The organism is Actinoplanes sp. NPDC051494 (assembly GCF_044454705.1).
GTDB lineage: Bacteria > Actinomycetota > Actinomycetes > Mycobacteriales > Micromonosporaceae > Actinoplanes.
The window spans coordinates 975,403-1,032,863 of record NZ_JBITDZ010000001.1 but is presented as its reverse complement, the minus strand read 5'-3'; the positions used below and the strand labels follow the sequence as shown (position 1 = coordinate 1,032,863).

The 57,461-nt window shown below is 71.5% G+C and carries 49 protein-coding genes and 1 pseudogene (2 of these 50 only partly in view); 32 read left to right on the top strand and 18 right to left on the bottom strand.

Going from position 1 to position 57,461, the window contains the following annotated elements:
- Positions 1-2,005, top strand: the final stretch of a protein-coding gene (locus ACIA6A_RS04780) for an NAD-glutamate dehydrogenase (protein WP_396096027.1). It extends 2,933 nt beyond the left edge of the window; 2,005 of the gene's 4,938 nt are visible here — the last part of the coding sequence; its start codon lies beyond the left edge, outside the window; it ends in the stop codon at positions 2,003-2,005.
- A 160-nt stretch (positions 2,006-2,165) separates the two neighbouring features.
- On the opposite strand, the gene ACIA6A_RS04775 is transcribed toward ACIA6A_RS04780, so the two are convergent.
- The gene (locus ACIA6A_RS04775; RefSeq protein WP_396096026.1) at positions 2,166-2,960 is read right to left on the bottom strand and encodes an alpha/beta fold hydrolase; all 795 of its coding nucleotides are present in this window, start codon (positions 2,958-2,960) and stop codon (positions 2,166-2,168) included.
- 54 nt (positions 2,961-3,014) lie between these two features.
- Here ACIA6A_RS04775 and ACIA6A_RS04770 point away from each other — a divergent pair, with 54 nt between their 5' ends.
- Both ACIA6A_RS04770 and ACIA6A_RS04765 read left to right on the top strand, forming a co-directional pair.
- Entirely contained in the window at positions 3,015-3,638 is a 624-nt protein-coding gene (locus ACIA6A_RS04770; RefSeq protein ID WP_396096025.1) for a TetR/AcrR family transcriptional regulator C-terminal domain-containing protein, read from the top strand.
- A gap of 116 nt (positions 3,639-3,754) precedes the next feature.
- Positions 3,755-6,037 carry a heavy metal translocating P-type ATPase gene (locus tag ACIA6A_RS04765; RefSeq protein ID WP_396096453.1) on the top strand — a complete coding sequence of 761 codons (2,283 nt, stop codon included), beginning with the start codon at positions 3,755-3,757 and terminating at the stop codon, positions 6,035-6,037.
- Positions 6,038-6,551: 514 nt separating this feature from the next.
- On the opposite strand, the gene ACIA6A_RS04760 is transcribed toward ACIA6A_RS04765, so the two are convergent.
- On the bottom strand, positions 6,552-8,051 hold the full coding sequence (locus tag ACIA6A_RS04760; RefSeq protein ID WP_396096024.1) for a glycoside hydrolase family 3 protein: 1,500 nt from the start codon (positions 8,049-8,051) through the stop codon (positions 6,552-6,554).
- Between the two features lie 123 nt (positions 8,052-8,174).
- Here ACIA6A_RS04760 and ACIA6A_RS04755 point away from each other — a divergent pair, with 123 nt between their 5' ends.
- From ACIA6A_RS04755 to ACIA6A_RS04745, 3 genes are read left to right on the top strand one after another with little or no spacing between them, the layout of a single operon-like run.
- Positions 8,175-9,353: an ROK family protein gene (locus ACIA6A_RS04755; RefSeq protein WP_396096023.1), complete on the top strand. Its 1,179-nt coding sequence runs from the start codon at positions 8,175-8,177 to the stop codon at positions 9,351-9,353.
- Entirely contained in the window at positions 9,350-10,219 is an 870-nt protein-coding gene (locus ACIA6A_RS04750) for an ABC transporter ATP-binding protein (RefSeq protein WP_396096022.1), read from the top strand. Before ACIA6A_RS04755 ends, ACIA6A_RS04750 begins: the two co-directional genes overlap by 4 nt.
- Positions 10,220-10,229: 10 nt before the next feature.
- Positions 10,230-11,132, top strand: coding sequence for a ribokinase (locus ACIA6A_RS04745; RefSeq protein WP_396096021.1), 903 nt, complete (start codon positions 10,230-10,232; stop codon positions 11,130-11,132).
- A gap of 46 nt (positions 11,133-11,178) precedes the next feature.
- Here ACIA6A_RS04745 and ACIA6A_RS04740 read toward each other — a convergent pair whose 3' ends face one another.
- Positions 11,179-11,535 carry a MauE/DoxX family redox-associated membrane protein gene (locus ACIA6A_RS04740; RefSeq protein ID WP_396096020.1) on the bottom strand — a complete coding sequence of 119 codons (357 nt, stop codon included), beginning with the start codon at positions 11,533-11,535 and terminating at the stop codon, positions 11,179-11,181.
- Positions 11,535-12,011 (bottom strand): DUF6232 family protein, encoded by a 477-nt coding sequence (locus tag ACIA6A_RS04735; protein WP_396096019.1) that lies wholly within the window; start codon positions 12,009-12,011, stop codon positions 11,535-11,537. Before ACIA6A_RS04735 ends, ACIA6A_RS04740 begins: the two co-directional genes overlap by 1 nt.
- Positions 12,012-12,101: 90 nt before the next feature.
- Here ACIA6A_RS04735 and ACIA6A_RS04730 point away from each other — a divergent pair, with 90 nt between their 5' ends.
- From ACIA6A_RS04730 to ACIA6A_RS04720, 3 genes are all read left to right on the top strand, one after another.
- Positions 12,102-12,875, top strand: a complete 774-nt coding sequence (locus ACIA6A_RS04730) for an enoyl-CoA hydratase/isomerase family protein (protein WP_396096018.1) — start codon at positions 12,102-12,104, stop codon at positions 12,873-12,875.
- Positions 12,876-14,396: 1,521 nt separating this feature from the next.
- Positions 14,397-16,145, top strand: coding sequence for an Hsp70 family protein (locus ACIA6A_RS04725; protein WP_396096017.1), 1,749 nt, complete (start codon positions 14,397-14,399; stop codon positions 16,143-16,145).
- A gap of 43 nt (positions 16,146-16,188) precedes the next feature.
- Positions 16,189-17,811, top strand: coding sequence for an acetolactate synthase (locus ACIA6A_RS04720; RefSeq protein ID WP_396096016.1), 1,623 nt, complete (start codon positions 16,189-16,191; stop codon positions 17,809-17,811).
- Between the two features lie 3 nt (positions 17,812-17,814).
- Here the strand turns inward: ACIA6A_RS04720 and ACIA6A_RS04715 are convergent, their stop codons facing one another.
- Genes ACIA6A_RS04715 through ACIA6A_RS04705 form a run of 3 tightly spaced genes read right to left on the bottom strand, consistent with a single transcriptional unit; the run spans position 17,815 to position 18,938 of the window.
- Positions 17,815-18,150: a PLD nuclease N-terminal domain-containing protein gene (locus tag ACIA6A_RS04715; protein WP_396096015.1), complete on the bottom strand. Its 336-nt coding sequence runs from the start codon at positions 18,148-18,150 to the stop codon at positions 17,815-17,817.
- 39 nt (positions 18,151-18,189) lie between these two features.
- Positions 18,190-18,516, bottom strand: a complete 327-nt coding sequence (locus ACIA6A_RS04710) for a DUF202 domain-containing protein (RefSeq protein WP_396096014.1) — start codon at positions 18,514-18,516, stop codon at positions 18,190-18,192.
- On the bottom strand, positions 18,513-18,938 hold the full coding sequence (locus ACIA6A_RS04705) for a YidH family protein (protein ID WP_396096013.1): 426 nt from the start codon (positions 18,936-18,938) through the stop codon (positions 18,513-18,515). Before ACIA6A_RS04705 ends, ACIA6A_RS04710 begins: the two co-directional genes overlap by 4 nt.
- Positions 18,939-19,133: 195 nt before the next feature.
- Between ACIA6A_RS04705 and ACIA6A_RS04700 the strand changes: the two genes are divergently transcribed.
- The 10 genes and pseudogenes from ACIA6A_RS04700 to gatA all read left to right on the top strand — a co-directional run bounded on the left by ACIA6A_RS04700 (position 19,134) and on the right by gatA (position 31,596).
- Positions 19,134-19,913, top strand: coding sequence for an electron transfer flavoprotein subunit beta/FixA family protein (locus ACIA6A_RS04700; RefSeq protein WP_396096012.1), 780 nt, complete (start codon positions 19,134-19,136; stop codon positions 19,911-19,913).
- A gap of 12 nt (positions 19,914-19,925) precedes the next feature.
- Complete coding sequence (locus ACIA6A_RS04695) at positions 19,926-20,885, top strand: electron transfer flavoprotein subunit alpha/FixB family protein (RefSeq protein ID WP_396096011.1); 960 nt, start codon at positions 19,926-19,928, stop codon at positions 20,883-20,885.
- A gap of 285 nt (positions 20,886-21,170) precedes the next feature.
- The gene (locus ACIA6A_RS04690; protein ID WP_396096010.1) at positions 21,171-22,358 is read left to right on the top strand and encodes a cysteine desulfurase family protein; all 1,188 of its coding nucleotides are present in this window, start codon (positions 21,171-21,173) and stop codon (positions 22,356-22,358) included.
- 9 nt (positions 22,359-22,367) lie between these two features.
- Positions 22,368-23,468, top strand: a complete 1,101-nt coding sequence (gene mnmA / locus ACIA6A_RS04685; RefSeq protein WP_396096009.1) for a tRNA 2-thiouridine(34) synthase MnmA — start codon at positions 22,368-22,370, stop codon at positions 23,466-23,468.
- Complete coding sequence (locus tag ACIA6A_RS04680; protein ID WP_396096008.1) at positions 23,461-24,459, top strand: methionine synthase; 999 nt, start codon at positions 23,461-23,463, stop codon at positions 24,457-24,459. The genes mnmA and ACIA6A_RS04680 overlap by 8 nt, the downstream gene beginning before the upstream one ends.
- A gap of 189 nt (positions 24,460-24,648) precedes the next feature.
- Positions 24,649-26,760 (top strand): annotated as a pseudogene (gene ligA, locus ACIA6A_RS04675) (NAD-dependent DNA ligase LigA); the annotation flags it as partial.
- Positions 26,761-27,423: 663 nt separating this feature from the next.
- A complete protein-coding gene (locus ACIA6A_RS04670) occupies positions 27,424-27,819 on the top strand; it encodes a hypothetical protein (RefSeq protein ID WP_396096007.1) in 396 nt (131 codons plus the stop codon).
- A complete protein-coding gene (locus ACIA6A_RS04665) occupies positions 27,816-29,759 on the top strand; it encodes a putative bifunctional diguanylate cyclase/phosphodiesterase (RefSeq protein ID WP_396096006.1) in 1,944 nt (647 codons plus the stop codon). The genes ACIA6A_RS04670 and ACIA6A_RS04665 overlap by 4 nt, the downstream gene beginning before the upstream one ends.
- A 56-nt stretch (positions 29,760-29,815) precedes the next feature.
- Positions 29,816-30,115, top strand: a complete 300-nt coding sequence (gene gatC / locus ACIA6A_RS04660; RefSeq protein ID WP_396096005.1) for an Asp-tRNA(Asn)/Glu-tRNA(Gln) amidotransferase subunit GatC — start codon at positions 29,816-29,818, stop codon at positions 30,113-30,115.
- A 23-nt stretch (positions 30,116-30,138) separates the two neighbouring features.
- A complete protein-coding gene (gene gatA, locus ACIA6A_RS04655) occupies positions 30,139-31,596 on the top strand; it encodes an Asp-tRNA(Asn)/Glu-tRNA(Gln) amidotransferase subunit GatA (RefSeq protein ID WP_396096452.1) in 1,458 nt (485 codons plus the stop codon).
- A 45-nt stretch (positions 31,597-31,641) separates the two neighbouring features.
- Here gatA and ACIA6A_RS04650 read toward each other — a convergent pair whose 3' ends face one another.
- Positions 31,642-33,033, bottom strand: a complete 1,392-nt coding sequence (locus tag ACIA6A_RS04650; protein ID WP_396096004.1) for a M1 family metallopeptidase — start codon at positions 33,031-33,033, stop codon at positions 31,642-31,644.
- A gap of 123 nt (positions 33,034-33,156) precedes the next feature.
- Between ACIA6A_RS04650 and gatB the strand changes: the two genes are divergently transcribed.
- Positions 33,157-34,650, top strand: coding sequence for an Asp-tRNA(Asn)/Glu-tRNA(Gln) amidotransferase subunit GatB (gene gatB / locus ACIA6A_RS04645; protein WP_396096003.1), 1,494 nt, complete (start codon positions 33,157-33,159; stop codon positions 34,648-34,650).
- 493 nt (positions 34,651-35,143) lie between these two features.
- The gene (locus ACIA6A_RS04640) at positions 35,144-35,578 is read left to right on the top strand and encodes a hypothetical protein (RefSeq protein WP_396096001.1); all 435 of its coding nucleotides are present in this window, start codon (positions 35,144-35,146) and stop codon (positions 35,576-35,578) included.
- A gap of 20 nt (positions 35,579-35,598) precedes the next feature.
- Here ACIA6A_RS04640 and ACIA6A_RS04635 read toward each other — a convergent pair whose 3' ends face one another.
- Positions 35,599-37,128 (bottom strand): metallophosphoesterase, encoded by a 1,530-nt coding sequence (locus tag ACIA6A_RS04635; RefSeq protein WP_396096000.1) that lies wholly within the window; start codon positions 37,126-37,128, stop codon positions 35,599-35,601.
- Between the two features lie 50 nt (positions 37,129-37,178).
- Positions 37,179-38,339 (bottom strand): PQQ-dependent sugar dehydrogenase, encoded by a 1,161-nt coding sequence (locus ACIA6A_RS04630; protein WP_396095999.1) that lies wholly within the window; start codon positions 38,337-38,339, stop codon positions 37,179-37,181.
- A 33-nt stretch (positions 38,340-38,372) separates the two neighbouring features.
- On the opposite strand from ACIA6A_RS04630, the gene ACIA6A_RS04625 reads away from it, so the two are divergent.
- Positions 38,373-39,299, top strand: a complete 927-nt coding sequence (locus ACIA6A_RS04625) for a 2-hydroxyacid dehydrogenase (protein ID WP_396095998.1) — start codon at positions 38,373-38,375, stop codon at positions 39,297-39,299.
- Here ACIA6A_RS04625 and ACIA6A_RS04620 read toward each other — a convergent pair.
- Positions 39,274-39,657 (bottom strand): PH domain-containing protein, encoded by a 384-nt coding sequence (locus tag ACIA6A_RS04620; RefSeq protein WP_396095997.1) that lies wholly within the window; start codon positions 39,655-39,657, stop codon positions 39,274-39,276. The two genes, ACIA6A_RS04625 and ACIA6A_RS04620, sit on opposite strands and share 26 nt — an antisense overlap.
- Positions 39,658-39,721: 64 nt before the next feature.
- Between ACIA6A_RS04620 and ACIA6A_RS04615 the strand changes: the two genes are divergently transcribed.
- From ACIA6A_RS04615 to ACIA6A_RS04600, 4 genes are all read left to right on the top strand, one after another.
- Positions 39,722-40,795, top strand: coding sequence for a WD40/YVTN/BNR-like repeat-containing protein (locus tag ACIA6A_RS04615; protein WP_396095996.1), 1,074 nt, complete (start codon positions 39,722-39,724; stop codon positions 40,793-40,795).
- Positions 40,795-41,073, top strand: a complete 279-nt coding sequence (locus ACIA6A_RS04610) for a MoaD/ThiS family protein (protein ID WP_396095995.1) — start codon at positions 40,795-40,797, stop codon at positions 41,071-41,073. The genes ACIA6A_RS04615 and ACIA6A_RS04610 overlap by 1 nt, the downstream gene beginning before the upstream one ends.
- A 103-nt stretch (positions 41,074-41,176) precedes the next feature.
- On the top strand, positions 41,177-43,816 hold the full coding sequence (locus ACIA6A_RS04605; RefSeq protein ID WP_396095994.1) for a putative bifunctional diguanylate cyclase/phosphodiesterase: 2,640 nt from the start codon (positions 41,177-41,179) through the stop codon (positions 43,814-43,816).
- A 130-nt stretch (positions 43,817-43,946) separates the two neighbouring features.
- A complete protein-coding gene (locus ACIA6A_RS04600) occupies positions 43,947-44,387 on the top strand; it encodes a VOC family protein (RefSeq protein WP_396095993.1) in 441 nt (146 codons plus the stop codon).
- Between the two features lie 24 nt (positions 44,388-44,411).
- Here the strand turns inward: ACIA6A_RS04600 and ACIA6A_RS04595 are convergent, their stop codons facing one another.
- Positions 44,412-45,086, bottom strand: a complete 675-nt coding sequence (locus ACIA6A_RS04595) for a hypothetical protein (protein ID WP_396095992.1) — start codon at positions 45,084-45,086, stop codon at positions 44,412-44,414.
- 37 nt (positions 45,087-45,123) lie between these two features.
- Positions 45,124-45,591, bottom strand: coding sequence for a MarR family winged helix-turn-helix transcriptional regulator (locus tag ACIA6A_RS04590; protein ID WP_396095991.1), 468 nt, complete (start codon positions 45,589-45,591; stop codon positions 45,124-45,126).
- Between the two features lie 62 nt (positions 45,592-45,653).
- On the opposite strand from ACIA6A_RS04590, the gene ACIA6A_RS04585 reads away from it, so the two are divergent.
- Complete coding sequence (locus ACIA6A_RS04585; RefSeq protein WP_396095990.1) at positions 45,654-46,028, top strand: DUF6069 family protein; 375 nt, start codon at positions 45,654-45,656, stop codon at positions 46,026-46,028.
- A 62-nt stretch (positions 46,029-46,090) separates the two neighbouring features.
- Positions 46,091-46,708, top strand: coding sequence for a class I SAM-dependent methyltransferase (locus tag ACIA6A_RS04580; protein ID WP_396095989.1), 618 nt, complete (start codon positions 46,091-46,093; stop codon positions 46,706-46,708).
- Here the strand turns inward: ACIA6A_RS04580 and ACIA6A_RS04575 are convergent.
- The 4 genes from ACIA6A_RS04575 to ACIA6A_RS04560 form a co-directional block, all read right to left on the bottom strand.
- Positions 46,676-49,018, bottom strand: a complete 2,343-nt coding sequence (locus ACIA6A_RS04575) for a glycoside hydrolase family 2 protein (RefSeq protein ID WP_396095988.1) — start codon at positions 49,016-49,018, stop codon at positions 46,676-46,678. The two genes, ACIA6A_RS04580 and ACIA6A_RS04575, sit on opposite strands and share 33 nt — an antisense overlap.
- 93 nt (positions 49,019-49,111) lie before the next feature.
- Positions 49,112-49,969 carry a carbohydrate ABC transporter permease gene (locus ACIA6A_RS04570; protein ID WP_396095987.1) on the bottom strand — a complete coding sequence of 286 codons (858 nt, stop codon included), beginning with the start codon at positions 49,967-49,969 and terminating at the stop codon, positions 49,112-49,114.
- Positions 49,966-50,967, bottom strand: a complete 1,002-nt coding sequence (locus ACIA6A_RS04565; protein ID WP_396095986.1) for a carbohydrate ABC transporter permease — start codon at positions 50,965-50,967, stop codon at positions 49,966-49,968. The genes ACIA6A_RS04570 and ACIA6A_RS04565 overlap by 4 nt, the downstream gene beginning before the upstream one ends.
- On the bottom strand, positions 50,967-52,250 hold the full coding sequence (locus tag ACIA6A_RS04560; protein ID WP_396095985.1) for an extracellular solute-binding protein: 1,284 nt from the start codon (positions 52,248-52,250) through the stop codon (positions 50,967-50,969). The genes ACIA6A_RS04565 and ACIA6A_RS04560 overlap by 1 nt, the downstream gene beginning before the upstream one ends.
- Before the next feature lie 263 nt (positions 52,251-52,513).
- Between ACIA6A_RS04560 and ACIA6A_RS04555 the strand changes: the two genes are divergently transcribed.
- The gene (locus tag ACIA6A_RS04555) at positions 52,514-53,536 is read left to right on the top strand and encodes a LacI family DNA-binding transcriptional regulator (protein WP_396095984.1); all 1,023 of its coding nucleotides are present in this window, start codon (positions 52,514-52,516) and stop codon (positions 53,534-53,536) included.
- Here ACIA6A_RS04555 and ACIA6A_RS04550 read toward each other — a convergent pair.
- On the bottom strand, positions 53,530-54,366 hold the full coding sequence (locus tag ACIA6A_RS04550) for an oxidoreductase (RefSeq protein WP_396095983.1): 837 nt from the start codon (positions 54,364-54,366) through the stop codon (positions 53,530-53,532). The two genes, ACIA6A_RS04555 and ACIA6A_RS04550, sit on opposite strands and share 7 nt — an antisense overlap.
- Before the next feature lie 85 nt (positions 54,367-54,451).
- Between ACIA6A_RS04550 and ACIA6A_RS04545 the strand changes: the two genes are divergently transcribed.
- The 3 genes in view from ACIA6A_RS04545 to ACIA6A_RS04535 are tightly spaced (at most 16 nt apart) and all read left to right on the top strand, a layout consistent with a single transcriptional unit that may run on beyond the window.
- Positions 54,452-55,279 (top strand): helix-turn-helix transcriptional regulator, encoded by an 828-nt coding sequence (locus ACIA6A_RS04545; RefSeq protein ID WP_396095982.1) that lies wholly within the window; start codon positions 54,452-54,454, stop codon positions 55,277-55,279.
- Between the two features lie 10 nt (positions 55,280-55,289).
- Complete coding sequence (locus ACIA6A_RS04540; protein WP_396095981.1) at positions 55,290-56,129, top strand: PHP domain-containing protein; 840 nt, start codon at positions 55,290-55,292, stop codon at positions 56,127-56,129.
- Between the two features lie 16 nt (positions 56,130-56,145).
- Positions 56,146-57,461: the 5' portion of an ATP-binding protein gene (locus ACIA6A_RS04535; protein WP_396095980.1), read on the top strand. It continues 931 nt past the right edge of the window; 1,316 of the gene's 2,247 nt are visible here — the first part of the coding sequence; its start codon is at positions 56,146-56,148; its stop codon lies off the right edge, out of view.

Below are 57,461 nucleotides of genomic sequence, written 5' to 3'. Positions count from 1 at the left end.
CGACCACAAGAAGATGGGCATCACCGCCCGCGGCGCCTGGGAATCGGTCAAGAAACACTTCCGCGATCTGGGTACGGACACCCAGGCGCAGGACTTCACCGTGGTCGGCGTCGGTGACATGTCCGGCGACGTGTTCGGCAACGGCATGCTGCTCTCCGAGCACATCCGGCTGGTGGCCGCGTTCGACCACCGGCACATCTTCCTCGACCCGGAGCCGGACGCCGCCTCGTCGTTCGCCGAGCGCAGCCGGCTGTTCGAGCTGCCCCGGTCGAGCTGGGCCGACTACGACACGTCACTGATCAGCGCGGGCGGCGGCATCTATCCCCGCTCGGCGAAATCGATCCCGGTGTCACCGCAGATCCGCGCCGCGCTCGACCTCGGCGACGCCACCGCGGTGAGCCCGGTCGAGCTGATGCGGGCGATCCTGACCGCGCCGGTCGACCTGTTGTGGAACGGCGGCATCGGCACGTACGTCAAGGCGGCCTCGGAGTCGCACGCCGACGTCGGCGACAAGGCCAACGACGCGATCCGGGCCAACGGCCAGGACCTGCGGGCCAAGGTGGTCGGCGAGGGCGGCAACCTGGGTCTCACCCAGCGTGGCCGGATCGAGTACGCCCTGGCCGGCGGCCGGGTCTTCACCGACTTCATCGACAACTCGGCCGGCGTGGACTGCTCCGACCACGAGGTCAACATCAAGATTCTGCTCGGTGGTGCGGTCACCGACGGCGAGCTGACCCTGCCGGAACGCGACGAGCTGCTCGCGGCGATGACCGACGAGGTCGCCGCGCTCGTGCTGCGGGACAACTACGAGCAGGCCACCGCGCTCGGCAACGCCCGGCAACAGGCCCACTCGCTGCTGCCGGTGCACCGCCGCATGCTCATCGCGCTGGAGCAGTCCGGCCAGCTCAACCGGGAGCTGGAGGCCCTGCCCACGGACAAGGAGCTGGCCGCCCGGTACGAAACCGGCGACGGGCTCACCCCGCCGGAGTTCGCGGTGCTCCTCGCGTACGTGAAGATCTCGCTCGAACGTCAGGTCCTCGCCGACCCGATCGTGGACGAGGAATGGACCACCGGGGTCCTCTCCCGGTATTTCCCCACCCCGCTGCGCGAGCGCTTCGCCTCCCGCATGGCCGGCCACCGCCTGCGCCGCGAGATCATCTCGACCGCGCTGGTCAACGAGGTGGTCAACCGGGGCGGCACGTCGTTCGTCTTCCGCGCGATGGAGGAGAGCGGGGCCTCGGCGGCCGACGTCATCCGGGCCTACGTCGTGGTCCGCGAGGTCTACGGCCTGCGTGCGCTGTGGGAAGGCGCCGAGCAGCTCGACAACAAGGTCCCCACGTTCGCGCAGACCCTGGTCTACCTCGAGACCCGGCGCCTGCTCGACCGTGCGGTCCGCTGGCTGGTCAGCAACCGCCGCTCTCCGCTCGACGTGGCGGCCGAGATCGAGCACCTGCGCCCCGGCGTCGGCGGCATGCTCCCGCAGCTGGCGGACGTCGTCATGGGCGCCGAGCTGCGGTCGCTCGAGGCGCACGTCGAGATGATGACCGGCAACGGCGTCCCCGACGACCTGGCCCGGGGGGTCGCCCGGGTGGTCTACGGCTTCGGCATGCTCGACATCCTCGAGACCGCCAAGGCCACCGGCCGGTCCGCCACCGACGTCGCCGACGTCTACTTCGTCCTGTCCGAGCGCTTCAAGATCGACGTCCTGCTGTCCCACATCTCCCGGCTCCCCCGCGGGGACCGCTGGCAGACCCTGGCCCGGATGGCCCTGCGCTACGACCTCTACTCGGCGCTGGCCGGCCTGACCGCGGAGGTGCTCCAGTCCACGCCGCCGGAGGCCACCGCGGAGGACCAGGTCTCCGAGTGGGAGCAGACCAACGCGGCCTCCATCGCCCGGGCGGGCAACGCCATGGGCGACATCGACGAGTCCCCGGCCGACCTGGCCGCCTTGTCCGTCCTGCTCCGCCAGATCCGGACCCTGGTGAAAACCTCGTCAGCCGGCTGATCCGGTCCCGCCCGCGTCAAGCCCGACCCCGGCCCTGGTCGGGCTTGACCCGGCCCTGGTCGGGCTCGGTGCGGGCCAGTTGGGCTCGGTGCGGGCCGGTCGGGCTCGGTCAGACCTGGTCCGGTTCGATTCCGACCGGGGTGCGCCACGTCGGGCCGGCCTATGCGACGTGGCGGTTGACGTCTCTGTCGATGAATTTCTCGATCGCGGCGGCGACCCGGGCCGGGGCTCGTAGCTCCGCGCTGTGGCCCTGGCCGTGCATGGTCAGCCGCCGGCCGCGGGGGAGCGCGGCGGCCAGCGCGTTCAGGCGTTCGGCCAGGTGGCCCGGGGACCTGTCGCCGCCGATGAGCAGGACCGGGAGCCGGATCCCGGCGTAGTCGCTCAGCCGCACCCCCAGCGCGTCGATCGCGTCGTTGTCGTCGAGCTGGCGGACCACCCGGTCCCGGTAGCCGCTGCGGCCCACGACGAAGCCGGCGAGGAACGCGGCCGGGGCGGGCATCCGCACCACGTCCCGCAGGAAGATCGCCAGGGCCCGGCCGGGCCGGCCGGCGTCGAGCGCTGCCCGGGCCGGCCGGAGCCGATCGCCGCCCAGCGGCTCGCCGATCACGATCGGTGGTTCGTAGAGGACCGCGCCCGAGTACAGCTCCGGGTTCGCGACCAGGGCTTCCAGCGCGAGCACCGCGCCCGAGGAGTGGGCCACCAGGATCGGTCGGTCCAGCTCGGCCGCGATCGCGGTGACGTGGGTGACCTCGTCCGCCATCGTGATGGTGCGGGGGAGGTCCATCCGGTACTGCCGCCGGTGCAGGCGCACCGTGCGGAACCGGGGCCGGAGCAGGTCGGTCACGCGTTTCCAGGCCGTCGGGTCGCCCATGCCGCCGTGGATCACCAGGATCGGGGTGCCCAGGCCCTCGTCCACCGCTTCTGCCGTCGAGCCGTCGATCGCTGTCACTCGCATGACCAAGCCTCCTTAGCGCCGCTAAGGAAAACTTAGCACTGCTAAGGTGGCCGGGTGAAGGGGCTGACTCGCGAGGTGCTGATCTCCACCGGGCTGCGCCTGCTCGACGAGGTCGGGCTCGACGGGCTGACCGTGCGGCGGCTGGCGAGCGAGCTGGGCGTGCGGTCCCCCGCGCTGTACTGGCACATCCGGACCAAGCAGGAGCTGCTCGACGGGATGGCCGACGAGATCATCGTGCGGGCCGGGATGGGCCCCCCGGCGGACGGCGAGAGCTGGCCGGAGTGGCTTCGGCGCCGCTCACGTTCGTACCGTCGATCGTTGCTGGCCAGCCGCGACGGCGCGCGGGTCGTCTCCTCGGCCCTGCGCAGCGGTGGGGCCACGGGTCATTTCGAGATCGAGCTGGCGGCGATGGTCGAGCGCGGGTTCACGCCGGTCCGGGCCCTGCGGACGATCACCGTGCTGAGCCACTACATAACCGGGCACGTGCTCCAGGAGCAGGGCTCGCGCGAGCCGGTCGGCGAGGCGCCGGATCTCAGCGGGCTGCCGACGATCGCCGCCGCGCTGCTGGGCGGCAACCCGATCGGTGACGAGGGCTTCGAGTACGGCCTGGACGTGCTCATCGAGGGCACGCGAGCGTTGCTGGGCGCAGCGCCCGGGCCGGCCGACCCGCTCCCGTAGGGCAGGGCCGGCGGGGTACCGAGACCGCCGGATGAGGCGTCACGCTGTGGGCGGGGTACCCCCATGGGGTATATGCTGGTCCGGTGAACCGGCAGATCGAGCTCGAGATCGGCGGCATGACCTGCGCCGCCTGCGCCAATCGGATCGAGAAGAAGCTGAACCGCCTCGACGGCGTGACGGCCACGGTCAACTACGCCACCGAGAAGGCCCGCGCGACCGTCCCGGCGACCCTCACCGCCGCCGACCTCATCGCCGTCGTCGAGAAGACCGGATACACCGCCGCCGAACCCGCCGCCGTCGAGGTGGTCGCGGCCCCGGTCGCCGACCCGTTGCGTACGAGGCTGCTCGTCTCGACGGTGCTCAGCCTCCCGGTGATCGTGCTGGCGATGGTCCCGGCCTGGCAATTCGACTACTGGCAGTGGCTGTCACTCACGCTCGCCGCGCCCGTTGTCGTCTATGCGGGCTGGCCGTTCCACCGCTCCGCGTTCGTCAACCTGCGCCACGGCGCCGCCACGATGGACACCCTGGTGTCGGTCGGCACGCTCGCCGCGTTCCTGTGGTCACTGTGGGCGCTGTTCCTCGGTGACGCCGGCATGCCCGGAATGACCCACCCCTTCACGTTGCGTGCCGACGCCATGGGCGACGCGATCTACCTCGAAGCGGCGGCCGGGGTGACGACGTTTTTGCTGGCCGGCCGCTACGCCGAGGCCCGGGCCAAACGGCGGGCCGGGGACGCGCTGCGATCGCTGCTGACCATGGGCGCCAAGACGGTCACGCTGCGCGACGGCACCGATATTCCCATCGAGCAACTGCAGACCGGAGACCACTTTCTCGTACGGCCGGGAGAGAAGGTAGCCACGGACGGCGTGATCGTCGAAGGCTCCTCGGCCGTCGACCGGAGTCTGGTCACCGGCGAGTCCGTACCCGTCGAGGTTGCCCAGGGTGACGACGTGACCGGTGGCACGATCAACGCCGGTGGCGGTCTGGTGGTCCGGGCCACCCGGGTCGGCGCCGACACCCAGCTCGCCCAGATGGCCCGCCTGGTCGAGGACGCGCAGGCGGGAAAGGCCGCGGTGCAGCGCCTCGCCGACCGCATCTCCGGCATCTTCGTCCCGGTTGTCCTCGCCATCGCGGCGGCCACCCTCGGTTACTGGCTCGGCGCTGGCCACGGCACCACGGCGGCGTTCACCGCGGCGGTGGCAGTCCTGATCATCGCCTGCCCGTGCGCCCTGGGCCTGGCGACACCGACCGCCATCCTGGTCGGCACGGGCCGGGGAGCCCAGCTGGGCATCCTCATCCGAGGCGTCGAAGCCCTCGAATCGGTACGCCGCGTCGACACCATCCTGCTCGACAAAACCGGCACAGTAACCACGGGCACCATGACGGTGCGTGAGATCCGGCCGGAGCCCGGCTACACGGCGGACGACGTCCTGCTCCCAGCCGGCGCGGTCGAGGCAGCCTCCGAACACCCCCTCGGCCGAGCGATCACCCTCGCGGCCCGCAACCGCATCACCGAGCCCACACGCTCCACCTCCCCCGACAGCGCGACGGCGGTCTCTGATGGCGCGGCGGCGGGTTCGGGTGGTGCGGCGCCGAGCCTGGGCGGTGCGGCGCCGGGCCTGGGCAGTGCGGCGCTGGGTGGGTCCGGTGGCACTTCTGGTGTGGGCGCCGGCGTCACGGCGGGATCTGATGGCGTGTTGCCGGTGGTGACGGGCTTCCTGGCCACGGCCGGGGTCGGGGTCCGCGGCACGGTCGCGGGATCGCTGGTCGAGGTGGCCCGCGGCGCGGGTGATCAAGCTCTGACCTGGGTCGAGGTCCGCGTCGACGGCACGGTCCGGGGTCGGCTGGGCCTCGCCGATCCAGTACGCCCGGAGAGCGCCCCCGCCATCGCCCGGCTCCGCAAATTCGGCCTGACCCCGGTGCTGGTCACCGGCGACGCGAAGCCGGTGGCCGAGAAGGTCGCGGCCGCGATCGGCATCACCGAGGTGATTGCTGAGGTGCTCCCGGCCGGGAAGGTCGACGAGGTCAAACGCTTGCAGGCGCAGGGCCGGGTGGTGGCGATGGTCGGCGACGGCGTGAACGACGCGGCCGCGCTCGCCCAGGCCGATCTTGGCATCGCGATGGGCGCGGGCACCGACGTGGCGATCGAGGCGTCGGATCTGACCCTGATGCGCGACGACCTGTCCGCCGCGGTGGACGCGGTGCGTCTGTCCCGGCGCACGGTGCAGATCATCCACGGCAATCTGTTCTGGGCGTTCGCCTACAACGTGGCCGGCCTGCCGATGGCCGCGGCCGGCCTGCTCAACCCGATGATCGCGGGCGCGGCGATGGCGCTCAGCTCGATCTTCGTGGTCGGCAACAGCCTGCGCCTGCGCCGCTTCCAGCCGGTGCGGCGCTGACCCAGGGTGGCGCTGACCCGGGGTGGTGCTGACCCAGGGTGGCGCTGACCCAGGGTGGTGCTGTGAGCCGGGCGCCTCGTCCCGGCGGTCGCTCCCGAAACCCCCGGAGCGCCCGGCTCACCATCTGACCGCCGGGAGATTTCCGGACCGGTCCCGAGGTCCGAAGCTCACCGGCGGCATCCCCAGATCCACCTGCAAACATGACGCTACGTGATGATCACCCGACAAGGGAAGCGGAGTGTGCGGGAATTGTCCGTTCGGCCGGGCGAGCGCGATCCTCAGATCACCCAAATCCGGGCACCGAGCACCAATCTCCTTGTGCCGCAGCTGGTTTTCCGATCTTGTTGTAGCTCTAAGTAATTTCAGCTGACAATGCAAAGAGTGACATCTGGCGGCGAGCCAGTCCGGGGGTCTCTACGAGATGCCGACAGCCCAGGGAAGAACGACCGTTCTTTCCACGGCGGTATGGCAAGGGTTTGGGAGAGGCAGCGGCGGGTGGCGGCCCGCCGCTGCCTCAGCTCGGGGTGGTGGGCCGGGCTCCGGAGGCCGGGGGCGTGAGACCCAGGGCCTCAGCGGCGGCCAGGCCGTTGGCGTGGCCGGCTCCGTAGGTTGTCAGGAACGCCCGGACGCCCGCGGGACGCCAGGCGGACGGCCAACCCATCTCCACCACCGCAACATTATGGCGTGCCGCGAGGTCCGAGACGAGGTTCCGGGTCTCCTCGGTGCGGTGCAGGCGTCGTCCGACGAGCACGATCGGCCTCGGACCGGCGCGTTCGGCCAGTTCCGAGGCGGTCGTCCGGCCGACCGGGACCCGCAGCCAAAGAATTCCGCTGACGGCCGGGCTGGGGTGGGCGGCGGCGGCCAGGCCCCAGGGGACGCGGCCCTCGACGATGGTGTGACCGGCGTGCAGTTCGACCACGAGGGGGTTCGTCAGGCCGGCCACCGATCCCTCGATCCGCAGCGCCCGCCGGGCGGCGACGTGGCCGACCTCGCGGCTCACCGCCGGCGTTGTCACCGGCGACGGCCAGGATGCCAGCTCCGCGGTGCGGCCCGCCGCCTCCTCCAGCCGGGCCGTGGTCAGCTCGCCCCGGCCGACCGCCGCGATGATCTCGGTGAGGACGTGGTCGACCAGGTCAGGCGTGGCCCGGGCGCCCAGGCAGAGGAGGTCCGCTCCGGCGACCAGGGAACGCACCGCCGCCTCGCCGAGCGAGCCCGCCGCGATCAGAGCCGCGCTCATCTCGAGGGCGTCGGTGATGATGGCGCCCGGGAATCCGTACCGATGGCGCAGGAGGTCCTGGATCGCCTCCCGGCTGAATGTCGCCGGGGCTGTGCCGGTCAGGGCCGGGATTCTGATGTGGGCCGTCATGATCGCCCGCGTGCCGGCCTCGATGGCCGCGGCGAACGGTGGCAGGTCGCGGTCCCGCAGCAGGGGGAGGGTCGCGTCGACGGTCGGGAGGTCCAGGTGGGAGTCCGTGTGGGTGGCTCCGTGGCCGGGGAAGTGCTTGGTGCAGGCCGCGACGCCCACGGACTGCAGGCCGGCGACCGCCGCGGCCGTGTGCCGGGCTACGAGGGCGGGGTCGGCGCCGAACGAGCGGGTGCCGATGACCGGGTTGTCGTCGGTCGTGTTGACGTCGGCCACCGGGGCCAGGTCGAGGTTCACGCCCACCGCGGCGAGATCCGCGCCGATCGACTCGTACACCGATCGGGTGAGGTCCCGGTCGTCGACCGCGCCCAGTGCGGCATTGCCCGGGTACGGACTGCCGGTCCGGTGGGCCAGCCTGGTGACGTCGCCGCCCTCCTCGTCGAGGGCGACGAGCGCTCGCGGGTGCGCCGATCGCAGCGTGGCCGTGAGTCGCCGGGTCTGGTCCGGGTCGTCGATGTTCGTCGCGAAGAGGGTGACGCCGGCCAGACCATCGGTCAGCAGCCCGGCGATCCAGTCCGGGGCAACGCCGCCCGGGAACGCCGCGAGCAGGGTGCCGAGGGCGAGCCGCCGGAGGCCGGAGTCGTCTGGCACTGTTAACGCTCCCACTGAGGTGCCATGATCTGCCCGGTGCCCGGGAGTGTGCGGGACGGCCGAACGCCCGACGCCCGGTTACGGTAATAGAAAATCATCCTCAATACCTAGGGGACGTACGTTATGGCCGCGACCCGCCTGCCGGGTACACCCAGGCTGCTGCGCGCACTCAACGACCGCGCCGCGCTCGAGCTGTTGCTCACCAGGGGGCCGCTGACCCGCGCCCAGCTCGGCGAGATGACCGGGCTGAGCAAGGTCACCGCCTCGCAGCTGGTCGAGCGACTCGAGGAGCGGGGCCTGGTGCGCCGGGTCGGTGAGCAGGCCGGCGGCCGGGGGCCCAACGCCCAGCTGTACGCGGTGACGCCCGGCAGCGCGTACGTCATCGGGGTCGAGGTCCTGCCCGACCGGGTGATCGCGGCCTGCGCGGACATCACCGGCGAGATCGTCGGCCGCAGCGAGCAGTCCACCCAGGACAGCGACGATCCGGTCCGCGCGGTGCACAACGCCGTCATCGAGGCCGCCACCAACGCCGGCACGAGCCTCGACCCGGTCCGCCGGGTCGTGCTCGGCACCCCCGGTCTGGTCGACCCGGAGACCAGCGAGGTCTCGTTCGCGTTCGACCTGCCCGGCTGGCACCGGGGGCTGCTCGCCGACCTGCGCAAGGACCTCAACGTCCCGGTCGTGTTCGGCAACGACGTCAACCTGGTGGCCATCGCCGAGCAGCACACCGGCGCGGCCAAGGGCGTCGACGACTTCGTGCTCATCTGGATCGACCGCGGTGTCGGCCTGGCCAGCGTCATCGACGGACGGCTGCACCAGGGCAGCACGGGTGCCGCGGGCGAGATCGGCTATCTGCCGGTCGCGGGCACCGAGGTGCCGCACAACGTCTCCGAGCGCAGCGTGAAGGGCGCCTTCCAGACGCTGGTCGCGTCGGACGCGGCCAAGACCATCGGCGCACAGTACGGCTTCCGCGGCGCCGAGTCCGCCGACGTGCTCCGGGCCGCGGTGGACGCCGGCGAGGCGGGCGAGCCGGTCCTCGCCGAGTTGGCCCGGCGGGTCGCGCTCGGGGTGGCCGCCACCTGCGCCGTGCTCGATCCGCCGCTGGTCGTGCTCGCCGGCGAGATCGCCCAGGCCGGCGGCGTCGCCCTGGCGTCGCGCATCGAGGCCGAGGTGGCATCGATCACGCTGGTGGCGCCGAAGGTCGTGGTGAGCGAGGTCGCCGTCGAGCCGATCCTCAACGGAGCGCTGCTGGCCGCGTTGGACGCGGTCCGCGACGAGGTGTTCGGATCAACGACGGGGTGAGGCTCGGCACGCCGTCCGATCCGGCCGCGCGTGCGTGGTTGGATGGACGCGTGCTCGACGCAGCGACCCCCACGCCCCCTGACGAAGACACCGTCATCTCCTTCGACCGGCTGAGCGTCATCCGCGGCGGCAGCCATCTGCTCCGGAATCTCACCTGGCAGGTCGAGCTCGACGAGCGGTGGGTGATCCTCGGCCCGAACGGCGCGGGCAAGACCACATTGCTCAACCTGGCGTCCGCGCGGATCCACCCGTCCCGGGGCACCGCGTGGGTGCTCGGGGAGCGGCTCGGCCGGACCGACGTCAACGAGCTGCGCACCCGGGTGGGCATCACCACCGGGCAGCTCGCCGAGCGGGTGCCGCCCACCGAGCGGGTCCTCGACGTCGTGGTCACCGCCGCCTGGTCGGTCGTCGGCCGCTGGCGGGAGAGCTACGACCCGCAGGACGAGGCCCGGGCCCGGGCGCTGCTCGACCAGATGGGCATGGGCGCGCTGACCGACCGGGAGTTCGGCACGCTGTCCGAGGGCGAGAAGAAGCGCACCCAGATCGCCCGCGCGCTGATGACCGACCCCGAGCTGATGCTGCTCGACGAGCCGACCGCCGGGCTCGACCTGGGTGGCCGCGAGGACCTGCTGGCCCGGCTGACCGAGCTGGCCGAGGACCCGGACGCGCCGGCCATGGTGCTGGTCACCCACCACGTCGAGGAGATCCCGCCGGGATTCACCCACGCGCTGCTGCTGCGCGAAGGTAACGTCGTGGCGGCCGGTCTGCTCGGCGAGACGCTGACCGCCGAGAACCTGTCCAAGACGTTCGGCCTGCCGCTGATCATCCAGCGCCACGGCGACCGATACACGGCCCGTGCCGCTTGAGGAGCTGACGATGGCTGACGTGGCACCGAGGATCGTGGTCGCCGGCAGCGCCAACATGGACCTGGTGGGCATCGCCGCGCGGCTGCCGCTGCCCGGCGAGACCGTGCTGGGCGACGACTTCATGATGACGCCCGGTGGTAAGGGCGCCAACCAGGCGATCGCGGCCGCCCGCGCGGGCGGCTCCTGCACGTTCCTGGGTGCGATCGGCTCGGACGCGTTCGGGGTGACCGTCAAGGCCCGGCTGAACGCTTCCGGCGTGGACACCTCGAACATGCGCACCAGTTACGGCTCGTCCGGCGTGGCCGTCATCATGGTCGATCACGCGGGCGAGAATTCCATCATGGTGAGCCCCGGCGCCAACAGCACGTTCGCCGGCCTCAGTGCCGCCGAGACCACGGTGATCGCCGAGGGTGACGTGCTGCTGTGCCAGCAGGAGATCCCGGTGGAGACGGTGCTCGCGGCGTCCCGGGCGGCCCGCGAGGGAGGCACCCGGACGATCCTCAACGCGGCACCGGCCCGTCACCTCCCGCCGGAGCTCCTCGCGGTGGTCGACCTGCTCGTCGTCAACGAGAGCGAGGCGGAAGCGATCACCGGCTCCGCCGAACCCCGGATGGCCGAGCTGCTCGCCCTGGTCCCGCGGGTGGTGCTCACCCTCAGCGGCAAGGGCTCCTGGTACGCGGACCGCGACGGCGCCGACGAGCGCATCCCCGCGTTCGAGGTGGACGTGGTGGACACGACCGCGGCCGGCGACGCTTTCACCGGGGCGCTGGCGGTGGCCTGGGGCGAGGGCCGCGACATGATCGACGCGATCCGCTGGGCCAACGCGGCGGGCGCGGCCTGCGTCCGCAAGGTCGGTGCCTCCAACGCGCTGCCGTCGCGCGCCGACATCGACGCCATCTACGCGCGCGGCTGACGATCAGCTCTGCCGGGCCATCTCTGATGGCCTTCGTGATGCCCGGTTACCGGTTTTTCGCCACGCGCAGTCCCCACATCACCAGGGGAATCTGGAGCGGCAACCGGCCGTACGCGATCGCTCGCCGGCCCGGTGTCGCATGCCGCCAGGCCACGGCCATCTTGACGTTCGCCGGGAAGACCGCCGCGAACAGCCCCGCCGCGGCCAGCCCACCGAGCCGCCGGGTGCGCGGCACCGCCACCGCGACGGCGACCGCGAGCTCGGCGGCACCGCTGAGGTAGGTCCATGTGCGGGGGCGGCCCGGCAGCGAGCGCGGCACGATCCGGTCGAACGGGCGCGGCTGGGCGAAATGCAGGACGCCGCTGGTGGCCAGAACGCCGGCGAGCGAGAGCGCGGATCTCATCAGGAGGAGCCTCCCCGGGGCACGGAATCGTGGTCGAGGGCGCGCTGCAACGCCCGGTAGATCTGGCCGAAACGCTGCCTGTTCCGCGTGCTCAGCAGCAGAACCCCGGCGCCGCGTACGTCCGCCCAGATCTCGAGCCGGTGACTGCCCCGGTCGTAGGAGCGGTCGACCACCTCGAGCAGCACGTCGGCGAGCGGCACGGCGGCGAGCCCGACGAGGATGCCACCGCCGGCCAGGGCGATGGTGGTGACGGAGGAGGCGTCGAGCAGCACGGCGATCGACACCGCGATCGCACCGACCACCAACGGCATGATCATGGCGACGGCCAGGGCGCCCCGGCCGGCCACCGAGGACCACTGCCGCCGGCCCCTGGTGTGCCAGACCCGGGCAAGATCGTCGAGCCGGTAGTCGCGGCCGCCCATCCGGATCCCGTCCGACGTGACCAGCACGTCCGGATCCCGGTAATAGGTGATCATGACTGTCCTCCCCTCCCGTTCCATGCTACTTACCCCGCCGTGCACGCCTTACCCTGTCGAGGACGTTGCGGATCGATCCGGGAGGTTCACGTGGGTGAGTTCGTGGAACTGGAGACCAAGGACGGCATCGGCACCATCCGGCTGCGCCGGCCCCCGATGAACGCGCTCAACAGCCAGGTCCAGGAGGAACTCCGGCAGGCCGCGCAGGCCGCGGCCGCATCACCCGAGGTCCGTGCCGTCATCGTGTACGGCGGGGAGAAGGTGTTCGCGGCCGGAGCGGACATAACGGAGTTCACGACCACGACGTTCCAGGAGATGACGGTACGCGCGGGAGCCCTGTCCAGCGCGTTCGACGCGGTCGCCAGGATTCCCAAGCCGGTGGTCGCGGCGATCACCGGATACGCCCTCGGAGGCGGCTGCGAACTGGCCCTGGCCTGCGACTGGCGGGTCGTCGCGGAGGATGCCAAACTGGGTCAGCCGGAGATCAAACTCGGCCTCATCCCGGGCGCCGGCGGCACCCAGCGCCTGGCCAGACTCGTCGGCCCGGCCCGAGCCAAGGACCTCATCTTCTCCGGCCGCATGATCGACGCCGAGGAAGCGCTGAGAATCGGTCTCGCCGACCGCATCGCCCCCGCCGCCGACGTGTACGAGACCGCGGCCGACCTGCTGCGCCCCTATCTGACCGGCCCGGCGCTGGCCCTGCGAGCGGCCAAACAGGCGATCGACGGCGGCCTGGACACGGACCTGGCCTCGGGTCTGGCCCTGGAGAGCCACCTCTTCGCCAGCCTGTTCGCCACGGACGACCGTACGGAAGGCACCAAGGCGTTCGTCGAAAAGCGAAAGCCCACCTTCACCGGACAATGACCCGGAGCCACCCACCCGAGGATCTCGCGGATATCGATCCGTTGCCATAAAGTTCCTCTCTGTGACGATGCCTCGGGTGGGCGCGACATCGGTACGACGAACCACAACCATCGCGGTCGCGTTGCTGACCGGCCAGGCGCTGCTCTGCGCGATAATCGGCCTGGTCACCTTCGCGGCCGGCCACGACCGAACGGTGGCCGCACCCGCCCTGGCCGACCCCGTCCCCACCACCCTGACCAGCCAAGACCCCACCGGTGACCGCCATGACCCGGGCAGTGGTGGTCCAGGCAGCAGTGGCCCGGGTGACGATGGTCCGGGCAACGGCGGTCCAGGCGGCCGTGGTCCCGGCAGCGGTGGTCCCGGCAGCGGTGGTCCAGGCAGTGGTGGTCCAGGCAGTGGTGGTCCAGGCAGTGGTGGTCCAGGCAGTGGTGGTCCGGGCGGCAGTGGTCCGGGCGGCGATGGTCCGGGTGGCAGCGGCGGTCCGGGTGGGAGTGGTCCCGGCGGCAGCGGTTCAGCTAGCGGTTATCTCGGCGGTGATGGGCCCGGCGGTGATAGGCCCGGTCGCGGTGATCAGGGCGGCGCTGCCCCTGGTGGTGGGCGGGAAGGCGCGGACGGTCGTGACTCCCACGCCCAAGAACAAGGTGAACAAGATCGCGGAATCCCCACCGACAGGGACCGCGCACCATCCCAGGGTCAGGACGGCCCCCGTCCCGGCGGCGCCACGGTCCGCCCAGCTGTTCCCCCGGTCCAGCCCGCAGATCCAGCCCCGGCGAAATCCCCACAGGCCACCCACATGCCGACGGTGCCCCCACCCCCGACGTCGCCAAACGGTCCGCCCGGGCACCCACCGGCCCCGATCCGGCTGCCCCCGCGCGGTGATCACCCACCAAATGCCGGCGCCTCCTGCGACCACCCAGGCCAAACCGCCCGAGCCGCCTCCGGCCGCAAGGTCCGCTGCCTCCGAACCAACACCGGCACCCTGATCTGGCGCCCGGCGTAGCCGACCCACTGTTCGCCTGCCTGCGCGTCCGCTCAACCCGCCTGTGTGCCCGCTCGTCGTGTCTGAGTGCCGCACACCCTGCCCGCGCAGTCGGCTCGGTCTGTCCGCCCGCCTGCTCGTTTGGGCGTCTCTGTGTGCCTGCCTCCGACCTGGCCTGGGCGCGCCTCCAGCCTGGCCTGGGCGCGCCTCCAGCCTGGCCTGGGCGCGCCCTCTCGCCTTGCTCGCGCAGTCGGCTCGGCGACGGGTTGCGGGTTGCGGTTTGGGCTTAATGAAGGATGCCGCTAACGCGATGATCTCGCCCCACCCACCAAGAAAGAACGTTCGTTCTATAATCTCGACACAAGGCGGCCGTCGGGAGCAGCGGAGGCCTGAAGGGGTGGGAGGGCCTGGTGTGACGCGCTGCCGCCGCCGACCCGCCCGGGTGTGAGAAAGACCTGGACCGGCCGGGGCGATGGGGGACCGGTCCGGGACGGGGCGCGGGGCTGATCAAGTCGTGTGCGCTACCCCCTACACTGGCGCGCATGTCCATCGACCAGGGTCGGCACTCGCTCGGTGTCGACTTCGGCACCTCGAACACGGTTGCCGTGGCGCGATGGCCTGACGGCCGCGTCCGGCCGATTCTTGTTGACGGGTCGCCTCTGCTGCCTTCGGCTGTCTACGCCGAGCCGGACGGGACGCTGCTCATCGGGCGGGATGCCGTGCACAGCGCGCGGCGTGACCCGGCCCGGTTCGAGCCTAATCCCAAGCGCCGGATCGACGATGGGTCCGTGCTGCTCGGGGAGCGTGAGGTCCCGGTTGTCGATCTTGTGGCCGCCGTGCTGGTGCGGGTGGTCGAGGAATGGCACCGGGCGGTCGGGCCGGTGCGGCCCGAGGTGACTCTGACCTGCCCCGCGACGTGGGGTGCGACCCGGCGGGGGCTGCTCGCCGAGGCCGCCGGGCGGGCCGGGCTGGAACGGGTCCGGCTGGTGGCCGAGCCGGTTGCCGCGGCCACCTACTTCGCCGAGGTGCTGGGTCGCGACGTACCCATCGGGTCGGTGGTCATGGTCCATGATTTCGGGGCCGGCACGTTCGACGCCAGCGTGGTCGCGCGGACCGCCGAGGGGTTCGAGGTGCTCGCCGTCGACGGGCGGGACGATCTCGGGGGCCTGGACATCGACGCGGCGATCGTCGAGCACCTGGGGCGGCTCTGTGCCGAGCGGGATCCACAGGCCTGGGCCCGGCTGGCCGCGCCGGTGACGCTGGAGGACCGGCGGGCGCAGCGGCAGTTGTGGGACGACGTCCGGATCGCCAAGGAGCGGCTTTCCCGGTCGCAGAGCGCCGACGTGATGATCCCGTTGCTCGATGTCGAGATGCATGTGACCCGGGATGAGCTGGAGAAGCTGGCCCGGCCGATCCTGGACCAGACCGTGCAGGTCACCCGGGATCTGCTGACCTGGGCGGATCTGCCGGCCGGCCGGCTGGCCGGGGTGTTCCTGGTGGGTGGCGCGAGCCGGATCCCGCTGGTGAGCACGTTGCTGCACCGGTCGCTGGGTGAGGCGCCGGTGGTGATCGAGCAGCCTGAGCTGGTGGTCGCCGAGGGCAGTGTGCTCGCCGGCGCCGCGTTGCTGGCCAGTGAGCCGGCCGCGCCGGGGCCGACCTCGGAGATGCGCCTGCTGTCCCGGGACGAGTTGGCCGAGCGGGTCTCGATCGACGACATGGAGACGGTGCCGCAGTCCCGCCGTGAGCTGACCGGGCAGGGCATGCCGCCGGCGGTCGACCCGTGGCCGGACGCGGATCATCATTGGGAGCCGGACCCGGACGCCACGGTTGCCGCCCCGATCTCCCCGGCGACCAGGACCGGGGCGGCGCGTGCCGGGTCCCCGGCCGATGCGACCGTGCGGGCCCCGGCGGGCCTGGGTCGGGCTGACCTGGGCCGGGCTGACCTGGGCCGGGCTGACCTGGGCCGGGCTGACCTGGGCCGGGCTGACCTGGGCCGGGCCGAGCTGGGCCGGGCCGACCTGCCGGCGACCGGGCCGTTCCCGAATCCCGCGCCCCGGGCCGGGCTGGTGGCCGCCGGTCAGGCCAGGAAAGCCGCGACCGGCCCGATCGCGCCGAAACCGAAGAAGCGCACCAGTCGCGGCGTACGGGCCATCCAGATCCTGCTCAGCCTCATCGTGCTCGCCGCGGTGCCGATCGTCACGCTGCTCCTCGCGTACAGCCTCACCTCCGGGGTCGACTTCGAGTCGAGCCTGAGCTATCTCATCGAAGACCTTCGTCGTCTGGTGGGTTGATCGGCGGTAGCGTGCGGGGGAGGGCCGATCGACGGGAGTGACCATGGCGGACATGATCGAGGGGCACGGCGGGGAGCTGGCGCTGGCGGCGCTGCGGGCCTACGGGGTCGGCGAGATGTTCACGCTGTCCGGTGGGCACGTGTTCCCGCTGTACGACGCCGCGCACCGGACCGGGTTCCCGATCTACGACGTGCGCCACGAGCAGTCCGCGGTCTTCGCCGCCGAGGCGGTCGCCAAGCTGCAGCGCCGTCCCGGCCTGGCCGTGCTCACCGCCGGCCCCGGGGTGACCAACGGTATCTCCGGGCTGACCAGCGCGTTCTTCAACGCCTCACCGGTGCTGGTGCTCGGCGGCCGCGCGCCGGCGTTCCGCTGGGGCGCGGGCAGCCTGCAGGAGATCGACCACGTCCCGCTGGTCGCGCCGGTCACGAAGTACGCCGCCACGGTCGCCGACACCGCGTCGATCCCGGCGCAGGTCGGTGCCGCGCTGACCGCCGCCCTGACCGCGCACCGCGGCCCGGCGTTCCTGGACCTGCCGCTCGAGGTGCTGTTCTCCAGCGACGACGCGCCGGCGCCCACCGCGGCCGCGATCCCGGTGACCGAGGCTGATCCGGAGGAGGTGGCCCGGGCCGCCACGCTGCTCGCGACCGCCGAGCGGCCGGTGCTCATCGCGGGCTCCGACGTGTGGGCCGGTGACGCGATCGCCGAGCTGCGGGCGGCGGCCGAGGCGCTGCAGGTGCCGGTCTTCACCAACGGCATGGGCCGGGGCGCGCTGCCGCCGGGTCACCCGCTCGGTTTCGCGAAGGCCCGCCGGCCGGCGTTCAGCGAGGCCGACGTGATCGCGGTGATCGGCACGCCGCTCGACTTCCGGCTCGCTTTCGGCGAGTTCGACCCGGCGCAGGTGATCCACATCGTGGACGCGCCGGACCGGCGGGCCACCCATGTCCAGCCCGCCGTCTCGCCCGCCGGTGACCTGCGGCTCATCCTGGCCGCGCTGGCGAATCACACCGGCAGGCGCACCGATCACGCCGGGTGGGTGGCCGGGCTGCGCGCGGCCGAGGACGCCGGCCGGGCCCGCGACGGCGAGGCCATGGCGGCGGAGTCCGATCCGATCAAACCCGCCCGGGTGTACGGGGAACTGCGCCGGATTCTCGCGCCGGACGCCGTGACGATCGGCGACGGTGGGGATTTTGTCTCCTACGCCGGTCGCTACCTCGAGCCGGCCCGGCCCGGCACGTGGCTGGACCCGGGACCGTACGGCTGCCTCGGCACCGGCATGGGCTACGCGATGGGCGCCCGGGTCACGTACCCGGACCGGCAGATCTGTGTCCTGATGGGCGACGGCGCCGCCGGGTTCTCGCTGATGGACGCGGAGTCGCTGGTGCGGCAGAACCTGCCGGTGGTGATCGTGGTCGGCAACAACGGCATCTGGGGCCTCGAGAAGCACCCGATGCGGGCGATGTACGGCTACGACGTCGCCGCCGATCTGCAGCCGGGCCTGCGCTACGACGCGGTGGTGCAGGCGCTGGGCGGGGCGGGCGAGACCGTGGAGAAGCCGGGCGACCTCGGCCCGGCGCTGGCCCGGGCGTTCGACGCCGGCGTTCCGTACCTGGTCAACGTGCTGACCGATCCGGCCGACGCCTATCCCCGCTCGTCCAACCTCGCCTGAGGGTCAGCCCTCGTCGTTCTTGTCGAGGTCGCGTTCCCACTGGGCGAGCAGCTCACGGTCGCGGCGGGACTGCTCGCTGTCGACCGAGCGCAGGAATTCCGGGTCGTCGTCGGGCGAGGAGGGGCGGCGCGGGGGCCGGCGGACCGCCTCGTGCGGCGGGGGCAGCGGGCGCCCCCAGAGGAAGTAGCCGGCCGGACCCAGCAGCGGGACGAAGAGGATCGCGAGGACCCACACGGCACGGGGCATGGATCGGACCCGATCGGCCGACAGGACGCCGATGAGCGCGAGCACCAGGAGGACGAGCTGCACCGCAGCCAGGAAGACGAACACCCGAACCATGAGGCCAATGATGCCGCGCGTCTCGGCGATCGGCGACGATCAGAGCATGACAAGCGCGCAGCCGAGCGCGGCGAGCCCGGCGACGATCAGCGCGTAGCCGCTCACCGCGCGCCGCCCCGGGTGCGGTGGCCAGGCGTTCAGTCCGCCGGCCCGGCGATAGGCGAGCGCGATGAGCAATGTCCAGCCGGCCATGGCGAGCGCCGCTGTGAAAATAATCGCGGGCCGGGCATCCGGGGCGAACGCCGGCCGGACCATCAGCAACCCGACGACGGTCGCGGACAGCCCGGTGCGGCGCCAGGCGAGCCGGGTGCGCTCCGCGGCGGCCCCCGGATCACGCTCGACGTCGACCGGCATGACGTCGCTCACTGCAGGGCCTTGATCAACACTGCGATGACCAGCAGGATCGCGCCGGCCGCGACGACGAGGGCGAGGATCGCGGGGAAGCGGGACCGGGGCAGGTCGGTGCCGAGACGCATGGCTTTTTCGGTACGGGCCCAGTGGTCGACCGCCCGGATCGCCACGACGCCGCCGAGCAGGATCATCGCCACCGCGATGATCTCGCGCAGGTGGGCGATCGGCAGCGGGGGCAGGAACTGGGCGCAGGCCAGCCCGCCGGCGAGCAGGGCCAGCGCGGTCCGGATCCAGGCCAGGAACGTACGTTCGTTGGCCAGCGAGAAGCGGTAGTCGGGCTTCTCGCCGACCACCGGGGTCTTCTGCGGGTTGAACCACTGGTCGAGCACGGATTGATTATTGACCGTGGAGGTCAAGAAGGCCGGGGCGGGCACCATGCCGCCTCGGGGCCCGGCCGGTGCGGGCGGTGGGGGAGGATGGACGGGGACTCGCCTCCCGAGGGGTGAGGTGTGTCACTCACGGGCCCGCAGACTCATAAGCTACCCGTGGGTAACATCTGGTAGGAAACGTGAAACACGGCTGCAGGCTTGCGTCCATACAGGGGACATATCCAGGAGGGTCGTCGAAGCGCGATGAACATCGTCGTACTGGTCAAGCAGGTGCCCGACTCCGGTGCTGAGCGCACCCTGAGCGCGAGCGACAACACCGTCGAGCGGGGCTCGGCGAACAACGTCATCAACGAGATGGACGAGTACGCCATCGAGGAAGCGCTGAAGATCAAAGAGGCGCACGGTGGCGAGGTCACCATCCTGACGATGGGTCCCGAGCGGGCCACGGAGTCCATCCGCAAGGCGCTCTCCATGGGCCCGGACAAGGCTGTGCACGTCCAGGACGACGCGCTGCACGGCTCCTGCGCCGTCGCGACCTCCAAGGTGCTCGCCGCCGCGCTCGGCACGCTCAGCGCCGACCTGGTGCTCTGCGGTGCGGAGTCGACCGACGGCCGGGTCCAGGTCATGCCGCACATGATCGCCGAGCGGCTGGGCGTCGCCGCGCTGACCGGCGCGCGCAAGCTCACCGTGGAGGGGTCGCAGCTGACCGCCGAGCGGCAGACCGACGAGGGCTACGAGGTCGTCACCGCGGCCACCCCCGCCGTCGTCAGCGTCTGGGACACCATCAACGAGCCGCGCTACCCGTCCTTCAAGGGCATCATGGCGGCCAAGAAGAAGCCGGTGCAGACCCTGTCGCTCGCCGACCTGGGCGTCTCCGCCGACGAGGTGGGCGCCGCGGGTGCGAGCTCCGCGGTCGTCGAGTTCTCGGCGCGCCCCCCGCGCAGCGCCGGCACCAAGGTCATCGACGAGGGCGACGGCGGCACCAAGCTCGTCGAGTTCCTCGTCACCGAGAAGTTCGTCTGAGAGGGGCCCACCATGGCTGAAGTACTGGTCGTCGTCGAGGCCTCGAAGGCCGCCGGCGTCAAGAAGGTCACGCTGGAGATGCTGACGATCGCCCGCGGTCTGGGCGACGTGTCGGCTGTCGTGCTGGGTGGTGCGGGTGCCGCCGCGGAGCTCTCCGGGAAGCTCGGTGAGTACGGCGCCACCAAGATCTACGCGGGTGAGGGCGAGGAGGTCGACGGCTACCTCGTGGCGCCCAAGGCCACCGCCGTCGCCGAGCTGGTCAAGCGGCTCCAGCCCGCCGCGGTGCTGCTGGCCTCCACCCAGGAGGGCAAGGAGATCGCCGGGCGGCTCGCCGTCAAGCTGGACAACGGGCTGCTCACCGACGCGGTCGACGTGGCCGCCGACGGCACCGCGACCCAGGTCGTCTTCGCCGGCTCGGGCATCGTCAAGTCCAAGGTCACCCGCGGCCTGCCGATCATCACCGTGCGCCCCAACTCGGTCACCCCGGCCCCGGCCCCCGCGACCCCCGAGGTCGAGCAGCTGACGGTCGTGGCCACCGACGCCGACAAGCTCACCAGGGTCGTCGAGCGGTTCGCCGAGCAGAAGGGCGCCCGTCCCGAGCTCACCGAGGCGTCGGTCGTCGTCTCCGGTGGCCGCGGCGTCGGCAACGCCGACAACTTCAAGCTGGTCGAGGAGGTCGCCGATCTGCTCGGCGGTGCCGTGGGTGCGTCCCGCGCGGCCGTCGACTCCGGCTACTACCCGCACCAGTTCCAGGTCGGTCAGACCGGCAAGACGGTCTCCCCGCAGCTGTACGTGGCGCTGGGCATCTCCGGCGCGATCCAGCACCGGGCCGGCATGCAGACCTCGAAGACCATCGTCGCGGTCAACAAGGACGCCGAGGCGCCGATCTTCGAGCTGGCGGACTACGGCGTGGTCGGCGACCTGTTCAAGGTCGTCCCGCAGGCCAACGAGGAGATCCGCAAGCGGAAGTGACGTTCGGCACGACCCGGCCCGCGCGCTCGTCGTGGGGGCCGGGCCGTGTGCTTTTTCCGGTTCTTGCCCTGAGCCCAGCCATTTACCCAGGTGGCAGGGGTCGGGTGGCCGTTCAGGGGCCGCCCGCGGCGCCTGGCCGCCCGGCCCCGGTCTCTGGCGGGAGCGACGTCTCGGACCACCGCGGACCCGAGTCGGCATGATTTTGATCTCCCGGCTCGGTCGTGCCGCTTCTCGCGAGACGGACGGCACGCGTTGGTTGACGCCTCAAGGCATAAGCTGAGGGCGATGGCCTACCTGGATCACGCGGCGACCACGCCGATGCTTCCCGAGTCGCTCGACGCCTATGTGGCCGCGGCTCGGGCAATCGGCAATCCGTCGTCCCTGCACGCGGCCGGCCGCAGTGCCCGCCGGCTGGTCGAAGAGTCCCGCGAGCGGATCGCCGCGGTGCTCGGTGCCCGGCCGTCCGAGGTGATCTTCACCAGTGGCGGCACCGAGAGCGACAACCTGGCCACCAAGGGCATCTTCTTCGCCCGCCGGGACGCCGACGCCCGCCGGACCCGGATCGCCGCCTCCGCGGTCGAGCACCACGCGGTGCTGGACGCGGTCGACTGGCTGGGCGCGCACGAGTCGGCCGGCCTCGACTGGCTGGACGTCGACGCGGCCTGCCGGGTCGATCCGGCGACGCTGGCCGCCGTCCTCGCCGAGCACGGCGACGAGCTCACCGTGATCAGCGTGCAGTGGGCCAACAACGAAGTCGGCACGGTGCAGCCGATCGCCGAGCTCGCCGCGCTGGCCGCCGCCGCCGGCATCCCGTTCCACACCGACGCCGTGCAGGCGGTCGGCCAGGTCCCGGTCGATTTCGCCGCCAGCGGCGCGTCGGCGCTCACGGTCACCGGCCACAAGCTCGGCGGCCCGGTCGGCGTCGGGGCCCTGCTGCTCGGCCGTGACATCGCGGCCACCCCGCTGCTGCACGGCGGTGGCCAGGAGCGCGATGTGCGCTCCGGCACCCTCGACACCCCAGGTGTGGTGGCGTTCGCGGTCGCGGTCGAGGCCGCGGTCAAGACCCAGCAGGAGTATTCGGCCCGGGTCTCGGCCCTGCGCGACGACCTCGTCACCCGGGTCCGGGCGGCGATCCCGGACGCGATCTACAACGGCGACCCGGTGCACCGCCTGCCCGGCAACGCGCACTTCTCGTTCCCGGGCTGCGAGGGCGACGCGCTGCTGCTGCTCCTCGACGCCCAGGGCATCGCCTGCTCCACGGGTTCCGCCTGCTCCGCCGGGGTGGCCCAGCCGTCACACGTGCTGATCGCGATGGGCGCCGATGACGACCGGGCCCGCTCGTCGCTGCGGTTCACGCTGGGTCACACCTCGACAGCGGAGGAGATCGATCAGGTGATGGCCGTGCTGCCGGGCGCGGTCGAGCGGTCCCGCCGGGCCGCCGCCTGGAAAACGACCCGCAACAGCGAGAGCTAGGCTTGCCCGGTGCGAGTGCTAGCAGCTATGTCGGGCGGGGTCGACTCCGCCGTTGCCGCCGCGCGCGCCCACGCCGCCGGGCACGACGTGACCGGTGTGCACCTGGCGCTGTCGCGAAACCCTCAGACCTATCGGACCGGCGCGCGGGGGTGCTGCACCCTCGAGGATTCCCGGGACGCCCGCCGGGCCGCCGATGTGATCGGCATCCCGTTCTATGTGTGGGACATGGCCGAGCAGTTCCACGAGAGCGTCGTCGACGACTTCGTCAACGAGTATGCCGCCGGCCGCACGCCCAACCCCTGCCTGCGCTGCAACGAGAAGATCAAGTTCGAGGCGGTGCTGGACCGGGCGATCGCGCTGGGCTTCGACGCGGTGGTCACCGGCCACCACGCCCGGCTCGGGGCGGACGGGCTGCTGCGCCGCAGCGTCGACCTCGCCAAGGACCAGTCGTACGTGCTGGCCGTGCTCACCCGCGCCCAGCTGGACCGGTCGATGTTCCCGCTCGGCGACGCCACCAAGGCGCAGGTCCGGGCGGAGGCGGCCGAGCGTGGCCTGGCCGTCGCGGACAAGCCGGACTCCAACGACATCTGCTTCATCGCCGACGGTGACACCCGCGGTTTCCTCGCCGAGCGGCTGGGTGAGACCCCCGGGGACATCGTGGACGGCCGCACCGGCGCGGTGCTGGGCCAGCACCAGGGCGCGTATTCCTACACGATCGGCCAGCGCAAGGGCCTCGACCTGCGGGTTCCGGCGCCGGACGGCCGCCCCCGCTACGTGCTCTCCATCACGCCGGTCACCAACACGGTCACCGTCGGCCCGCGCGAGGACCTCGCCGTCGACACGGTGACCTCGACCCGGCCGATCTGGCACGGCGGCCCCACTCCGGTCGAGTGCGACGTGCAGCTGCGCGCCCACGGCGAGGTGGTGCGCGCCGACGTGACGCTCGGCGACGACGGTCTGACGGCCCGGCTGCACACCCCCGCCCGTGGCGTCGCGGCCGGTCAGGCGATCGTGGCCTACCAGCGCGACCCGGCCGGCGACATCGTGCTGGGTTCGGCCACCATCGCGGCGGGCTCCCTCGCCGCACCCGCCCTGGTGTCCGGTGCCTGACTTCCCCTGGTCGGCCGGTTCGTCCACCGGTGCCGGGTCGCTGCCCGGCACCGACATCGCGGAGGCCCAGCGCCTCGTCTTCGGCGAGCTGCCGGAGCTGCCGCACCTCGCCGAGCTGCCCGCCCGCGGACCCGGCGCCGACATGATCGGGCGTTCCGCCGGGTTCCTCGCCGACCTGCCGGTGCAGCTCTACGCCGGCCGCTGGCAGATCGCCCCGCGCCCCGGCAGGGACCAGCGGCACACCGCCGACCTGCTGGAACGCGACCTCGACCAGCTCACCGAGCAGGGCGAGCGCTACACCGGCCCGGTGAAGATCCAGTCGGCCGGTCCGTGGACACTCGCCGCGAGCCTCGAGCTGCCGATCGGCGGCCGGATGCTGCGCGACCCCGGCGCGGTCCGGGACCTGACCGGCTCGCTCGCCGAAGGCCTCCGCCGCCACGTCCTCGACGTGCGCAAACGCCTCCCCAAGGCGACGATCCTGCTGCAGCTCGACGAGCCGTCGCTGCCGACGGTCCTCGCCGGACGCGTGCCGACCGAGAGCGGCCTCGGCGCCTACAAGGCCGTCGACGGGCCCGGCGCGGCGACCGCGCTGCGGGAGATCGCCGAGACCGTGGACGCGCCGATCATCGTGCACTGCTGCGCGCCGGGCCTGCCGCTGCAGGTGGTCCGGGACGCTCAGGCCGTGGCCGTCTCGCTCGACCTCTCCCTGCTCAAGGACCTCGACCCGCTGGGTGAGGCCATCGAGGCCGGGCTCGGCCTGTTCGCCGGCGCGGTGCCCACCCGCCCGATTGCCGGCACCCGCGGCCCGTCGTCCGCCGAAACCGCCGATCGGGTACGCGCACTGTGGAGCAAACTCGGCTTCCCGCCCCGGCGCCTGACCGAGCAGGTCGTGGTGACCCCCGCGTGCGGCCTGGCCGGAGCGTCGCCGGTGTACGTGCGCGCGGTGCTCAAGGCCTGCCGCGACGCCGCCCGCCGACTGGCTGAAGTCTAGGGTGCATCCGGGCGAAACGCCTGGACGGCGGGGCAATGACCTCCGGGTGTACGCGGACCCGGCCGGCCATCCCTTCTACCTCGTCCGGTGATTCCCGGTTTTGTCGGTGGGTGGGACTACCGTGCCTCTTGAAGACGGAACTCGGAGGTCACGGTGGGCGAGAAGCATTCCGAAACAGGCGACGAACTCGTGGTCGGTCAGCCGACCGCCGAGCAGGTCGCGGTCGCCGGCGCGGAGCCGACCCCGGCGGCCAGCACCCGGCACGCCGAGCTGAGCGACGAGCTCCGCGGTCACCAGTACCGCTACTACGTGCTCGACTCGCCGACGATCCCCGACGCCGACTTCGACCGGCTGCTGCGCGAGCTGGAAGCCCTCGAGGCGCAGTTCCCGGCACTGCGCACCCCCGACTCGCCGACCCAGAACGTCGGCGGCACGTTCTCCACGCTGTTCACCCCGGTCGAGCACGCCGAGCGGATGATGTCGCTCGACAACGTGTTCGACGAGGACGAGCTGGCCGCGTGGGCCGAGCGCACCGAGCGCGACGCCGGCGGCCCGACCGGGTTCATCTGCGAGCTCAAGGTCGACGGCCTGGCGATCAACCTGACGTACGAGCACGGCCGGCTGATCCGCGGCGCGACCCGGGGCGACGGGCGCACCGGTGAGGACGTGACGCCCAACGTGCGCACGATCCGCGAGATCCCCGAGCGGCTCGCCGGCGACAACCCGCCGGAGCTGCTCGAGGTGCGCGGCGAGATCTACTTCCCGGTGTCCGCGTTCGCCGACCTCAACGCGACGCTGGTCGAGCAGGGCAAGGCGCCGTTCGCCAACCCGCGCAACGCCGCCGCCGGCAGCCTGCGGCAGAAGGACCCCCGGATCACCGCGTCCCGGGGCCTGCGGATGGTCGTACACGGCATCGGCGCCCGCAAGGGCTTCACGCCGGACTCCCAGTCGCACGCCTACGAGGCCCTCGAAGCATGGGGCCTGCCCACCAGCTCCCGGTGGAAACTCGTCGACACCATGGCCGGCGTCCGCGACTACCTCGCGTATTACGCCGAGCACCGGCACGACGTCGAGCACGAGATCGACGGCGTGGTCATCAAGGTCGACCCGGTGGCCATCCAGGGCCGGCTCGGCTCCACCAGTCGCGCGCCCCGCTGGGCCATCGCGTTCAAGTACCCGCCCGAGGAGGTCACCACCAAACTGCTCAACGTCGAGGTCAACGTCGGGCGCACCGGCCGGGTCACCCCGTTCGCGGTCCTGGAACCGGTCCGCGTCGCGGGCTCCACGGTCGCCCTCGCCACCCTGCACAACGCGCGCGAGGTCGAACGCAAGGGCGTCTGGATCGGCGACACCGTCGTGCTGCGCAAGGCCGGCGACGTGATCCCCGAGGTGCTCGGTCCGGTCATGGACCTGCGCCCCGCCGACGCCCACCCGTTCGTGATGCCGACCGAGTGCCCGGCCTGTGGCACCCCGCTCGCTCCCGCCAAGGAGAGCGACATCGATATCCGGTGCCCCAACACCCGCTCCTGCCCGGCCCAGCTGCGCGAACGCGTGTTCCACCTGTCCGGGCGCGGCGCGTTCGACATCGAGGTGCTCGGCTACAAGGCCGGTCAGGCCCTGCTCGACTCCGGAGCGATCACCGACGAGGGCGACCTGTTCGGCCTCACCGAGGACGACCTGCGCCGCTCCCCGTTCTTCGTCAACAAGGACGGCAGCCTCGGCACCAACGCGACCAAACTCCTCGACAACCTCATCGAGGCCCGCCGCCGCCCGCTGTGGCGCGTCCTGGTCGCCCTCTCCATCCGCCACGTCGGCCCCACGGCCGCCCAGGCCCTGGCCCGGGAGTTCGGCTCCATGACAGCCATCGAGGCCGCGGTCACCGAAGGCCGCACCGAGGACCTGTCCGCCGTAGAGGGCGTAGGCCCGACCATCGCCGAGAGCCTCCGCGAATGGTTCGCCGTCGACTGGCACCGCGACATCATCACCAAATGGCGAGCGGCCGGCGTCCAGATGGAAGACGAGCGCACCGAGGACGGCCCCCGCCCGCTGGCCGGCCTGACCTTGGTGGTGACCGGCACGCTGGCCACCCACTCCCGGGACGCGGCAACCGAAGCGGTGACTTCCCGAGGCGGCAAGGTGAGCGGCTCGGTCTCGAAGAAGACCGCCTTCGTCGTGGTCGGCGACAACCCCGGCAGCAAATACGACAAGGCTCTGACCCTCAAGGTCCCGGTCCTGGACGAAGCCGGCTTCGCCACCCTCCTGGCCGAAGGCCCGGAAGCGGCCCGGGAGGTCGCCGAGATCGGCCCCGACTCCACCTCCGACCCCACCCCCGATCCGCCCGCTGCCGCTGCCGCGCTTGTTGCCGCCGCTGACTCGCCCGCCGCCGCCGCCGCCGCCGCTGCCGCTGCCTCGGCCTCGCCCGCTGCTGCTGCCGACTCGCCCGCTGCCGCTGACCCGTCCGCCGTTGACTCGTCCGCCCCGGCGAGTTCGTCCTCTCCGGAGCCGTCCACCGCGTCGAGCTCGTCCGCCGCGGAGCCGCCCGGCCCCTGAGCCCGTCCGCCCGAGCCCACATCCCCTGCGCTGGCGTCCACCGAGCTGGCATCTCCTGTGCCTCGCCCTTCGAGCCCTGCCTTCCGGTGCCTGGCTCGCGGTGCCTGGCTCGCGGTGCCTGGCTCGCGGTGCCTCGCCCGCGGTGCCTCGCCCGCGGTGCCTCGCCCATTGAGCTCGGCGTCCCAGGGGCCGGCATCCCAAGGTCGGCGTCCCAAGGTGGTGTCTGCGGGGGTTGGCGTTCGCGGGGCCGGCCTCGGGGGAGTGACCAGGGTGAGATCGCCGAGGCCTCCAAAGGGTGATCTTTCCGGTGTTGCTCGTGGTAGGAGATGTGGCGTTTTGATAACGCCGAAGCCGTTTCGCGTCGTTTTGTCTATGTGGATCTATGGTGAGGAGGACCGGTAGGTCGACGCCATCGTGGAGGTCGCATGGGTGCCGCACAGCCGCGCCGCTCCATGCTGGGCGGTCGCTCCCGGCCGGGTGGCCGCGCTCAGCCGGACAGCGGCGTTGAACCGGGTGGCCGTGCTGAGCCGGGTGGCCGTGCTGAGCCGGGTGGCCGCGTCGAGCCGGGTGGCCGTGGCGAACCGGATAGCCGCGCCGAACGGGATGGTCGCCCTCAGCCGGATGGTCGCCCTCAGCCGGGTGGTCGCCCTCAGCCGGGTGGTCGCGCTCGGCCGGGTGGGCGCGTTGCGTTCGGTGGCCGAGCCGGGGTCGGTGCTCGGGCTGCGTTCGGTGCTCGGGCCGCGCTGGGCGGGCGGCGGGTTCGGCGGGCTCTTCGACGGGGGGCCGGGGCCGCTGTCTGCGGTGCGGTGATCGCCGACACCGGGCTGTGGCTGTTCTTCCCCGGGACCTTCGCCGGATTGAACGCCGAGTTCTGGGTGCTCGCCGCGCTCGCGCTCACCGTTGACTCCCGACCGTACGTGCTTGCCAACCGGCGGGCCAGTTCGGTGGTTCTGCCGTCGATCTGCTTCACGTTCGCGCTGGTGCTGGCGTGGGGGTTCGTCCCTGCCGTCGCCGTGCAGCTGGCGGCCATCGCCGTCGCCGGGATCCGGATGCGGCATTCCGCTCGCCGGGTGCTGTACCTCGCTGTCCAGCACACCGTCGCGCTCGTGGGGGCCGCCGTGGTCGCGCGTTCCGCCGGGCTGCGTGTCGACAGCGCTCCGGACTGGGATGACGCGCTGTTCACCGTGGCCGCGGCCGCTGTCTGGATTCTTGGCCGGCAGGCGGTGGATGTGCTGGTCGTGCGGTTGTCGCCGGGGCGGCGGCGGCCCCGGCCGCAGCAGTGGGGGCTCGAGCTCTTCGCGACCGCCGCGCTGCTGCTGCTCGGGCCGGTGGTGCTGGCCGCCGCGCAGGCCGGGATCACGGTCGTACCGCTGGTGTTGCTGGCTCTGCATGCCGTGCACCGGATGGTGCGGTCCGCCGGGGAGTTCGAGCGGGCGTCGCGGACCGACGCGCTGACCGGCCTGCCCAACCGGCGGGTGTTGCAGAGTATGGCCGCCGAGCGGGGTGGGGCACTGCTGCTGCTGGACCTCGACCGGTTCCGGACGGTCAACGACGCGCTGGGGCATGCGGCCGGGGACCGGCTTCTCGTGGAAGTGGGACGGCGGCTGGCTGCCTGCGTACCGTCGCATGATCTGGTGATCCGTCTCGGGGGTGACGAGTTCGCCGTGCTGGCGACGCGGGTGGACGGGCCCGCCGAGGCCCGGCGGATCGCGGCGCACCTGGCTGAGACGCTCAGCGTGCCGTTTGCCCTGGATGGTCTGCCGGTCGGGGTGAGCGCGTCGATCGGGATCGCGATGCAGCCGGATCGCGGCGGTCCGGAAGGCGGTTACGGCACGTCGTTGCTCCGGCAGGCGGAGAGCGCGATGTACGACGCGAAGCAGCGTGGCGCCCAGGTCGTCGTCTATACCCGCGACGCCGAGCAGCCGGCACCCGATCTTGCCCTGCTCGCCGACCTGCGGGAGGCGCTGCGGTCCGGCACCGGGGAGAGCGGGATCGTGCTTTTCTACCAGCCGCAGATCGCGATCGCGACCGGTGAGATCGTCGGTGTCGAGGCGTTGCTGCGCTGGCAGCACCCGGACCGTGGCCTGGTCGGCCCGGAGGAGTTGCTGCGGGTCGCCGAGCAGACCCCGGTCATGCGCCGGCTCACCAGCCGGGTGCTGCACGAGGTGATCGCCCAGATGGCGGTCTGGCGTTCGGCGGGCCGCCCGCTGCGGGCGTCGGTCAACGTCAGTGTGCGGGACCTGCACGCGCCGGGCATCGCCGGTGAGATCCAAGAACTGCTGCTCCGGTACGAGGTCCCGGCCGACCTGCTGCAACTGGAGATCACCGAGAGCGCGTTGATGGTCGACCCGCACCGGGTGCTCGACACGATCACCCGCCTGGACCGGACCGGGGTGGCGATCTCCCTGGACGATTTCGGTACGGGCTACTCCTCGCTGCAGCACCTGCGCCGGCTCCCGCTGTCCGAGGTGAAGATCGACCGCTCGTTCGTGCTGGGCATGGCGACCGACCGGGGGGACGCCGCGATCGTACGGTCGGTGGTGGATCTCGCCGGGTCGCTGGGGCTGCGGGTCGTCGCCGAGGGGGTCGAGGACGAGCGGACCTGGCGACTGCTCGCCGCGGCCGGCTGCCATGCTGCTCAGGGGTGGTTCCACGCGCGGCCGATGCCGGCCCGGGACCTCGACGGATGGCTGGTCCGATACCGCCCGCTGCGGCCCGGCCGGGAACCGGGTGCCCTCGCCGCGACCTGAGTGCGTGGCCAAATAGACTTGCCGGGTAAGCATCACCGAGGAAACCAGGGGGCACGATGGCTGCCATCTCCCGCGAAGAGGTCGCGCATCTCGCGCGCCTGTCGCGGCTCGCCGTGACCGAGGAGGAGCTCGACCGGTTCGCCGGCCAGCTCGACGTGATCCTCCAGTCGGTCGCCCGGATCGGTGATGTGGCCGCCGACGACATCCCGCCGACGTCGCACTCCGTGCCGCTGACCAACGTCTACCGCGACGATGTCGTGCAGCCGTCGCTCAAGCAGGCCGACGTGCTCGCCGGCGCGCCCGACGCCGCCGAGGGCCGTTTCCGGGTGCCCCGCATCCTGAGCGAGGAAGAGTGAGCACCGTGAGTGACATCACCACGATGACCGCGGTGCAGATCGCCGGTCTCATCTCGTCCGGCGAGGCCTCCGCGGTCGAGGTCGCCACCGCGCACCTCGACCGGATCGCCGCCGTCGACGACCGGGTCCACGCGTTCCTGCACGTCGACCGGGAGGGGGCGCTCGCCGCCGCCGCCGACATCGACGCCCGCCGTGGCCGGGGCGAGGAGCTCGGCCCGCTGGCCGGCGTGCCCGTCGCGGTCAAGGACGTGCTCACCACCAAGGGCGTGCCGACCACCGCCGCCTCCAAGATCCTCGAGGGCTGGAAGCCGCCCTACGACGCGACCCTCGTCGAGCGGCTGCGCGCCGCCGGCACGGTCATGCTCGGCAAGACCAACATGGACGAGTTCGCCATGGGGTCCTCCACCGAATACTCGGCCTACGGCCCGACCCACAACCCGTGGGACCTCGGGCGCATCCCCGGTGGCTCCGGCGGCGGCAGCGCGGCGTCCCTCGCGGCCTACGAGGCCCCGCTGGCCATCGGCACGGACACCGGCGGCTCGATCCGTCAGCCGGGCGCGGTCACCGGCACGGTCGGCGCCAAGCCGACGTACGGCGGCACGTCGCGCTACGGCCTGATCGCGTTCTCGTCCTCCCTGGACACCCCGGGCCCCTGCGCCCGCAACGTCGAGGACGCGGCGCTGCTGCACGCGGCGATCGCCGGCCACGACCCGCGCGACTCGACGTCCATCCCGCAGCCGGTGCCGGACGTCGTCGCGGCCGCCCGCCAGGGTGCGCTCGGCGACCTGACCGGCGTCAAGCTCGGCCTGGTCAAGGAGTTCGCCGGTGAGGGCGCCGAGGCCGGCGTCACGGCCGCGTTCCGCGAGTCGGTCGAGGCCCTGGTCAAGCTCGGGGCCGAGGTCGTCGAGGTCTCCTGCCCGCACTTCGAGTACGCCCTCCCGGCCTACTACCTCATCGCCCCCAGCGAGGCCTCCTCCAACCTGGCCCGCTTCGACAGCGTGCGCTACGGCCTGCGCGTCGGCGACGACGGCAACCACTCGCTCGAAGAGGTCATGTCCCTGACCCGCGAGTCCGGTTTCGGTCCCGAGGTCAAGCGCCGGATCATCCTCGGCACGTACGCGCTGTCCAGCGGCTACTACGACGCCTACTACGGCCAGGCCCAGAAGGTCCGCACGCTGATCACGCGGGACTTCACCCAGGCCTTCGAGCAGGTCGACGTGCTGATCTCGCCGACCACCCCGTTCGTGGCGTTCCCGTTCGGCTCCCGCACCTCGGACCCGTACCAGATGTACCTCGCCGACCTCTACACGATCCCGACCAACCTGTACGGCGGCCCGGCCATCTCGGTCCCGTGCGGCCTCTCCGAAGGCCTCCCGGTCGGTTTCCAGATCATGGCCCCGACCATGGCCGACGACCGGATGTACCGGGTGGCCGCGGCGCTGGAGTCCGCGGTCGGCACCTTCACCCCGCCGGCGCTCTGACAGCCCTGATCCGGCGGACCCACGCGGGTCCGCCGGATCCTCGGTTCAGGCCGGGGTCACCGGGCTGTCCAGCCAGGCGTTGATCAGGGCGCTGTAGTCCGTACCTGTGTGGTCCCGGACGAAGGCGATGAACGACGCCCGGTCCTGCTGGGTGTTCTTCTGGGTCTGGACCCAGGCGGTGGCCAGGGCGAAGAATTTCTTGTCGCCGAGTTTCGCGTGCAGTTGCTGGAGCATCGCGGCCGGGCAGAGATAGACGTTGCCCTCGGCGAAGTTGGCCGCCCTGGGGCTGCCGGGTGGGCCGAGTTGCTCGCGCAGGGTGGCGTCGCGGCCGCGGAGATACTGTTCGAGTTCGGCGTCGGTGAGCTGGTCACGGTCCTGTTCCCAGAGGAGCTGGGCGTATGTTGCCCAGCCCTCGTTGAGCCACAGGTCCTTCCACGTGGTGGGTGTGACCGAGTCGCCGAACCACTGGTGGGCGTATTCGTGCAGGAGATCCTTCTCGAAGCCGGCCCGGACCTGCTCGTCCCACGCGCCGATCTTCCCGCCCATGGTGATCATCTGCTGGGTCTCCATGCCGGACGCGGAGTCGACCATGACAATGCCGCCGGTCGGGAACGGGTAGGGGCCGAAGCGTTCTTCGAGGAATGCCACGTATTCCGGCGACTTCTTCAGCGACTCCACGAGCTTGTCGTCGATGCCTTTGCGGTACCAGTACGTCAGTGGCAGCCCGTGCGGCCCCTCAGCCTCGATCTTCTGGTACCGGCCCACCGCGAGCGTGGTCAGGTACGTGGCGACCGGGTCCTTGCTCTGGTACTCGAAGACGTTCGTGATGGTCCCGGCCACCGGGGTGCCGCTCGCGACCGCCGACCAGCCGTCCGGGACGGTCACCGAGATGTCGTACAGCGCCTCATCGGAGGGCTGGTCATTCGCCGGATACCAGGTGAACGCGCCGAACGGCTCCTGCATCGTCCACAGGCCGCCGTCGGCCGTCACCGTCAGGCCCAGCGGTTCGCTGTCCCCGCGATGCGACGGGATCGGCGTCGTCCTGGGCCTCCCGTGATATTTCACCACGAGCGTGACCGGCCTGTTTGCGGTGACGGCGGCGGGGACCGTCAGCTTCTCGTCCGTCACCGTCGCGACGACCGGTTCTTCATTCAAGGACACCGCATCGATGGTGTACGCCATGAAGTCCAGTGACAGCGCGGTCGCGTCGACGACCGGGCGCACCCGCAGCGTGGCGGTGCCGGTGAGCGTCTTCGCCGCGACGTCCCAGGCCAGGTCCAGGTCGTAGTGCAGGACGTCCAGTCTGTCGGTGCCGCGCGCCGGATAGATCGGGTCCGCCACCGGCCTCGACTCGCCCGCGGTGGTGGCAGTGGGCGCCGTACAGCCCATGACCAGGGTCGTCACGGCAAAAGCTGCTACCAGGGGTACGTGGCGCATGACGCAGACCGTACCCAGATGGTGCTCTCCCGTGGGGGCAGGCGAAACCCGCCGGATTCTTGTCGGTGCCGCCTATTAGGCTTGTCCCTGTCGGATCCCGCAGTCACCTTGGAGTCCACCGCCATGAGTACGTCCGTGCTTCCCACCTACGACGACGCCGTCGCACGCTACGAGCCGGTGATCGGCCTGGAGACGCACGTCGAGCTCGGCACGAACACCAAGATGTTCTGCGGATGCCCGACCGAGTTCGGCGCGGAACCCAACACCCAGACGTGCCCGGTCTGTCTCGGCCTGCCCGGGGCGCTGCCGGTCGCCAACCGCGCCGGCATCGAGGCCACGATCCGCATCGGCCTCGCCCTCAACTGCGACATCGCGTCGTGGTGCCGGATGGCCCGGAAGAACTACTTCTACCCGGACATGCCGAAGAACTTCCAGACCTCGCAGTACGACGAGCCGCTGTGCACCGAGGGCTACGTCGACGTCGAGGTCGAGGGCGAGACGTTCCGCATCGAGATCGAGCGGGTCCACCTCGAGGAGGACACCGGCAAGTCGCTGCACGTCGGCGGCGCCACCGGGCGGATCCACGGCGCCACCGAGTCGCTCGTCGACTACAACCGGGCCGGCATCCCGCTGGTCGAGATCGTCACCAAGCCGGTCACCGGTCTCGGCTCGCGCGCCCCCGAGATCGCCCGCGCCTACGTCACCGAGCTGCGCGACATCATCCGCTCGCTCGACGTCTCCGACGTGCGCATGGAACAGGGCTCGCTGCGCTGCGACGTCAACACCTCGCTCAACAAGCCCGGCGACGAGTGGGGCACCCGTACCGAGGCCAAGAACGTCAACTCGCTGCGCTCGGTCGAACGCGCGGTCCGCTCCGAGATCATCCGCCAGGCCGGCATCCTCGACGGCGGCGGCCGGATCCACCAGGAGACCCGCCATTTCCAGGAGGACACCGGCGACACCCGCCCGGGCCGCTCCAAGGAAACGGCGACGGACTACCGCTACTTCCCCGAGCCCGACCTGGTCCCGATCGCACCCGACACCGCCTGGGTCGCCGAGCTCAAGGCGGCCCTGCCCGAGCGTCCCAGCGTCAAGCGCGCCCGGCTCCGCGAGGTCTGGGGCATCAGCGAGGCCGACATGCAGTCGGTGGCCAACGCCGGAGCGGTCGAACTGATCGAGGCGACCATCGCCCAGGGCGTCAGCCCGGCCGGCGCCCGCAAGTGGTGGATGGGCGAGCTGGCCCGCCGAGCCAACGAGACCGGCGTCGAGATCTCCGCCCTCGGCGCCACCCCGGCCCAGGTAGCCCAGCTGCAGAAACTCGTCGACACCGGCAAACTCAACGACAAGGTGGCCCGCCAGGTCCTCGAAGGCGTCGTAGCCGGCGAAGGCGACCCGGCCGACGTCATGAAGTCCCGGGGCCTCGAGGTCGTCTCCGACACCGGCGCCCTCCAGACCGCCGTCGACGAGGCCATCGCTGCCAACCCCGACATCGCCGCCAAGATCCGCGACGGCAAGGTAGCCGCGGCAGGAGCCCTGGTGGGCGCGGTCATGAAGACCACCCGGGGTCAGGCCGACGCCAAGACGGTCCGCGAACTGATCCTCGCCACCCTGGCCTGACGAACCCCGACCCGGGCGGCCGACCACGCCGCCGCCCGGGCATCCCCCGCGACCAGTGGTGCCGCCGGGCCGTTGTGCCGCCGGGCCGTGGTGCCACCGGGCCGTAGGGGGCTGTCACGGAGCCGGGGCTGCCACCGGGCTCGGCTGCGGGGTGAGCGGCTGCGCTGGCGCGCCGCGTTCCGTCGGGCATGGGATGCTGCCGCGCTGCCAGGGACCACTGCCGGGCCTGGGCCGCATGCTCACCTACCGCTAGGTGGGTGGCGACCACAACCCCACCTGGCAGAACCGCATGGGCGACGTCTTCACCGGGCCAATCGCCGACGTGCACGCTGCGACGGCCTCGAGCACGGCGCGGTCTGAGTGCCGCACGGCCGCCGGGTTGCCGACCCCACCCCGGTCCGGGTGGCCGGGTATCGGCGTTGTCGGGTTGGGTGGGTGGTGGCTGCCATAGAGTCGCTGGCAAAGGCTTGTTCTGTGGCTTGATGGGGGTTCGATGCGGTCCGAATGGGGCGAACCTGACGCGGTGCTCGGCACCTATGTCGCGCAGATGGACCGGTTGATCGAGCCGGTGGATCCTGGGGTGCCGCTCAGCCTGACTGTGCACGGCCTGCTGGTCAGCGGCGAGCTCATTCCGCAGTGGCAGTGGTTTGCCGAGGTCAGCGAGATGAACAACCACGAGGACGCGTTCTACACCGGCATGGCCGAGCATGTGAAGGAACAGTCCGACCTCGCCCACTCTGCCGTCAAGCTCCGCGACACCGGCGGCGAGGTCACCCATCGGCAGTACACCGCGCTGATGGCTCCTACCCGGTACATCCATCTTCGTAATGCCCGGGTCCATTCGCCTGACAAGGTCGGCGATGAGAAGTGCCTGTGGCGTGGCCGGCTGATCGACATCTCGGGTTGGACGCCGGGCGACGCGGTCTGAGTGCGGCGGTCGTACCTATGTCATTGGGTCGGGGCCACCGATGGGCTGAGGACAGGTGATTCCGCGCCCACAACGTTGCGCTGTAGTTCGACGTTGGACTGGCCTGTGCCGCCGAGCTGGATGTCGTCGTAGGCCTTGAGGGACTGGTTCTCGTCGAAGTAGAGGACCGACATCTGCAGCGGGGTCGGTTCCTGCTTCTCGAGGCCGCGCAGTCCGGCGCCGCCGGTGGAGCCCTCGATCATCAAGGTGGTCTGCTGCGGGGCCGTGGTGGGGGCCGGGGAGGCGGACTGTGTTGTCTCCTCCGGGGCCGGCAGGACGCGTACCTCGCGCTTGTGGGTGTGGCCGGCGAGGACCAGGGGGACCGTTCCGGCCAGCGGCGGGGCCATCGCCGGGTCGTGGACCATGGCCACGCCGACCCGGGTGTCGGCGGCCTGGATGGTGGTGTTGAGCTGTTCGCCCGCTAGGACCAGCGGGCTCGCGGCCAGGTCGTCGGCGGCGGCGGCCGGGGTTTCGCTCTTGTCGGGAGTGAACTCGGGGTCGCCGATGCCCGCGATGGTGAGGCCCTTGACCGTGGTGATCGAGTTGTCCAGGACGACGGCGTTCTTCTGGCGGGCGACCGCCGCCTGGATGGCCGACGAGTCGTGGTTGCCGCGGACGTAGATGTACGGGATCCCGAGTGTGCCGATCGTGTTGACGAACGTGGTCTCCGCGCTGCTGCCCCAGTCGACGATGTCGCCGGTGTCGACGATCGCGTCGATGTCCCACTGCTTGACGATCGTCTTGATCACGCCCCAGGACGCGAGGTTCAGGTGCAGGTCGGAGACGTGCAGGATGCGGGTCGTGTTGCCGGCCGGCTGGACCGGGAGGCTGGAGACCGTGGTGTAGATGCGGCTGACGTTGCTGACGATCTGCGAGAGCTGGTCGGCGTAGCGGCCGTAGTTGTCGGCGATCCGGCGTGCGTCACCGACCACCGCCGGGGCGTTGACCAGCAGGCCCTCGTAGCGTGGCTCGCTGATGGAGTCGGGGCGGATGGTGCCGACGGCCAGGCCGAGGCTGCCACCGGTGACCACCAGGGCGATCGTGCCGGCCGCGGCGACCCGGCGGACCTTGCGGAAGATCAGCGCGGACAGGATCAGGGCGCAGACGATCGCCGCGCCGAGCGAGCGCAGGCCGAGCTGCAGCACTCCCTTGGTCACGTCGTCGACCGCGGACTGGCCGGCGGCGCTGATCGCGGTCGGGTCGTCGATCAGTGCCTCGGTGCGTTCCTGGTCGAGCGAGCCGAGGTCGACCTTGAGGTGGATCGGCCCGTCGTGGCTGTCGAGGTGCAGTGAGCCCAGCGGCGGGATGTCGATCTCGCTGCCGCCCTGGATCGACGGGGTGATCGACATGTCGGCGCGGAACGGCCCGACCGGGACCTCGGAGTGGGCCAGCAGCATCGTGCCGATCACCACGCCGGAGAGGCTCACCAGCAGCACGCCGGCCCACACCCCGAGGCGGTGGGTCCAGGGGTGCCTACGCAGCCGGCCGGCCCCGGTTCTCAACTTCGGCAAGATCGTCTTCATTGTTCGTGCTCACCTGCCCCCGCGCGCCGATCCTCAAACTAGCTTCGCCCGGCGCCGCCGCCGGAGAGGACGAGCCGGATGATCCGGTCGTCGTCCGGGGCGGGGTCGGCGCCCTCCTCCTGGTTGGAGGTGGACACCCACAGCGAGCCGTCCGGGGCCGCCACCACACCGCGCAGCCGGCCGTACTCCTTGGTGAGGAGTTCCTGCGGCCGGCCGAGCAGCGTGCCGTTGCCGGTCACGTTGACCATCCAGAGGCGCTGGCCGCCCAGGCACGCGGTGGCGATCATGCGTTCCAGCACGGCCACCCCGGAGCAGTATGAATCGGCGATGGGCCAGCTCACGAGCGGGTTGGTGAACTTGGGGTCGGAACCTTCGCCGTCGACGGTGGCCCAGCCGTAGTTCTTGCCCTTCTCGATCAGGTTCAGCTCACCGGTGGTCGGCTGGTCGGACTCGCTGGCATACATCCGCTTGCCGGAATCCCACGCGATGCCCTGCACGTTGCGGTGGCCCGAGGACCAGACCGCGGAGTTCCGGACCGGGTTGCCGGGGGCAGGCTTGCCGTCGGTGGTGATCCGCAGGATCTTGCCGCCGAGACTCTTGGGGTTCTGCGCCTGGGTGCCGTCGGTGGCGTCGCCGGTGGTGACGTAGAGCTGGCCGTCCGGCCCGAACGCGAGCTGGCCGCCGTTGTCGCCGGCCGATTTCGGGATGCCGGTCAGGATCGGCTGCGGTCTGCCCTCGAGCGTGAGCTTCGCGACCCGGTTGTCCCTGGCCGTCGTGTAATACACGAAGACGGTCTTGTCCGTGGCGTACTTCGGGGAGACCGCGATGCCCAGCAGGCCACCGTCACCGCCCGCGGTGACCTCGGAGAGCCGCTGCACCTCGGTGACGGTCAAACCGTCGGCGCCGGATTCCGGCCCGACCCGCAGGATGCGCGCGGTGTCCCGCTCGGTGACCAGGGCCGCGCCGTCGGGCAGGAACGCCATGCCCCACGGCACCTCCAGGCCCTTGGCGAGCACGGTGACCGCGACCTCCTGCTCCTCCGCCTCGTTGCCCGCCGAGGACGAGACCGAGGGGGCCGGCAGGTTGGGCGGCTCACCGGCGACGTCCGGCTCGGGCGGCCCGAAGCTGCAGGCGGCGGTCAGGAACAGCACGGCACCGAGGGTCACGGCGCGGTGCGCGATCTTGGCCTCCTTGTTCACCCGACCAGCGTAGCCCGGACTACTTTGGGACCCGTGAAGGTGTGGATCGCGCACGAAACTGGCCAAGGGCTGCTCGGCGAGCTGCCTCCCGGCGTCACGGTCGAGGTCTGCGAGGACGCCGCCACCTGGCCGTCCGACCCGGCCCAGGTCGACGTCTGGGTGCCGCCGTTCCTGTCCACCGTGCGGGCCGCCGACCAGCTGCCGAAACTCGGCGGTCTCAAGGTGATCCAGCTGCTCTCCGCGGGGGCGGACGCGTGGGTCGGCCGGGTGCCGCCCGAGGTCCAGCTCTGCGACGCGCGCGGGGTGCACGACAAACCCGTGGCCGAGTGGGTGGTCGGGGGAGCGATCGCGGCACTGCGGCAGTTCCCCGCTTTCGTACGCGCCCAGCAGCGCGAGGACTGGTCGACCAGAGCCCACACGCCGACTCCGGAGCTGACCGGCAAGCGGGTGCTGATCGTGGGTGCGGGGTCGATCGGCCGGGCGGTCGAGGAGCACCTGGCGCCGTTCGGGGTGTCGATCACCCGGGTGGCCCGCACCGCGCGGCCGGACGAGGGTGTGCACGGGGTCGGTGAGCTGCCCGAGCTGCTGCCGCGGGCCGAGGTCGTGGTGCTGCTCGTGCCGCTGACCGAGCAGACCCGGGGCCTGGTCGACGCCGGTTTCCTGGCCGCCATGCCGGATGGCGCCCTGCTCGTGAACGCCGCGCGGGGCCCCGTCGCGGACACCGCGGCGCTGCTCACGGAGCTCGCCGGCGGCCGGCTCTCCGCGGTGCTCGACGTCACCGACCCGGAGCCGCTGCCCGCCGGTCACCCGCTGTGGCAGCTGCCGAACGTGCTGATCACCCCGCACACCGCGGGCTCGGTCGTCGGGCTGCTGCCGCGCGCCTACGGCCTGGTCGGCGACCAGGTACGCCGGCTCGCGGCCGGTGAGCCGCTGATCAATCGGGTTGCTGAGGGTTACTGAGCTGCTGGCCTCCGGCGGCCAGCACGGCGGGCAGGTTCTCCTTGTTGACCGCGGTCAACGGGAGCACCCGGCCGTCGGTGAGCAGTGCGGAGATCCGGTTGCGGGGGTCCGGGGCCAGCTCGGCGACCTCGGACCACGCGACGCTGCTGCTGCCGAACAGGGCCCGTACCTTGAGGCCCTCGGCGGTGACGTCGGTGCCGGCCCGCCAGGACCACACCAGGACCGCGAACGGGATCAGCAGCAGCGGGGCCAGCTGCCATTTCGCACCGGCGAACGGGGTCGCCCCGACCAGTGCGATGAAGGCGGCGAGGACGAGGGCGCCGGACCGGCGGACGCGAAGGACGGGCTGACGACTCACGGACCCCATCATCCCATCGGGTAACAGCCGCTTTTTGTCGGACCCCGGGCGGATACTCCAGGCCATGACCTCGATCCTCGCCATCGGCACCCAGAAGGGCCTGTTCCTGGCCACCAGCGACGACGACCGGCGGAGCTGGCGGCTCGGTTCCGCGCACTTCCCGGGCCATGCGATCTACTCGGTCGCGTTCGACACCCACGGCCCTTCACCCCGTGTGCTGGCCGGGGTGGACAGCTCCCATTTCGGCCCGTCCGTGGTCGTCAGCGACGACCTGGGCGCGACCTGGCAGGAGCCCGACCACGCGCCCCTGGCCTTTCCGCCGGACGCCGGGGTGGCGGTGGAGCGGGTCTGGCAGATCACCCCGGCCGGCCCGGTCGTCTACGCCGGCACCCAGCCCTCGGCGCTGTGGCGGTCCACCGACGGCGGCCTCACCTACGAGCTGGTCCGCGGCCTGTGGGACCACCCGCACCGGCCGGAATGGGACGCCGGCTACGGCGGGCAGGCGGTGCACACGATCCTCCCGCACCCCACCGACGAGCAGCGCATGCTCGTCGCCATGTCCACCGGCGGCGTCTACCGCACGTCCGACGGCGGCGAGACGTGGTCGCCGGCCAACCGCGGCATCAAGGCCTACTTCGTCCCCGACCCGTGGCCCGAGTTCGGTCAGTGCGTGCACAAGGTCGCCCGGGACGCCGCCGACCCGGACAGCTACTACGCGCAGAACCACCACGGGGTCTACCGCACCACCGACGGCGGGGACACCTGGGAGTCCATCGCCGGCACCCTGCCCACCGACTTCGGGTTCACGATGGTGGCGCACCCCGCCCGAGGTGGCACCATCTGGAATTTCCCGCTGGTCAGCGACGGTCAGCGACAGCCGGTCGACCTGCGGTGCCGGGTGTTCCGGTCCACCGACGCGGGGGACACCTGGCAGCCGCAGGACCAGGGACTGCCCGGCGACGACTACTACCCGGTGGTGCTGCGTGACGCCATGTGCACCGACAACGGCACCCCGGCCGGGGTCTATTTCGGCAGCCGGGCCGGCGAGGTCTATGCCAGCCGCGACGAGGGCGAGAGCTGGTCCACGGTGGTCTCGCACCTGCCCGACGTGCTGTGCGTGCGGGCGGTGACGCTCTGATGCCCACCGTGCTGGTCCCCGGGGTGCTGCGCACCGAGGCGGGCGGCGAGTCGCACCTGCACGTGGACGCGGACGGATCGCTGCGAGCCGTCCTGGACGAGATCGGGCAGCGCTGGCCGCGGCTCGAACGCCGGATCCGGGACGAGAGCGGGGCGCTGCGCCGTTACGTCAACGTCTATGTCGACGGGGAGGACTGCCGTCGTTCGGGCGGCCTGGCCACCCCGGTCCCGCCGGCGGCGGAGATCCAGGTCCTGCCGTCGGTGGCCGGCGGTCTGTAGCAGACCGTCCGGTGGTGCGAAGCCGGTCCGGACACACGTAACCTGTCCGAGGGACGCTCGTTACCCGCTGTGGACACCCCCCTCTGCAAAGGATCCGTTCGACGTGGCAGTGCCGCCCCTCGCGCGCCCGACCACCCGGGTCACCACCCGGGTGGCGTTCCTGCTCGCCCCGGCAGCGGCCGTCCTGATCCTGATCGCCGGGATCGCCGGCCGACTGCCCGCCCGTACGTCGCTCGCCGCCGGTGTCGCGGTGGCCGCGGTCTTCGCCGCCGCGGTGCTCTGGCGGGCCGCGCTCGCCGTCCACCACGAGGAACGCGCGTTCGCCGCCTGCCGCGGGGCCGGCCTGATCGGGATGGCCGGCATCGCCGCGGCCGCGACCTGTGCTGTGCTCGCCGTTGGTCCGCCCGGCACCGGCCCGCTCGCGGCGCTCGGCGTCGCCACGACGGCCGCCTTCTACGTTTTCGGCGCGATGCTGCTGCCCGGCGCGGCCACCTCGCTCGCGGTCCGGCTCCGCCGCGTGTTCGACGGTCTGGGCCTCGGTGTCAGCCTCGGCTTCGCGGCGTACCTGCTGACCCCGATGCCCGACACCCCGCTGTGGGCGCTGGCCTGCACGCTCTGCGCCGCCACCGGCATCTCGATCGTCACCGTGATCGTGCTGCGCGCCCGGCTGCACCGCCGCGCGGCCCTGCGCTGCGGGCTCGGTGCGGTCACGCTCATGACCGCGCTGAGCACGGCCGGCAACTTCGTGCTCTCCGGCATCGACGGCTGGGCGGTGCCGCTCGTGGGCGTGGCCATCGTGATCGGCCTGACGCTGACCGCCGAGGGCGGCTCCCGCCGGCACCTGCCCGAGCGGATCGACGTCAAGGAACGCGACCAGTATCTCTCCGGCTACCCCCTGCTCGCCGTCCCGGCCGGTGTCGGCGTGGTGGCGGCGCTGTTCCACCTGTTCACCGTCGGCACGTTCGACCGGGCCGGGATCGTCCTCGGCATCTCGATGGTCGCGGTGCTGACCATGCGCGAGCTGCTCGTGGTCAGCGACATCCGGCGCTACACCGGGCAGCTCAGCGTCAAGGAGGCACACTTCCGGTCGCTGGTCGCCGGGGCCACCGACCTGACCCTGGTGCTCGACGACCGGCTCACGGTCCGCTGGCAGTCACCGGCCGCGGCCCGGCTGTTCAGTCTCGCCGACGCCGACGTGATCGGCCGCCCGTTCCTCACCCTGCTCCACCCCGACGATGTCGCCGACGCCCACGCCGGCATCGAGGCGCTGCTGGCCGGCGAGCATGACGACGGCCCGCCGGCGCTGCTCAACGCCCGGCTGCGCGACGGTCACGGCCGGTGGCGCGACACCGAGTCCACGGTGGCCGACCAGCGCGCCGTCCCCGAGGTCGCCGCGCTCGTCGTGCACGTCCGCGACGTGGGCGAACGCCGCCACCTCGAACGCACCCTGCACAAGCTGTCCTACACCGACCAGCTCACCGGCCTGGCCAACCGCCGTGCGCTGATGCGTGACCTGCTGGAGTTCCGCCGCCGGGCCGGGAGCCCGGGCACGCTGCTCGTCATCGACCTGCACGGCCTCGCCGAGATCAACGACGCCCGGGGCCGCGGGACCGGCGACGCGGTCCTCATCGAGGTGGCCCGCCGCATCCGCACCCTCGCCGGCCGCGACGACGTCCCGGCCCGCCTCGGCGGCGACGAGTTCGCGGTGCTCACCTCCGAGGGCGCGGTCCTCGCCTACGCCCTGGCCACCCGCATCGTCACCGCGCTGGTCGAGCCCTACCAACTGCCCGGCGCGATCGTCGAGCTGCACACCAGCATCGGCCTGGCCGAACTCTCCGGCGGCAAGGACTCCGACGAGGTGCTGCGCCACGCCGACCTGGCCCGCAGCCGCTCCCGCCAGCTCGGCCAGGACCGCGTCGAGTGGTACGACACCGACGTCGAGATCCAGCTCCACCGCCGGATGGACCTCGAACGCGAACTCCTCGGTGCGGCCGACCGCGGCGAACTCGACCTGCTCTTCCAGCCGGTCGTCTCCCTGCGCGCCAGCGACAGCGACAGCCGCCGGCCGGTCGGCGTCGAGGCCCTCCTGCGCTGGCGCCATCCCAGACTCGGCACGATCCTCCCGGCCGAGCTGCTGCCCATCGCCCGGGCCGTGGGCTGCGCCGCCGAACTCGACGAATGGGTCCTCGACGCGGCATGCCGCCACCTCGCCGGCTGGTCGGTGGGCGGCGACGACTTCTGGCTCTCCATCAACATCGCCCCCCGCGAGCTGCTCACCGCCCGCTTCCCCGATCACGTGGCGGAGATCCTCGACCGGCACGGCATCACCCCGGAACGCCTCATCGTCGAGGTCCAGGAGACCTGGGTCGCCGAGGACGTCCCCGCGATCGTCGCGGCCCTCGCGGGTCTGCGAAAACTGGGCGTCCGGGCCGCCCTCGACGATTTCGGTGCGGGCCAGGCGTCCCTCGCCCACCTCCGCCGCCTCCCGGTGGACATGCTCAAACTCGACCAGACCCTGGTCAACCAGCCGGCCCCGCAATCCACCACCCCCGCGATCATCGACGTCGTGGTCAGCCTCGGCCGCCGCCTCGGCCTGCAGATAGTCGCCAAGGGCCTCGAATCCCAGGACCAGATCGACCGCGCCCGCCAGGCCGGCTGCCACTTCGGCCAAGGCTTCGCCCTCGGCCGCCCCGCCCCCGCCGAGCGCACCGAGGCCTACCTGGAAACCCACCGCATTTCATAGGTACGACCGGCGGGGCACCCCAAAAACGGCGGGCGGGCGTCCCCTCCCCCGGATGCCCTGCCGTCCCCACCCGGGGGAGCGGCCGCCGGGCACACCCGGTGGTCCGGCACGGAAGACAGGAGCACTGTCCATGTCCTACATCCGGCGCTTCGACCATGTCGGCATCACGGTCGCGGATCTCGACGGCGTGACCGCCTTCTTCGTGGGACTCGGGCTGGAGGTCGAGGGCCGGACGTTCGTCGAGGGCGAGTTCCTGGACACGGTCTGCGGCATTCCCGGCTCCCGTACCGAGATCGTCATGCTGAAGTCGCCGGACGGCGGCGCCCGCCTGGAGCTCGCGAGGTTCGTGCGGCCGGATTCCGTACCCGGCTCGCCGGCCGCCATGGCCAACGAGCTGGGTCTGCGCACCGTGTCCTTCGAGGTCGGCGATCTGCGGGCCGCGGTCGGCTGGGCGGCGAGCGACGGCTACGGGCTGGTCGGTGGCATCGGCGAATACGAGGGCGCGTGGCGGATGGCCTACGTCCGGGGCCCGGAAGGAATCGTCGTCTCGCTGGCCGAGCGCCTCGGCTGAGCAAGCGCCCGAGCAACACCCGCCTCAGTCGGGCAGGCGGAGCCCGAAGCCGTACACGGGGTACACCGCCGCGCAGGTGAGGGTGAGCGCCACCGAGAGCGCGACGGTGCCCGCGGCCACCCGCCGGCCGGCGCGGGTCGGCAGGGTTCCGGCCGCGATGATGCCGCTTCCCCAGGGCAGTGACCACCACAGGGCGAACTGCCCGGCCGCTGTCAGGCTGGGGTGGCTGACCAGCAGACACAGCAGCATCGGCAGCGCCACCGCGACCGTGCTGCCGGTGAGGATGCTCCCGGGGTATGCCATCAGGTCGTCGTGCCGCCGGGGTCCGGAGAGGTACAGCACCAGGCTGACCGCGACCACCCCTACCGCGATCACCAGCATCGCGGCCGCCAGCCGTGATCCGGCCGCCCCGCGTTCCGGGCTCGAACCGTTGGCGCCGGCGACGTTGAGCCAATCCCGGGACGCCACCGCGGCGATGCCGGCCACCTGGGAACCGACGAGTGCGCAGATCACCGCGGCCTCGCGGGCGACCGACGGGCGGCACACGACGGTGACGGCGGCCCCGGCCAGCAGCGCGATCAGGGGCAGCGCCGTCAACGGGTACACCGTGTGCACGCCGTGGTCCCGGGCGTAGTCGGATCGGCTGGCCGGTTCCGCGATCACCGCGGCGACCGCCGCGGTCAAGGCGACGACGGCCACTCCGGCGCTCCGGGCACGTATGGGGTTCACACCACGATCAACGACCTTGCGGTTGTTCGGCGTCGCAGGCGGTGGTGGGGGTGCCGGGCAGGCCGAGCCGGGTCAGGGCGTCGCGCAGGGCCCGCTGGTCGGCCGGGGACAGGGCATCGAAGATCGGTGTCTCGGCCGTCTCGACGGTGTGCAGGATGTCGTCGAGGCGGTGCAGGCCGTCGGGGGACAGGACCACGATGTGGCGGCGGCGGTCCCTGGTGTCGCGGACCCGTTGGATCAGGCCTTTGCCCTCCAGGTCGTTGAGCAGGCCGACGAGGATGCTCGGGTCCACGCCCAGGATGTCGAGGAGCTGCTGCTGGGTGGTGGACCGCTGCTGGGCGAGCACCTGCAGCAGCTCCACCTGCCGTGGTTTGAGCCCGGACGCCTCGAACGCGGGTCGCATCCGCCCGGCGACCTGCTGGGCGGTCGCCATCAGCAGCATGCTCAGACTTTTCCACTCCGGCGTCCCGTCCATACCGAGGATCCTAGCCAACGTCAATCGTTGATATTTGTCAACGATCTATTACTATCAACGACATGGTCATAGTGAAGCAGGCGCTCATCCTTCTCGCGGGGCTGATCGGGGCCGGGCTCGGTAACGCCCTCGTCGCTCTGGTCGCGGGACCTCCCGGGGACTTCCCGCCGCTCCGGCCCGGCGCCTACCTGTTCTTCACGGCCGTCGGTTACCTGGCCGGCGTCGCGGGCTGGGCGCTGATCCGGGCCAGGGCGAGCGATCCCGCGAGAACGTTGCGCCGGCTCGTACCCATCGTGGTTGTTGCATCGCTGCTGCCGAACGTCGCTTTGCTGTTCACCGGCACCGACGTCGGAGCGGTCGTCGCGCTGATGGTCATGCACGTCGTGGTGGCCGTGTTCGCCGTCCCGGCCTGTGCCCGGGCTTTGCCACTGGCCTGAACTGATTTGCCGGACCGGCACGTTTTCTGGGCGGCCCGGCGATGATGGGCGATGGTGGAGCCATGACAGCGGAATCAGCGGAGTGGGACGCCCGGTATGCGGGCGCCGAGCAGGTCTGGAGCGGGCAGCCGAACACCGCGTTGGTGGCTGAGGTGGCCGGCCTCGCGCCGGGCCGGGTGCTGGACATCGGGTGCGGCGAGGGCGCGGACGCGGTGTGGCTGGCCCGGCGCGGCTGGGACGTGACCGCGCTGGACGTGTCCCAGGTGGCGCTGGACCGGGCCCGGCGGCACGCGGACGACGCCGGGGTCGAGGTGCGATGGCTGCACAGCACGCTGACCGCGGCACCGCTCGAGGCCGGCTCGTTCGACCTGGTCATCGCCATGTATCCGGCGCTGTTCAAGACTCCGGCCGACGAGGCCGAGCACGTGCTGATCGACGCGGTCAAGCCCGGTGGGGTGTTGCTCGTCGTCCACCACGCCGACGTCGACTCCGAGAAGGCCAAGGAGCACGGGTTCGACCCGGCCGACTATGTCAGCCCGGCCGACGTCGCGGCGCTGCTGACCTCCGGCTGGAAGACCGAGGTCAACGAGCGGCGGCCCCGGGACACCGCGACCGGCGCCGGGGCACACCACACGCACGACGTGGTGCTACGTGCCGGAAAGGTCGTTGACGCAGCGTAGGACCGGCCGGGTGGTCAGCGCCGTGGGGTCGAGCGGCCCGGCACCGAGCACCCGGAACGTCGTCGACTCGCCGGGCAGCAGCGTCACCCCGGCCTCGTCGGCCCAGGCCGCCGGATCGAGGCGGTCGGGGTGCAGGGTCAGGTCCCGCAGCGCGGTCCCGGCCGTCACCGTGACCGCGTCGCCGTCCACGGTGGCCGTGAACCGGGCCGGTGGCCAGGCGAGATCCTTGTCCTCGGCCCAGAACCACCAGGCCCGCTGATCATCGGCCTCGGCGAGCAGGAGCTCGGCCGCCGGGTCGGCCGGAGTGCCGATCGCGGTGGGGATCGGCACCGTCGTGGCCGAGCCGGGCGCGACGGTCACGCCGACCGTCGAGGACGACAGCACGACCCCCTCGAGGGTACGACGGGAGAGCGCCACGTCGAGCGCCCAGGATTCCCCCGAGTCGTTGACCGCGACCAGGGCCGGCACCCCGTCCCGCGGCTGCACGGTGAGCAGTCGCGGGGCGAACGAGCGGCGCAGGGCGTACCAGAGCGGTTTGCGATGCCCGTCGCCGTCGACGGCGGCCCAGGAGGTGACCGGCCAGCAGTCGTTGAGCTGCCACATGATCGCGCCCATGCAGTGCGGCCGCAGCGACCGGAAGTGCTCGATGCCCAGGCTCAGCGCGCGGGCCTGGTTGAGCTGGGTCAGGTAGTGCCAGTCGTCGAAGTCACGCGGCGCGGGCAGGTGCGCGTCCAGCCCACGCTGCAACTTCTTGTCACCGTCGGTCGCCTTCTGGTGCGCCCGCATCCCGGGGGAGTCGGACGCGAGAGGCTCGTCGGACAGCGCCCGGCGCAGCGTCGAGAACGTGGGCGGGGCCTGGTATCCGAACTCCGCCACGAACCGGGGCCGGTACTCGCGGTACTTCGGGTAGTCGTCGGTGTTCCACACGTCCCAGATGTGCATGGTGCCGTATGCAGGATCGTTGGGGTGTCTGTCGTCGCGGCCGGACCACGGGCTGCCGGGCCAGTAGAAAGCGCCCGGGTCCTCCTCGGCCACGATGGCCGGGAGCAGGTCGAAGTAGAAGCCCGCGCCCCAGCTCCGGTCGCCGAGATCGGGGATCCAGTCCCAGTCGGCGTGGCCCCAGATGTTCTCGTTGTTGCCGGTCCACATCATCAGGCTCGGGTGCGCCGCCAGCCGGACCACGTTCTCCCGGGCCTCGGCGGCGACCTCGGTGGCGAACGGCTCCTCCTCCGGGTACGCCGCGCAGGCGAAGAGGAAGTCCTGTCCCACCATCAGCCCGAGCTCGTCGGCGAGGTCGTAGAACTCCGAGGACTCGTACCGGCCGCCGCCCCAGACCCGCAGGTAGTTGACGTTCGCGTCGAGGGCCTGCCGGAACCGGGCGTGCAGCCGGTCGCGGGTGATCCGGTCGGCGAACACGTCGTCGGGGATCCAGTTGACGCCGCGGACGAACACCGGGACGTCGTTGACATGCAGGGTGAACGCGCCGTCGGCGGTGTCCACCCGGACGGTCCGGAAGCCGGCCCGCCCGGTCCAGTCGTCCAGGGTCTGTTCGGGAAGTGAGGTCGAGGCGAGGCGGACCGACACGTCGTAGAGCGGCTGGTCGCCGTAGCCGGCCGGCCACCACAGCTCGGGGTCGTCGACCGTCACGGTGAGCACCGCCTCGTCGCCGGTCAGCGTCACCGTGGACGTCGAGCCGGCCACCGTAGCGGACACTTCGAGCGGGCCGGGGGCGGCACGCTCGACCCGTACGCGAAGCTCGATCTTGCCTTGCCCATCGGTGACCGTGGTCTGCGGCCGGACCGAGGCGATCCGCGCGGTCCGCCAGGTCTGCAGGCCGATGGGCTGCCAGATCCCGGCCGTGACCAGCGTCGGCCCCCAGTCCCAGCCGAAGTTGCAGGCGGTCTTGCGGATGAAGTTGAACGGCTCCGGGTACGCGTTCGGCCGGTCCCCGAGCCTCTTCTGCTGGGCCTCCGCATACGAGTACGCGGAGTCGAACCGCACCCGCAGCTCGTTGTCGCCGTCGCGCAGCGCCGCCCGGGCGTCGAACCGGTAGCCCCGGTGCTGGTTGTACGTCCGGCCGAGCTCGACACCGTTGAGCAGAACCGTTGCCACGGTGTCGAGCCCGGCGCAGACCAGGTCGGCGCGATCGTCGTCGAGCGAGTGGGTGAACGTGGTGGCGTACTCCCAGTCGGTGCGCCCGATCCAGGCGACCGCGGTCTCGTTCCCGTCCAGATACGGATCGTCGATGATCCCCGCGGCGAGCAGATCGGTGTGCACACAACCGGGAACGGTCGCGGCGATGTCCTTCAATCGAGCTCCGGACAGTGTCCAACCTTCGTGCAGAGATCTCACGACGCTCCGTTCCCATCCGCGGCGGAAAACCGAAATATCAAACCGTCAGGATCAACTCTTGACGGCCCCTTCCATGATCCCCCGGACGATCTGCCGCCCGCCCACCAACAGCAGGACCAGCAGCGGCACGGTGGCCACGAACGCGCCGGCCAGCACCCGGCGGTAGATGACGTAGTTGCCGCTGGCCAGGTCGGACAGCGCCACCATCGAGGTGGGGAATTCCGTGCCGTTGAGCGTGATCAGCGGCCATTGGAACTCGTTCCAGGTCGCCACGAACGTCAGCAGGCCCAGCACCGCGAGCGCCGGGCGGATCGCCGGCACCACGATGCTCCAGTAGACGCGCAGGGTCAGCGCGCCGTCCATCCGGGCCGACTCGACCAGTTCGTCGGGCACGGCGTGGGTGATGAACTGCCGCATGTAGAACACCCCGAACGCGCTGACCAGGCTCGGCGCGATGACCGCGAGCAAGGTGCCGTTCCAGCCGAGCTTGCCCATCAGGATGTACAGCGCGACGACGCCGAGCTGGTTGGGCACGGTCAGGGTCAGGATCACCACGATCATCAGCTTGTCGCGGCCCGGGAAGCGCAGCTTGGCGAACGCGAACCCGGCCAGCGAGCAGAAGAACAGCGTGGACGCGGTGACCACCCCGGCCACGATGACGCTGTTGATCAGCGACGCGGTGAAGTAGACGTCCTGCATCGTGAAGACCTCACGCAGGTTCGTCAGCAGCTGGTCGCCCGGGATCACCGACGGGGGGATCCGCGAGACGGCCTCGTCGGTGCTGGTCGCGATGACGAACATCCAGTACAGCGGGAACGCCGACAGGAACAGGGCGAGGAGCAGCAGCAGGTACGTCTGCCAGTTGCCGCGGGTGTCCTGCGGCGCGCGGCCCATCTCGGCGGGTCTCATCGGCCGCCACCTCCCAGCCGCCGGGTGATCAACGCGTTCAGGCCGGCGATGACGAGGATGATGAGGAACAGCGCCCACGACATCGCCGCCGCGTACCCGAGGTTCAGGTCCTTCCAGCCGACCTTGTAGATCAGCTGCGCGATGGTCTGCCACTGATGGTCGGATCCACCGGTCGCCGCCGCCGGGTTCTCCTCGAACAGCATCGGTTCGTTGAAGAGCTGCAGGCCGCCGATCGTCGACAGCACGACCGTGAAGATCACCACCGGCTGGATCATCGGGACGGTGATCTGCCACAGCTGCCTCCAGGGGCCGGCACCGTCCACCGCCGCCGCCTCGTAGACATCCTTCGGGATGGACTGCATCGCGGACAGGTAGATCAGCGCGTTGTAGCCGATCCACTTCCAGTTGACCATCGTGGCGACGGCGATCCACGAGCTCCACTTGTAGGCCCGCCAGTCGAGCGGGTCGCCGAGGTCCGTGAAGCCGGTCAGCGACAACAGCCAGTTGGCCATGCCGTTGTCCCGGGAGAAGAACACGGCGAAGACCAGGGTCGAGGCGGCAACCGGGGTCACGTACGGCAGTAGCACCCCGACCCGCCACCAGGTCGTCCCGCGCAGCCTGCGGTTCAGCAGGTTCGCCACCATGAGCGCGATGAGCAGCTGGGGGATGGTGGCGAGCAGGAAGATGCCGAACGTGTTGCCGAGCGCGTTCCAGAAGTCCGAGTCGTGCAGCAGCCGGTCGAAGTTCGCGAACCCGGCCCAGCCGTTGGCGGACGAGTCGTCGAGGCGCCACGTGCGCAGCGCGACGACCCCGTTGAACACGATCGGGAACAACCCGAAAACAGCGAAGAGCAGGAAGAACGGCGAGATCAGGACGTACGGCGCACGTTTGGTGTCGAAGCGGTAGAACCACAGTTTGCGGGGGCTCGGCGGTGGTGGTTCGTCGGGGGTGCCGCCGGCCAGGGTGCTGGCCGGCGGCGCGTCGAGGGTTCGATCCATCAGGACGTGGCAGCCTTCTGCGCGGCCTTGACCGCTTCCGGCCAGGCCTTCTCGGGTGCGAGCGAGCCCTGCTGGACCCGCGTGATCACGTTCTCCACCGCGACCCGGGTGGGCCCGTTCTTACGGCCGAGATACTGCGGCTTCAGGTTCTCGGCGGTGCTCGCGAAGATCTGCCCGGTGGGGGCGTTGCTCATGAATTCCTTCTTGTACCCGAGCACCGCGGGGTCCTTGTAGAGCGCGGGCTGCGACGGCAGGTTGCCGACGGTCTTGAAGACCTCGATCTGCTGCTCGGGCTGGACCATCCACTCGACGAACTTGTACGCCTCGTCGGCGTGCTTGGTCTGCTTCGGGATCGTCCACCAGGAGCCACCCCAGTTGCCGCCGCCGCCGGGGATCGTGGCGATGTCCCACTTGCCCTTCTGCTCCGGCGCGGTCTCCTGGATGTGGCCGAGCATCCACGCCGGGCAGGCCAGCACGGCGAACTGGTCCTTCTTGAATCCCTGGTCCCAGTTGGGCTGGAAGCTGGCGAGGTTGGCGGACAGGCCGGCCTCGATCGCCTTCATGCTGACGTCGAACGCGACCTTGGGGCCGCCCTCCATCTGCAGCTTGTCCTGCTCGTCGTAGAAGCCCTGCGGCTGCTGCGCGTTCACCGGGTTGAACATGTTGGTGCCGGAGTCGACGAACTTCTTGCCGGACTTGGCGACGTACGTCTTGCCGACGTCGATGAACGCGTCCCAGGTGGGCCACAGCGCCGAGACCTGGTCGCGGTCGGTGGGCAGGCCGGCCGCCTTGAACAGGTCGGTGCGGTAGCACATCGCGAGGCCGCCGACGTCGGTGCCGAGCCCGATCTGCTTGCCGTCCGGCGACGTCGACTGCTGCCACTTCCAGGGCAGGTACTTCGACTCGTAGGAGGCGGCACCCTCGTCGAGCAGGTTCACGAATTTGTCGGCCTGGCTGCGGAACTGGACGATGAAGCCCTCGTCGACCGCCGAGATGTCCGGGGCGCCGCTGCCGGCCACGAGCTTCTTCTGCAGGTCCTCGTGCTGTGCGTTGAATTCACCCGAGTTCAGCGCGATCTTGATGTTGGGGTGGTCCTTCTCGTACGTGGCCTTGAGCTTGTCCAGGCCCATGTCGCCCCAGAAGTTGACCTTCAGCGTGATCTGGTCGCCGGACGCGTTGTCCCCGCCGCCTTCCAGGCTCTGACCGCTGCAGCCCGTTATCGCCAAGGCGCCGGCGAGGCCGGCGCCGAGCAGCGCTTTGCCCCGCATGCCGAACCGTTTCATGACTACTCCACCTTCGTGTGTGCACTGAACTGAACCGGATAAGTCCTGGACCGTAATGCGGGTCACATCTAGTGTCAACAGCGTGTTACGTGTCGATGTCCGGCCGGTTTTTCTCCGTGTCTCAGCCCGTTTTCGCAGGCACCATGCCTGATGATCTAGGTCACTTAAACGGTAAAGCGATCGGCCCTCGCGTCGGCAAATTGGCGGCGCTGTAGGTTGAGAGCGCTCCATCAGTGCGCCGAGTTCAGAGAGAGGCGGGGCTCGTGAAGCGCCCGACGATCGCCGACATCGCCCGCAAAGCCGGCGTCTCCAAGGGGGCGGTGTCGTACGCCCTCAACGGTCAGCCCGGCGTCTCCGAGGCCACCCGACAGCGCATCATGGCCATCGCCGCGGAGATCGGCTTCAACCCGCACAGCGCCGCCCGCGCTCTGTCCGGGGCCAGCTCCCGGGCGGTCGGCCTGACCCTGAGCCGGCCCGCCCGAATACTGAGCATCGAGCCGTTCTTCATGGGCCTGATCAGCGGCTTCGAGCAGGAGCTGGCCGCCCGGTCCTACGCGCTGACCCTGCAGGTCGTGGCCAGCCCGTCGGCCGAGACCGAGGTCTACCGCCGCTGGTGGGGCGAGCGCCGGGTGGACGGCGTGTTCGTCACCGACCTGCGCGAGAACGACGTCCGCATCCCGGTCCTCAACGAGCTCCAGCTCCCGGCCGTGGTGATCGGCGGCCCCGGCGACACCGGCCGGCTCACCCAGCTCTGGTCGGACGACGCCGGCGCCATCCGTGAGGCGGTGGGTTACCTCATGGCGCTCGGGCACCGGCGCATCGCCCGCGTCGGCGGCCTGCCCGACCTGCTGCACACCCAGGCCCGCACCCACGCGTTCGCCGAGGTCTGCACGTCACTGGGCCTCGACGGCGCGGTGACCGTCCCGTCGGACTACACCGGCGAGGAAGGCGGGCGGGCCACCCGCCGGCTGCTGAGCGGCGGCGACCGTCCCACCGCGATCATCTATGACAACGACGTCATGGCGCTGGCGGGCCTGTCCGTCGCCCAGGAGATGGGCGTCTCGGTCCCCGCCGACCTGTCCATCGTGGCCTGGGACGACTCCCCGCTCTGCTCCCTGGTCCACCCACCCCTCACCGCCCTGACCCGCGACATAGCCGCGTACGGCGCGCACGCCGCCCGTCAGCTCCTGGCCGCGATCGACGGCACCCCGGTCCACGACGTCGAGGAGGGCACCGCCCACCTCACCCCCCGCGGCAGCACCGCCCCACCCCGCGACCCTCAGTGATCGGTGGAGAGTGAGAGTTCCTCCCAGGTGCTGAGGTCGTGGTCGACGGCCTCGCGGGCCGCCCGGACCACGCGCAGCGCATCGGAGCCGAGGACGAGATGGCGTGGCGGCTCGGGCGCGTCGAGGATCCGCAGGACAGCGGCGGCCGCGCGGGCCGGGTCACCGAGCTGCCGGCCACTGGCCTCGCGACGGGCCTCGCGAATGGGATCGAACAGATCGTCGTAGTCGGCGATCGAGCGCGGCGCGCGGGTCATCGAACGCCCGGCCCAGTCGGTGCGGAACGAACCGGGCTCGACGGCGGTGACGTGGATGCCGAACGCGGCGACCTCCTTGCCGAGCGATTCCAGGATGCCCTCCAGCGCGTACTTGCTGCCGCAGTAGGCGGAGACCCCGGGGAACCCGGCCAGGCCGCCCATCGAGGTGACGGCCAGGATGTGCCCGCGGCGGCGTTCGCGCATCCCCGGCAGGACGGCCCGGACGGTGGCGGCCGCCCCGAAGACGTTCACGTCGAACTGGGCGCGCAGGGCGGCGAGCGGGGTCTCCTCGAACGTGCCCTCCAGGCCGTACCCGGCGTTGGCGATGAGCACGTCGATCGGGCCGACGGTCCGCTCCGCGTCCTGCACCACCGCGACCACCGCCTCGTCGTCGGTGACGTCGAGGACCCGGGCGTGGGCACGTTCCGGATGCAGTGCGGTGAAGGCCGCCAGGTCGGCGTCCGTGCGAACGGTCCCGGCCACGACGTGCCCGGCCGCCAGGGCGGCGACGGCGAAAGCACGGCCGAGGCCACTGCTGACCCCGGTGATCAAAAACGTTCTGGGCGTACGAGTCATGCCCCGAGCCTGTCCGCCACCGACGGCCGTAACCAGGACATGACGTACCCAGGCACACCGCCGGGACGCGGCCTAGCCTGGCAGGGTGAGCCGCAACGACCTCGGCGAGTTCCTCCGCGCGCACCGCTCCCGGCTGCGCCCGGACGAGGTGGGCCTGCGGTCGTACGGCAAGCGCCGGGTCGCGGGTCTGCGCCGCGAGGAGGTCGCCGTCCTGGCCGGCATGAACGGCGACTACTACGCCCGGCTGGAACAGGGCCGCGAGCGCAGCCCGTCCCCGCAGGTCCTCGACGCGATCAGCGGCGCGCTGCGGTTGGACGGCCCGGCCCGCGAGCACCTGTTCCGGCTGGCCGGGACGCTGCCGGACACCCGGCGGACGCCGCAGGAGACGGTCAGCACGCCGCTGACGCACCTGCTCGACGGCTTCGCGGCCGCCCCCGCGTTCGTGCTGAACCCGGCGAAGGACATCATCGCGGTCAACGCCCTGGCCGCCGCGCTGTTCGCCCCGTTCGCGACGCTCGACAACCTGGCCCGCATGACGTTCCTCGACCCGGTGGCCCACCGGTTCTTCGCCGACTGGGAGACGTTCGCCGCGTCGATCGTGGCCGGCCTGCGCCACGCCGGCGGCCTCGACCCCGGGTATGCCCGGCTGAGCGAGCTGGTGCGTTCGCTCAGCGGGCAGAGTGAGGCCTTCGCCGCGCTCTGGTCCGCCCACGCCGTGCACGGCAAGACCCAGGACCCCATCGAGCTCGTCCATCCCGACGCCGGGCCGCTCTCCCTCGTCTCCCAGTCCTTCGACGTGCGCGGCGCCCCGGGCCAGCTCCTCGTCGTCTACCAACCCGAGCCCGGCAGCCCCAGCGCCCTGGCACTCACCCTGCTCGGTGCTCTGCGCGCAGCGGAAACTTTGATCATCTAGCGTGGGTGCGGTGACGACACCTGCGGACGGCCACGTGCACAGCGAATGGTCCTGGGACGCGACCAACGGGGCCATGGAGAAGACCTGCGCGCGGGCGGTCGAGATCGGCCTCCCGGCGATCGCGTTCACCGAGCACGTCGACTTCTCCCGGTGGGTGGTCGCGGCCGATGTCCTCGCCCGGTCCGCGATCCGGCGCGAACTGACCGGCCCGGACGGCATCCTGGTGCCGCCGCCGCTCGACCGCGAGGGCTACTTCGCGTCCCTGGAACGCTGCCGGGACCTGTTCCCCTCATTGCGCATCATCAGCGGCGTGGAGCTGGGCGAACCGCACCGGCACGGCGACGCGGTGGCCGGTCTGCTCGGCGACGGAGCCTTCGAACGGGTGCTCGGCTCGCTGCACTGCCTGCCCGCCGAGGACGGCCGGCTCGCCGAGGCCAACGGCCGCTACGGCACCACGTCGGCGCCCGACGTGCTCCGCGAATACCTGGCCGAGCTGGCCCGGCTGGTCGCCCGGTCGGACGCTTTCGAGGTGCTCGCCCACATCGACTACGCGGTCCGCGGCTGGCCGGCGGCGGCCGGCCCGTTCGACCCGGGCCACTACGAGGACGAGTTCCGGCACGTCCTGCGCGCCCTGGCCGCCACCGACCGGGCCCTGGAGGTCAACACCCGGATCCCCCTGGCCGCCACGATCGTCGGCTGGTGGCGCGACGAGGGCGGCAAGGTGGTCACCTTCGGCAGCGACGCCCACCTCCCCGACGCGGTCGGCAACGGCCTGGCCGAAGCGGTCGACATGGTCGAGGCCTTCGGTTTCCGGCCGGGCGCCCATCCGTACGACCGCTGGTTCGTCTAGGGCCTAATGTCGACGGGTGACTGACGAGACCTGGCTGTCCGAGCGCACCTCTGCCGCTGAGCGGGAGACCGGCACCCCGTTCGACCTGGCGGATTGTGTGCGGGAGCCGATTCACCGGCTCGGTGGGGTGCAGTCGTACGGTGCCCTGGTCGCGCTGGACGGGGACGAGGTCGTGGTGGCCAGCGCCAACGCCGGGGGGATGCTCGGGCCCGTCGGCGAGGGGCTGTTGAGCGCCGGGCAGCTGGACTCGCTGCGGGCACTGGCCGACGCGGACACCGGGCAGACCGCGATGATGCCGATCGAGCTGGGGGCCGGGCGTTTCGACGTCACGGTGCACCGCTCCGGTGGGTTGCTGGTGCTGGAGTTCGAGCCGGCGCAGGGGTCGCCGCACGAGTTCACCGCGTTCTACGGGCCGATCCGGCAGGCGCTGGTGCGGATGCAGCGGGCCGCGACGGTTGCCGAGGCGTGCCAGGCCGCGGTGCGGGAGGTCCGGGCCATCACCGGGTACGACCGGGTGGTCGCCTACCGCTTCGAGTCCACCGACGGGCCCGGGGAGGTCGTCGCAGAGGAAGTGGTGCCGGAGTGGGAGCCGTGGCTCGGGCTGTGGTTCCCGGCCACCGACATCCCGCCGCAGGCCCGCCGGTTGTACGAGCGGAACTGGATCCGGATCATCGCGGACGTCGGCGACGTGACCGAGCGGCTGGTGCCCGAGGCCGTGCCGGGGACCGGGGAGCCGCTGGACCTGTCGCTGTCGGTGCTGCGTACGGTGTCGCCGTTCCACCTGGAGTATCTGCGCAACATCGGGGTGACCTCGTCGATGTCGGTGTCGCTGCTGCGTGACGGCCGGCTGTGGGGGCTGATCGCCTGTCACGGGCGGGCCGTGCAACCGTTGAGCCCGCAGCTGCGGGCGGCCTGCGAGTTCTTCGGGGCGGCGCTGTCGTTGCACCTCGCGGCGTTGCGGGAGCGCGACGAGGCGGCGGCCCGGGAACGGTCGCGGACGGTCATCGCCCGGCTGATGGAGAGCGTCGCCGCGGATCTGCCCACCGGGTGGGCCGCCGGGCCCGCCGGGCTGGAACGGGTGGTCGACTGCGACGCGGTGGCCGTACGCACCGGTGGCCGGACCATCGTGCACGGCGCTGGGATGGATGCGGGGCCGGACGCGGTGGCAGTGGCCGCTCTTGAAGCCGCGCTGCCGTCGCTGAACGCCGGGGAGTTGTGGCACAGCGACCGTCTCGGTGAGGATCTGCCGGCGATGGCGGTGCACGCCGACCGCCTCGACGGCGCGATGGTGCTGCCGTTGAGCGCCTCCGGCGACCACATCATCTGGCTGCG

Coding starts and splice junctions, on each gene's coding strand:
- ACIA6A_RS04775 (WP_396096026.1), bottom strand. CDS start 2,960: ATGCGAGTGACAGCGATCGACGGCTCGACGGCAGAAGCGGTGGACGAG.
- ACIA6A_RS04765 (WP_396096453.1), top strand. CDS start 3,755: ATGACCTGCGCCGCCTGCGCCAATCGGATCGAGAAGAAGCTGAACCGC.
- ACIA6A_RS04755 (WP_396096023.1), top strand. CDS start 8,175: ATGGCCGCGACCCGCCTGCCGGGTACACCCAGGCTGCTGCGCGCACTC.
- ACIA6A_RS04745 (WP_396096021.1), top strand. CDS start 10,230: ATGGCTGACGTGGCACCGAGGATCGTGGTCGCCGGCAGCGCCAACATG.
- ACIA6A_RS04740 (WP_396096020.1), bottom strand. CDS start 11,535: ATGAGATCCGCGCTCTCGCTCGCCGGCGTTCTGGCCACCAGCGGCGTC.
- ACIA6A_RS04735 (WP_396096019.1), bottom strand. CDS start 12,011: ATGATCACCTATTACCGGGATCCGGACGTGCTGGTCACGTCGGACGGG.
- ACIA6A_RS04725 (WP_396096017.1), top strand. CDS start 14,397: ATGTCCATCGACCAGGGTCGGCACTCGCTCGGTGTCGACTTCGGCACC.
- ACIA6A_RS04720 (WP_396096016.1), top strand. CDS start 16,189: ATGGCGGACATGATCGAGGGGCACGGCGGGGAGCTGGCGCTGGCGGCG.
- ACIA6A_RS04715 (WP_396096015.1), bottom strand. CDS start 18,150: ATGGTTCGGGTGTTCGTCTTCCTGGCTGCGGTGCAGCTCGTCCTCCTG.
- ACIA6A_RS04705 (WP_396096013.1), bottom strand. CDS start 18,938: ATGGTGCCCGCCCCGGCCTTCTTGACCTCCACGGTCAATAATCAATCC.
- ACIA6A_RS04700 (WP_396096012.1), top strand. CDS start 19,134: ATGAACATCGTCGTACTGGTCAAGCAGGTGCCCGACTCCGGTGCTGAG.
- ACIA6A_RS04695 (WP_396096011.1), top strand. CDS start 19,926: ATGGCTGAAGTACTGGTCGTCGTCGAGGCCTCGAAGGCCGCCGGCGTC.
- ACIA6A_RS04690 (WP_396096010.1), top strand. CDS start 21,171: ATGGCCTACCTGGATCACGCGGCGACCACGCCGATGCTTCCCGAGTCG.
- gatC (WP_396096005.1), top strand. CDS start 29,816: ATGGCTGCCATCTCCCGCGAAGAGGTCGCGCATCTCGCGCGCCTGTCG.
- gatA (WP_396096452.1), top strand. CDS start 30,139: ATGACCGCGGTGCAGATCGCCGGTCTCATCTCGTCCGGCGAGGCCTCC.
- ACIA6A_RS04650 (WP_396096004.1), bottom strand. CDS start 33,033: ATGCGCCACGTACCCCTGGTAGCAGCTTTTGCCGTGACGACCCTGGTC.
- gatB (WP_396096003.1), top strand. CDS start 33,157: ATGAGTACGTCCGTGCTTCCCACCTACGACGACGCCGTCGCACGCTAC.
- ACIA6A_RS04640 (WP_396096001.1), top strand. CDS start 35,144: ATGCGGTCCGAATGGGGCGAACCTGACGCGGTGCTCGGCACCTATGTC.
- ACIA6A_RS04615 (WP_396095996.1), top strand. CDS start 39,722: ATGACCTCGATCCTCGCCATCGGCACCCAGAAGGGCCTGTTCCTGGCC.
- ACIA6A_RS04610 (WP_396095995.1), top strand. CDS start 40,795: ATGCCCACCGTGCTGGTCCCCGGGGTGCTGCGCACCGAGGCGGGCGGC.
- ACIA6A_RS04600 (WP_396095993.1), top strand. CDS start 43,947: ATGTCCTACATCCGGCGCTTCGACCATGTCGGCATCACGGTCGCGGAT.
- ACIA6A_RS04590 (WP_396095991.1), bottom strand. CDS start 45,591: ATGGACGGGACGCCGGAGTGGAAAAGTCTGAGCATGCTGCTGATGGCG.
- ACIA6A_RS04585 (WP_396095990.1), top strand. CDS start 45,654: ATGGTCATAGTGAAGCAGGCGCTCATCCTTCTCGCGGGGCTGATCGGG.
- ACIA6A_RS04580 (WP_396095989.1), top strand. CDS start 46,091: ATGACAGCGGAATCAGCGGAGTGGGACGCCCGGTATGCGGGCGCCGAG.
- ACIA6A_RS04570 (WP_396095987.1), bottom strand. CDS start 49,969: ATGAGACCCGCCGAGATGGGCCGCGCGCCGCAGGACACCCGCGGCAAC.
- ACIA6A_RS04565 (WP_396095986.1), bottom strand. CDS start 50,967: ATGGATCGAACCCTCGACGCGCCGCCGGCCAGCACCCTGGCCGGCGGC.
- ACIA6A_RS04560 (WP_396095985.1), bottom strand. CDS start 52,250: ATGAAACGGTTCGGCATGCGGGGCAAAGCGCTGCTCGGCGCCGGCCTC.
- ACIA6A_RS04550 (WP_396095983.1), bottom strand. CDS start 54,366: ATGACTCGTACGCCCAGAACGTTTTTGATCACCGGGGTCAGCAGTGGC.